35 protein-coding genes are annotated in these 42312 nt (G+C 30.4%); 25 read left to right on the top strand and 10 right to left on the bottom strand.

Translation table 11 applies throughout. The features are described from left to right. The first annotated feature begins 143 nt into the window (after positions 1 to 143). Genes arsC through gatB form a run of 4 tightly spaced genes read left to right on the top strand, consistent with a single transcriptional unit; the run spans position 144 to position 3705 of the window. Entirely contained in the window at positions 144 to 491 is a 348-nt protein-coding gene (gene arsC / locus HOH73_03255) for an arsenate reductase (glutaredoxin) (protein ID MBT5827875.1), read from the top strand. Then, positions 484 to 771, top strand: coding sequence for an Asp-tRNA(Asn)/Glu-tRNA(Gln) amidotransferase subunit GatC (gatC, locus tag HOH73_03250; GenBank protein ID MBT5827874.1), 288 nt, complete (start codon positions 484 to 486; stop codon positions 769 to 771). Before arsC ends, gatC begins: the two co-directional genes overlap by 8 nt. After that, positions 771 to 2252, top strand: coding sequence for an Asp-tRNA(Asn)/Glu-tRNA(Gln) amidotransferase subunit GatA (gene gatA / locus HOH73_03245; GenBank protein MBT5827873.1), 1482 nt, complete (start codon positions 771 to 773; stop codon positions 2250 to 2252). Before gatC ends, gatA begins: the two co-directional genes overlap by 1 nt. A gap of 4 nt (positions 2253 to 2256) precedes the next feature. Continuing rightward, a complete protein-coding gene (gene gatB, locus HOH73_03240) occupies positions 2257 to 3705 on the top strand; it encodes an Asp-tRNA(Asn)/Glu-tRNA(Gln) amidotransferase subunit GatB (GenBank protein MBT5827872.1) in 1449 nt (482 codons plus the stop codon). A gap of 280 nt (positions 3706 to 3985) precedes the next feature. On the opposite strand, the gene HOH73_03235 is transcribed toward gatB, so the two are convergent. Further along, complete coding sequence (locus tag HOH73_03235; protein MBT5827871.1) at positions 3986 to 5962, bottom strand: lytic transglycosylase domain-containing protein; 1977 nt, start codon at positions 5960 to 5962, stop codon at positions 3986 to 3988. Positions 5963 to 6047: 85 nt separating this feature from the next. Between HOH73_03235 and HOH73_03230 the strand changes: the two genes are divergently transcribed. Then, entirely contained in the window at positions 6048 to 6845 is a 798-nt protein-coding gene (locus tag HOH73_03230) for a prolipoprotein diacylglyceryl transferase (protein ID MBT5827870.1), read from the top strand. Continuing rightward, positions 6817 to 7866 (top strand): class I SAM-dependent methyltransferase, encoded by a 1050-nt coding sequence (locus HOH73_03225; protein MBT5827869.1) that lies wholly within the window; start codon positions 6817 to 6819, stop codon positions 7864 to 7866. The genes HOH73_03230 and HOH73_03225 overlap by 29 nt, the downstream gene beginning before the upstream one ends. Before the next feature lie 155 nt (positions 7867 to 8021). Here HOH73_03225 and atpC read toward each other — a convergent pair whose 3' ends face one another. Both atpC and atpD read right to left on the bottom strand, forming a co-directional pair. Further along, entirely contained in the window at positions 8022 to 8426 is a 405-nt protein-coding gene (gene atpC / locus HOH73_03220; GenBank protein MBT5827868.1) for an ATP synthase F1 subunit epsilon, read from the bottom strand. 18 nt (positions 8427 to 8444) lie between these two features. After that, complete coding sequence (atpD, locus tag HOH73_03215; GenBank protein MBT5827867.1) at positions 8445 to 9869, bottom strand: F0F1 ATP synthase subunit beta; 1425 nt, start codon at positions 9867 to 9869, stop codon at positions 8445 to 8447. 159 nt (positions 9870 to 10028) lie between these two features. Between atpD and petA the strand changes: the two genes are divergently transcribed. The 3 genes from petA to HOH73_03200 are packed head-to-tail and all read left to right on the top strand — an operon-like array spanning position 10029 to position 12583. Further along, positions 10029 to 10589 carry a ubiquinol-cytochrome c reductase iron-sulfur subunit gene (gene petA, locus HOH73_03210; GenBank protein ID MBT5827866.1) on the top strand — a complete coding sequence of 187 codons (561 nt, stop codon included), beginning with the start codon at positions 10029 to 10031 and terminating at the stop codon, positions 10587 to 10589. 2 nt (positions 10590 to 10591) lie between these two features. Continuing rightward, positions 10592 to 11821, top strand: coding sequence for a cytochrome b (locus HOH73_03205; protein MBT5827865.1), 1230 nt, complete (start codon positions 10592 to 10594; stop codon positions 11819 to 11821). 9 nt (positions 11822 to 11830) lie between these two features. Further along, positions 11831 to 12583 carry a cytochrome c1 gene (locus tag HOH73_03200; protein MBT5827864.1) on the top strand — a complete coding sequence of 251 codons (753 nt, stop codon included), beginning with the start codon at positions 11831 to 11833 and terminating at the stop codon, positions 12581 to 12583. A 708-nt stretch (positions 12584 to 13291) separates the two neighbouring features. On the opposite strand, the gene rnhA is transcribed toward HOH73_03200, so the two are convergent. Then, positions 13292 to 13732: a ribonuclease HI gene (gene rnhA / locus HOH73_03195; protein MBT5827863.1), complete on the bottom strand. Its 441-nt coding sequence runs from the start codon at positions 13730 to 13732 to the stop codon at positions 13292 to 13294. Positions 13733 to 13774: 42 nt separating this feature from the next. On the opposite strand from rnhA, the gene HOH73_03190 reads away from it, so the two are divergent. Continuing rightward, on the top strand, positions 13775 to 14419 hold the full coding sequence (locus HOH73_03190; protein ID MBT5827862.1) for a prepilin-type N-terminal cleavage/methylation domain-containing protein: 645 nt from the start codon (positions 13775 to 13777) through the stop codon (positions 14417 to 14419). Here HOH73_03190 and HOH73_03185 read toward each other — a convergent pair whose 3' ends face one another. Then, entirely contained in the window at positions 14420 to 15385 is a 966-nt protein-coding gene (locus HOH73_03185) for a homoserine kinase (protein MBT5827861.1), read from the bottom strand. It lies immediately after the preceding gene. A gap of 114 nt (positions 15386 to 15499) precedes the next feature. On the opposite strand from HOH73_03185, the gene HOH73_03180 reads away from it, so the two are divergent. After that, positions 15500 to 18682, top strand: a complete 3183-nt coding sequence (locus tag HOH73_03180; GenBank protein ID MBT5827860.1) for a UvrD-helicase domain-containing protein — start codon at positions 15500 to 15502, stop codon at positions 18680 to 18682. Between the two features lie 629 nt (positions 18683 to 19311). Here the strand turns inward: HOH73_03180 and HOH73_03175 are convergent. From HOH73_03175 to mutL, 3 genes are all read right to left on the bottom strand, one after another. Next, positions 19312 to 20595, bottom strand: coding sequence for a proline--tRNA ligase (locus HOH73_03175; GenBank protein MBT5827859.1), 1284 nt, complete (start codon positions 20593 to 20595; stop codon positions 19312 to 19314). 288 nt (positions 20596 to 20883) lie between these two features. Next, entirely contained in the window at positions 20884 to 22902 is a 2019-nt protein-coding gene (locus tag HOH73_03170) for a hypothetical protein (GenBank protein MBT5827858.1), read from the bottom strand. A gap of 85 nt (positions 22903 to 22987) precedes the next feature. Next, positions 22988 to 24802, bottom strand: coding sequence for a DNA mismatch repair endonuclease MutL (gene mutL, locus HOH73_03165; GenBank protein MBT5827857.1), 1815 nt, complete (start codon positions 24800 to 24802; stop codon positions 22988 to 22990). 300 nt (positions 24803 to 25102) lie between these two features. Between mutL and HOH73_03160 the strand changes: the two genes are divergently transcribed. The 11 genes from HOH73_03160 (at position 25103) to HOH73_03110 (ending at position 36325) form a co-directional block, all read left to right on the top strand. Beyond that, positions 25103 to 25342, top strand: a complete 240-nt coding sequence (locus HOH73_03160; GenBank protein ID MBT5827856.1) for a hypothetical protein — start codon at positions 25103 to 25105, stop codon at positions 25340 to 25342. A gap of 1 nt (position 25343) precedes the next feature. Next, a complete protein-coding gene (locus tag HOH73_03155; protein ID MBT5827855.1) occupies positions 25344 to 28673 on the top strand; it encodes an FAD-dependent oxidoreductase in 3330 nt (1109 codons plus the stop codon). Then, the gene (locus HOH73_03150; protein MBT5827854.1) at positions 28663 to 29289 is read left to right on the top strand and encodes a class I SAM-dependent methyltransferase; all 627 of its coding nucleotides are present in this window, start codon (positions 28663 to 28665) and stop codon (positions 29287 to 29289) included. The genes HOH73_03155 and HOH73_03150 overlap by 11 nt, the downstream gene beginning before the upstream one ends. Before the next feature lie 12 nt (positions 29290 to 29301). Then, positions 29302 to 29814: a cytochrome b gene (locus tag HOH73_03145; protein MBT5827853.1), complete on the top strand. Its 513-nt coding sequence runs from the start codon at positions 29302 to 29304 to the stop codon at positions 29812 to 29814. 56 nt (positions 29815 to 29870) lie between these two features. Then, on the top strand, positions 29871 to 30344 hold the full coding sequence (gene greA, locus HOH73_03140; GenBank protein MBT5827852.1) for a transcription elongation factor GreA: 474 nt from the start codon (positions 29871 to 29873) through the stop codon (positions 30342 to 30344). Positions 30345 to 30351: 7 nt separating this feature from the next. Further along, on the top strand, positions 30352 to 30672 hold the full coding sequence (gene trxA, locus HOH73_03135; GenBank protein MBT5827851.1) for a thioredoxin: 321 nt from the start codon (positions 30352 to 30354) through the stop codon (positions 30670 to 30672). Positions 30673 to 30678: 6 nt separating this feature from the next. Next, positions 30679 to 31620 carry a hypothetical protein gene (locus HOH73_03130; protein MBT5827850.1) on the top strand — a complete coding sequence of 314 codons (942 nt, stop codon included), beginning with the start codon at positions 30679 to 30681 and terminating at the stop codon, positions 31618 to 31620. Positions 31621 to 31995: 375 nt separating this feature from the next. After that, positions 31996 to 33447 (top strand): TrkH family potassium uptake protein, encoded by a 1452-nt coding sequence (locus HOH73_03125; protein MBT5827849.1) that lies wholly within the window; start codon positions 31996 to 31998, stop codon positions 33445 to 33447. A 5-nt stretch (positions 33448 to 33452) separates the two neighbouring features. Next, complete coding sequence (locus tag HOH73_03120) at positions 33453 to 35207, top strand: hypothetical protein (GenBank protein MBT5827848.1); 1755 nt, start codon at positions 33453 to 33455, stop codon at positions 35205 to 35207. Then, complete coding sequence (locus tag HOH73_03115; protein ID MBT5827847.1) at positions 35170 to 35679, top strand: disulfide bond formation protein B; 510 nt, start codon at positions 35170 to 35172, stop codon at positions 35677 to 35679. The genes HOH73_03120 and HOH73_03115 overlap by 38 nt, the downstream gene beginning before the upstream one ends. Then, positions 35672 to 36325, top strand: coding sequence for a hypothetical protein (locus HOH73_03110; protein MBT5827846.1), 654 nt, complete (start codon positions 35672 to 35674; stop codon positions 36323 to 36325). Before HOH73_03115 ends, HOH73_03110 begins: the two co-directional genes overlap by 8 nt. 567 nt (positions 36326 to 36892) lie before the next feature. Here the strand turns inward: HOH73_03110 and trxB are convergent. Continuing rightward, positions 36893 to 37843 (bottom strand): thioredoxin-disulfide reductase, encoded by a 951-nt coding sequence (gene trxB, locus HOH73_03105; protein MBT5827845.1) that lies wholly within the window; start codon positions 37841 to 37843, stop codon positions 36893 to 36895. Positions 37844 to 37907: 64 nt separating this feature from the next. On the opposite strand from trxB, the gene HOH73_03100 reads away from it, so the two are divergent. Beyond that, a complete protein-coding gene (locus HOH73_03100; GenBank protein MBT5827844.1) occupies positions 37908 to 38678 on the top strand; it encodes an NAD kinase in 771 nt (256 codons plus the stop codon). Between the two features lie 36 nt (positions 38679 to 38714). Here the strand turns inward: HOH73_03100 and HOH73_03095 are convergent, their stop codons facing one another. Continuing rightward, the gene (locus HOH73_03095) at positions 38715 to 38861 is read right to left on the bottom strand and encodes a DUF1674 domain-containing protein (GenBank protein MBT5827843.1); all 147 of its coding nucleotides are present in this window, start codon (positions 38859 to 38861) and stop codon (positions 38715 to 38717) included. Positions 38862 to 39641: 780 nt separating this feature from the next. On the opposite strand from HOH73_03095, the gene parC reads away from it, so the two are divergent. Both parC and HOH73_03085 read left to right on the top strand, forming a co-directional pair. Beyond that, positions 39642 to 41858 (top strand): DNA topoisomerase IV subunit A, encoded by a 2217-nt coding sequence (gene parC, locus HOH73_03090; protein ID MBT5827842.1) that lies wholly within the window; start codon positions 39642 to 39644, stop codon positions 41856 to 41858. A 170-nt stretch (positions 41859 to 42028) separates the two neighbouring features. Further along, a partial coding sequence (locus tag HOH73_03085; GenBank protein ID MBT5827841.1) for a hypothetical protein occupies positions 42029 to 42312 on the top strand: 284 nt, incomplete at its 3' end.

The raw sequence follows: 42312 nt of genomic DNA, 5'->3' as shown, positions 1-42312 counted from the left end.
TTTGGTGTTTTAATTGGGACTTATTCTTCGATATTTATTGCAACTATTACCATTAAGCAAAAAGCTAAGAAAATATTATAGTAATATCTAATATTGATTGACTAAAGCTGTAAAATTGCTAGTAATTAGATTTTATCAAAACTATGAGAATATACCATAATCCTAGATGTTCAAAATCAAGAATTGCGCTTGAATATCTTAAAGAATCGGGCTTAAATTTTGAAGTAATAGAATATTTGAAGAATATTCCAACAATTACTGAATTAGAGGATATTTTGGATAAGCTTAATATTTCAGCGCGGGAATTACTTAGAACATCAGAGCAAGATTATAAGCTTAATAATTTAGCTCTAGACACACATAGTGAGGCTGAATTATTGGCTTTTATGGTTAAATATCCTAAATTAATTGAAAGACCAATAATTGTAAAAAACAAAAAGGCTTGCATTGCAAGGCCATTAGAAAATTTAAAAAGGTTATTAAATGAGTAAAGTAACAGAAGATCAAGTAAAGAAAATAGCAAAATTAGCACGAATTTCGTTAGCTAATGATAATTTGCTAGATTTATCGGAAAATATTTCAAACATAGTAACATGGGTTGAGAGTTTAAACGAAATAGATACTGATAATGTAGAACCAATGATGGCAATAGAAAATGATTTAGCTATGCGCGCTGATGACATAGCAGATGATAATATATCAGATGATATTTTGGCTAATGCTCCTTTGAGTAAACTTAACTTTTTTGCTGTACCTAAATTTGTAGAATAATGACTAATATAACTAAACTTACTATCTCTCAGTTGAGAAAAGGCTTACTTGCAAAAGATTTTTCTGCTAAGGAATTAACAGCTGCTTATATTGATAATATCAAGCAGAAAGATAAACATATTAATTCCTATATAGAAGTCACCGAAGAAAAAGCATATAAAATGGCGGCTGAATCTGATTTAAAGATAGCTAAGAATGAAGCAAGGCCTCTAGAAGCTATACCCTTTGGGATTAAGGATTTATATTGTACAAAAAATATTAAAACTCAGGCATGTTCTAAAATTTTAGATGGTTTTACACCAAAATATGAATCAACTGTAACTGATAATCTTTGGCAAGATGGTGCTATTTTATTAGGTAAGTTAAATATGGATGAGTTTGCTATGGGCTCTACTAACAAAAATAGTGCTTTTGGTAATGTGGTTAATCCCTTAAAGTCTGCAAATTCTGCTAAAAAACTAGTACCGGGTGGCTCTTCTGGAGGTTCGGCAGCTGCGGTAGCTGCTGATTTGTGCGCAGCATCCTTAGGAAGTGATACAGGTGGTTCAGTAAGGCAGCCAGCTTCATTTACAGGTTTGGTTGGTTTAAAACCAACATATGGTAGATGTTCAAGATGGGGCATGATAGCTTATGCTAGTTCCTTAGATCAGGCGGGTCATTTTTCTAAGACAGTGGAGGACTCGGCATTAATTTTAAATTCCACTAGTTCTTATGACAAGAAAGATTCTACTTCGGCAAATGTAGCAAGTGAGGATTTTACGAGAAAATTAGGAGCTGGAGTGAAGGGCTTGAAAATTGGTGTGGCAGCAGAATATGTGATGGAGGGTATGAATGAAGACATACAAAAATCATATAATGAAACAGTAAATTTACTTAAAAACTTAGGTGCCAAAATAGTAGAGATCTCATTACCACATACTATTTATGGTGCCCCTGCTTATTATATTATTAGCACAGCTGAAGCTTCATCTAATTTAGCTAGATATGATGGGGTGAAATATGGTATAAGAGAATATGCAGAAGGAGATTCATTGGATGATATGTATGCTAAGAGCAGAGCATCTGGCTTTGGAGCTGAGGTTAAGCGTAGAATTATGCTTGGTACTTATGTATTATCATCTGGTTATTATGACGCATATTATAAAAAGGCACAAAAGGTTAGGAGATTATTTGCGAATGACTTTAATAGTGCGTTTGCTCAGGTTGATGCAATTATTACACCAACTACGCCAAACACAGCTTTTGGTATAGAAGATAAGCCAACTTTAATTGAGACATATTATAACGATATTTTTACTGTGCCTGCAAATTTAGCAGGTTTACCAGCAATTTCTGTGCCAGTTGGGGTAGATAAAAATAACTTACCAATAGGGGTGCAATTGATGGCGCCAAGATTTCAGGAAGCTGAATTATTAAAAATTGCTAATAATATAGAAAAAGAAGTTGCTTTTAAGCGAGATAATTTAAATTACATTATATAAAATCATGGCTACATATAAAACTGAGAAAAACGAATATGAGATAGTTATTGGTGTTGAAATTCACGCACAGATTAATACTAAATCGAAATTATTTTCACATAGCAGTACTGAGTTTGGTGCTAAGCCAAATAGTCAGGTTTCTTTTGTTGACGCAGCTATGCCTGGCATGTTGCCTGTGTTAAATAAGGAAGCGATAAAAAAAGCAGCTCTTACTGGCTTTGCTATAGAAGCTAAAGTTAATGAGTATTCAATTTTTGACCGTAAAAACTATTTTTACGCTGATTTACCGCAAGGATATCAAATTTCTCAATTTTCAGACCCATTAGTTACTGGTGGTAAAATCAAAATTAAGGATGAGCATGATAATAACAAAATAATCAATATCACTAGAATCCATGTTGAGCAAGATGCAGGGAAATCTATACATGATCAAAGCCCTACCCATAGCTTTGTTGACTTAAATAGATCGGGTGTTCCATTAATGGAGCTAGTTTCAGAACCAGAACTTTCAAGTGCTTTTGAGGCAGCTGATTTTGTGAAAAAATATCGCAATATATTACGCTATATTAATAGTTGTGGTGGTGATATGGAAAAAGGACAATTGAGATGTGACGCAAATATAAGTCTTCGTTTAGTTGGTTGTGAAGAGCTTGGCACTAGATGTGAAATAAAAAATTTAAATTCAACTAGAAATATTATGCTTGCAATTGATTATGAAGTAGCAAGACAAGCAAAATTACTCGATAATGGTGAGCAGGTTAGGCAACAAACTAGATTATTTGATGTAAATACTGGAGAAACGAGAATGATGCGTGACAAAGAAGATGCGCATGATTACAGATATTTTCCTGATCCTGATTTATTACCATTAAGATTATCAAAAGAATTTTTACAAGAAGTAAAAGACTCGCTGCCTGAATTGCCAGAGCAGAAAAAAGCTAGATATTTGGCTGAAGAAATAACAGAATATGATGCAGATGTATTAATTTCAGATAAGGATGTAACTAATTATTTTGAGGAGCTATTTGGTAATTGTAATACTAAATTAGCAGTTACATGGCTTACTGGCGAATTATTTGCTCGTTTAAAAAAAGATGAGTTAAATATAAATGAATCACCAGTTACTGCTAAAATGCTACTTGGCTTAATTAAGCAGATAGAGGAGAATATAATTTCTGGTAAAATAGCTAAAGATGTCTTAGATAAAATGATTCTTACAGGTAAAGATGCTAAAGATATTATTGCAGCTGAAGGGTTAGTGCAGATTACAGATGATTCTGCTATTATTGCAATTATAACTGAGGTTATTGCTAATAACGCAGATAAAGTGGCAGAATATAAAAGTGGCAAAGATAGATTATTTGGTTTTTTTGTAGGTCAAGTAATGAAAATTTCTAAAGGTAAAGCAAATCCTGCCTTAGTTAATAAATTATTAAAAGAAGAATTAGCATAATTATTAGTTTTTAATTTTACTATAATTTAAGGCTATGTTTGATTAGGCTAAAACTTATAATATTATTTAAGTATACAAGATAGTGAAAGACAAATTAAAGTCTGCTTTAGTTAATAAGCTATTGAAAGAAGAAGGAGCATAATTATTAGTTTTGATTTCACTATAATTTAAGGCTATGTTTTTGATTAAGCTAAAACTTATAATATTATTTAAGTTTACAAGTTTACCAAGTGAGAAGTTAAATAGAGACTTTATTAATATATTAATAAAAAGAAAGAGCTTAATTACTTGGTTTTAATTTTGGTGCAGGAAATTCTTGTATTTTCTGATTAAGTAAATGTTGGTAAATTACTGAGTTTTCTATAATTCTTTGTACGTAGTTTCTGGTCTCAGAGAAAGTGATTTGTTCAACCCAATCAATGGCTTGATGAATATCGTTGGACTGACTAGGGTCACCATTTTCTTTTAGCCATCTTCTAGTGTTTTTAGGTCCTGCATTATATGAGGCAATAGCAACTATATATGAATTGTTGAATTTTTTTAAGAGGGAATTAATATAATAAGCGCCTAAAGTTATGTTATATTTGGCGTTAGTTTGTAATTTGTTTTTACTATATTTGATGTTGAGTTTTTTTGCTACTTGCTTTGCTGTTGCTGGCATTAACTGCATAAAACCAACTGCGCCAGCTTTACTTACTGCATTATTACTAAAACCACTTTCTTGTTTGATAATAGACATGATAAGAGCGTAATTACCTACATTATAAGTGCTAGGCAAATTATTTATAAGGGGGTAATTTGCTAAAGTTATAACATTAAATCTAGTCGCATATCTTGCTATCTTGTTAATAATTTCTTGGTTATTACTATAGCTTGAAAGAGAAATAATTGTACTTATCAATTGCTCATCTTCATTTTTTATAATCAAATTTTTAAAAAACAATTCAGCTTCTTCATCTTTTTTAAGAGCCGAAAAATAAAGAGCAATTCTAGCTTTTTCCTCCGTTTTGATGTAATTTTGTAATTCCTCTGCTGAAGTTAGGTGAAATTCCGGTAATTTAATCATAATTTGCTTCTCTAATTCTAACAGAGCCATTTGACCATAATATGTGCTGTTATAGTTACTTGCTTCTTGATACCATTTTTTTGCTAAATCAAATTGCAAAGATGCATCATATGCTCTAGCAAGCCAATATGCGCCTCTAGATAAACTGATTGCGAATTTTACATTATTATACATACGCTTGAAATGCTTTATTGCTAGTTCGGGTTGTTGTAAAAATCTTAGTGCTAGCCAGCCAGAAAACCATTCTAATTCTATATAAGCATGATTAGTTTCAGTAATTTGATGATTAGCTACTATTTCATATGCTTCTTGATATTTTTGTTTTTTTAACAAATATCTAGCATTTCTTATACGCTTATTATGCCATTTTTCAGGATTTTCTAGATAATTTAGCTTAGAAATATGATTATATATTTTTTCATCTTTGTCATGACGCTCATACCAATTAACTAAATCGAAAATAAAATCAGCATTATTTTGTAATTGAGGGGTTACAGTTTTTATTTTTTTTAGCGCTTTGCGTTGATTTTCAATTAATGCTATTCTTGCTTTGAAAAAATATTGATAATCTAAATGCAAATATTTTAACAATTTTTTAGCTGTATTTACTTGTTTATCTCTAAGTAAATTATTTATTTTAAGAATTATAATGTTCTTATTAACTAAATTATCATTTATGTAATGGTCTAATTTTTTTTCTGGAAAATTATTATGTAGAAAATATTTTCGCTGCAAAGAGGTTTTGATATCCTCTTGAAAGGAGCTATTTATATTTTCTAATGATTTTTGCAAAAATAATTGAAAGGATTTTTCTGTACTAGGAAAATCATCATTATAAAATTTTAAAACATGTTGCGTAGGTATTTTCTTAGATATATTTCTTTCCATAATTTTTCTAATTCTATCTTGAACTGGAAAATTTTTATGATTAATTAAAAACTCCATAGATCTTTTGGGCTCTATTACATAATTATCATAGAGAGAAAGCCAGATAATCATTTTTTCTATAGCAGGATCTTGGCAAAAATTACTAACAGTTAAAGCCTCATTTACTCGATAATTTTCGAGTAATTTGAATGCGTCTTCGGCACAAATAAGGTTTTCCTCGCTAATTAATTCAGAAATATTTGCTTTAGCAAATAAATTTGCGTTTAGAAAAATTATTAATAGCGTATAAATTAGATGTTTCATCTATAATATATCTTGCAGTATTTGGTATTATAATGATTATATGGTTATATAATTTAATCTAAAGTTTTATAAAAAATATTTTACTATGTACATACATAATTTAGAGCCAATTATCTTTAATTTAGGGCCAATTGCGATTAGGTGGTACTCTATGGCTTATATTGCAAGTTTTATCCTCGGCTTTTATTATATAATGTTTTTGGTACGAAAATTCAGCCTAAAAATTACAGATAAAAAAGATTTAGAAGATTTAATTTTTAATATAATTTGCGGTATTATTATTGGGGGCAGGTTGGGCTATGTTATATTTTATAATTTAGATTATTATTTCTTTAATTTCATTGAAGTGTTTTATATTTGGCAGGGTGGTATGTCTTTTCATGGGGGCTTAATTGGTTTTACTTTAGCTGTTTTATATCATGCGCAGAAAAAACAAAAATCATTTTTACAATATATGGATATTTTATCATTGGCCGTACCTATAGGGCTTTTCTTTGGTAGAATAGCAAATTTTATTAATGGCGAATTATATGGAAGAGCAACTGAGGTAAAGTGGGCAGTTATTTTTCCACATGCTGGCATGATAGCTAGGCACCCAAGTCAATTATATGAGGCTTTTTTAGAGGGTTTATTTAGCTTTTTTATTTTATATCTTGCCTATAAGAAACCTTTTTTTAGATTGTCATATGGTAGGGTTACCGGTTTGTTTTTATTACTTTATAGCATGTCTAGAATCATAATTGAGTGCTTTAGAGAGCCAGATAGCCATATTGGTTATTTGAGTGATATTTTTACAATGGGGCAAATTCTATCACTACCAATGCTAATTTTAGGTTTTTATTTAGTTTTTTATAATGGAAAATATTCTAAGCAAAAAAATTAAACAAAATATTTTAAATTTTGGTCCCATCTCTATTGCAGAATTCATGCAAAATATATTATTTGATCAAGAGAGTGGTTATTACATTAAGGAAAACCCGTTTGGGGCAGAAGGTGATTTTATCACAGCGCCAGAGATTAGTCAGGTTTTTGGTGAAATATTAGCTGCTTATATTATATATTATTGGCAAAATATTGGTAAACCCCAAGAATTTACGATAATTGAGTTGGGTCCTGGTAGAGCTGAGTTGATGAGTGATGTTTTAAGAACATTAAAAACAAAAGCAGAATTATATAAAATATTAGAGGTTAATTTAATAGAGCTAAGCCCTAAATTACGCAAAATACAGCAAGAAAAACTTAGTGTTTTTGATGTGAAAATCACCCATTATGAAGATATCTCTAATCTTGCAAATAAACCTAGCTTTATATTAGCTAATGAATTTTTTGATGCTTTACCAATAACACAATATCAATATCAAGATTATAATTGGCATGAGCGTAAAATAGCTTTAGATAAGCAGCGTAATTTTACCTTCATTTTAGAGAAAAACCATCATAAGATTAATTTGGAATTGGGTAGCTTAGAGGCAAAAAATAATGATATATATGAAGTATGTTACCCAGCTTTAAATATGATGGAGGATATTGCAAAATTTTTAAAGTTAAGTAAATCTGCGGCAATATTTATAGATTATGGTTATATAGAAAAGCAATTTGGCGACAGTTTGCAAGCGTTAAAAAAACATAAATATTATGATGTTTTTAAATCATTAGGCACAGCAGATCTTACTGCTCATGTGGATTTTTCAGCATTGGCCAAGATTGTAAATAATAATAATTTACCTTGTAATTTAAGCACGCAAAGAGAATTTTTTACAATGTTAGGTTTTAGAGAAAGAAGTAGAGCTTTAGCTAATAACTCCAATCAACATAAGCAAAAAAAATTACAAATTGCAGAAGATAGAATTTTAGCAAAAGAACAAATGGGCGAATTATTTAAAGTAATGTTAATTAATGCATAAAATTAACTAAACCTAAAAATATCGGCACATAATAGACTAAGATAGTTAGGAGTAATAACTTTAATGTAAGAAAGAGTGATGCTTTATTTTAGAAAGCAAAACTTAACTTAGAAATACGAATAAATTAGGCTTTTATAATATAAATAATATAAATATTATAAAAGTTCTTTAATAGTTAGAATATCATTTAAGGATTGCTGCTCTTTATTTAGAGCTTCGTCATCACCTATCTTAACATAATTGCTAATGTTATTTTGTAATTCTGATATTTTGTTAGTGATAAATTCATTATGGTATTTTTCTTTGCTGATAACTTCTTCAACAAGAATAATTGCTTCGTTATTTGAAAAATTTAAAACACCACTATTTATGATAATTTTCTTAGCAACCACACCATTAAGATAAATATTTATTTGTCCTGCTTTTAAGCTTGCTAAGATTGGAACATGATCTTTTAAAATGGCTAGCTCACCTTCAAAACTAGGTAAAGTAACCATTTCAAACTCATCTTCTAAAAACACTTCTCTAGGTGTAACAATTTTTAATTTTATTGTAGTCATAACTTAATTTAAAATTACTTAAGCCGCTTTACTAGATAATTTTTCAGCCTTTTCTAAAGCTTCATTAATAGAGCCAACCATGTAAAATGCATTTTCTGGTAAGTGATCATATTTACCGGAGCAAATATCGGCGAATCCTCTAATCGTATCTTCAAGTGCTACAAATTTACCAGGCATACCTGTAAATATTTCTGCAACATGAAATGGTTGTGATAGAAATTTTTGAATTTTACGCGCTCTATTCACTAAAAGTTTATCTTCCTCAGACAACTCATCCATACCTAAAATTGCAATAATATCTTGTAGCGATTTGTAAGTTTGTAATATTTTTTGTACGGCTCTTGCTGTATTATAATGCTCATCTCCTAAAATTCTTGGATCTAAGATTTGAGATGTAGAATCAAGAGGATCAACAGCAGGGTAAATGCCTAATTCAGCTATTTGTCTTGATAATACAGTAGTTGCACCTAAATGGGCGAAAGAAGTAGCAGGCGCCGGGTCTGTTAAATCATCGGCAGGTACATAAATAGCTTGCACAGAAGTTATTGAACCATTTTTAGTTGAAGTTATTCTTTCTTGCATTTGACCCATATCTGTTGCAAGAGTAGGTTGGTAACCAACAGCCGATGGAATTCTGCCAAGCAAAGCGGATACTTCAGAACCTGCTTGCGTAAATCTAAAGACGTTATCAACAAAAAATAACACGTCTTGACCACCTTGATCACGGAATTTTTCTGCAATTGTAAGTCCAGTCAATGCAACTCTTGCTCTAGCTCCTGGAGGCTCATTCATTTGGCCATAAACAAGAGCAGCTTTTGATTTAGTTAAATCTTCTGTATTTATTACGCCAGATTCGATCATTTCATGATAAAGATCATTTCCTTCTCTGGTTCTTTCACCAACACCAGCAAAAACTGAGTAGCCTCCGTGGCCTTTAGCAATATTATTAATTAATTCCATTATTAAAACGGTTTTTCCAACTCCAGCTCCACCAAAAAGACCAATTTTACCTCCTTTAGAATATGGTGCTAATAAATCTACTACTTTAATACCAGTTGTTAAAATTTCTGTATCGGTTGCTTGTTCTGAAAAGCCAGGCGCTTCATTGTGAATAGATGCTGTTTTTTCTTGGCTAATTGGTCCCAACTCATCAATTGGTTCACCAATAACATTCAGAATTCTTCCAAGTGTAGCATCTCCAACTGGAACAGTTATAGGTTTATTTGTGTCTATTACTTCAGTTCCTCGCTGTAAACCTTCTGTAGAATCCATGGCAATCGCTCTAATTGTGTTTTCGCCTGTATGTTGAGCTACTTCTAGAATGATTTTTTTTCCGTTATTTGTAGTTTCTAAAGCATTTAAAATCTTTGGTAGATTTCCATCTTTAAATTTTACATCAACTACAGCTGATATTACTTGTGTTATTGTTCCTTTATTGACCATTTTGACTATATTAATATATATGATTTGGCAAAATATACATAGAAGTTGATTTACTTGCAAGTCTATTTTTTACTTATTTAAATCATAATATTTGCTCTGATTTTTTCTTGCAATTTAGTGGGGCTAAAATTATAATTGGTTAAAATTTGTACGTAAAATATGGGTAAAAACACCAAAACAGATAAGATTAAAGCTACAGAAAGTGAGAATGTAGATGGAGAAAAAAGAGATTTTGTAGTGCTTGCCGCAACAGCTATGGCTGGTGTTGGCGCAGCATCTGTTGCTGTGCCTTTTGTGCATTCAATGAATCCTGCTAAAGATGTAAAGGCTTTAGCTTCTATTGAAGTTGACATTTCTGGTTTAGAGTCGGGTGATGAGATGAAAGTTAAATGGCGAGGCAAGCCAGTCTTTATTAAAAGGAGAAGCGAGGCAGAGCTTGCTGAGGCTAGAGAAGTTGACATAAATTCTTTAATTGACCCTCAAACTGATGAGGAAAGAGTTAAAAAAGGTAAAGAAGAATATTTAATAGTTCTAGGAGTATGCACTCATTTGGGTTGCGTACCATTAGGTAAAGGTTCTGGTGATTATAATGCTTGGTTTTGTCCATGTCATGGTTCTCACTATGATATATCAGGGCGAATTAGAAAGGGTCCTGCTCCTAAAAACCTGATAGTCCCTGAATATAATTTTGTAACAGATAAAGTAATTAAAATCGGATAAATATGGCAAATAAAGATATAAAACCATTAAAACTAGGAGTTGTCACAGGCTGGATAGATGAAAGATTACCAGTTTTTTCTTATGTTTATGAGCATTTAGCACAATATAGAACTCCTAAAAACTTAAGTTATTTTTGGAATTTTGGTTCATTAGCAGGTATTGCATTAGTTATACAGATTGTAACTGGAATATTCTTATCAATGCATTATACACCACATGCAGATCATGCTTTTGACTCAGTTGAACATATTATGCGTGATGTTAATTATGGTTGGTTAATTAGATATATTCACGCGGTTGGAGCTTCTATGTTTTTTGTAGTGGTTTATGCTCACATCGCTAGAGGTTTGTTTTTTGGTTCTTATAAAAAGCCACGAGAAATTATCTGGTTTTTTGGTATATTTATATTTTTAAGTATGATGGCGACTGCTTTTCTAGGTTATGTTTTACCTTGGGGACAAATGAGTTTTTGGGGAGCTACGGTAATTACTAATTTATTTTCTGCTATTCCAGTTATTGGTGATTCAATCGTAACATGGCTTTGGGGTGGTTACTCGGTTGATAACCCAACTTTAAATCGTTTTTTCTCCTTACATTACTTATTACCATTTATTATAGTTGGCTTGGTTGTGATTCACATCATTGCGTTACATGTACCTGGTTCAAGTAATCCTACTGGTGTTGAGGTAAAGACCAAGAAAGACACGGTGCCTTTTCATCCATATTACACGATCAAAGATATGTTTGGTCTTGGCATATTCTTGTTGATATTTGCTTATTTTGTCTTTTTTAAGCCAAATGCATTAGGTCACCCAGATAATTACATACCGGCTAATCCGTTAGTTACACCGGCTCACATTGTGCCTGAATGGTATTTCTTACCTTTTTATGCAATTTTGCGTGCTATACCAGACAAGCTTGGTGGGGTAACTGCGATGTTTGCTTCTATTTTGATTTTATTTGCCTTACCTTGGTTAGATAAAGCAAAGACTAGAAGTGGTTATTACAGACCTTTCTTTAAATGGTTTTACATAATATTTATTTTAAATTTTGCGTTACTGGGTTATTTGGGTGCGCAATCTGCAGATGGTATTTTTGTCATAGCTTCTAGAATTTCTACTATTTATTACTTTTCTTATTTCTTATTTATCTTACCAATGTTAAATAAATATGAGCAACCATTACCGCTTCCTGCTTCCATAGATGAGCATTTTAAATCAAAACATAGTTAATATTATCTAATGAAAAAACTTATAATTTTTAATTTATTTTTACTGGCAAACTTTTCTTTACAGGCAGCAGGTTCATCTGAGAAGCTAATAGAGCGTGACTGGTCTTTTGAGGGTAAATTTGGTTCTTTTGATCGCCCATCAATTCAAAGGGGTTTTCAGGTTTATAAAGAAGTTTGCGCTGCATGTCATTCTATGAAAAGAGTATATTTCAGAAATTTAGAAGATATTGGTTTTTCTCCTGCTGAAATTAAAACATTAGCAGCTGAATATACTGTGATTGATGGTCCTGACGATGCTGGTGATATGTTTGAACGCAATGCTATAGCTTCAGACAAAATACCATCTCCATATCCAAATGAAAATGCAGCAAGAGCATCAAACGGAGGTGCATATCCGCCAGATTTGTCTTTAATGGTTAAATCTAGGCCAGATGGTGGTAATTATTTATATTCATTATTAAATGGTTATGTTAAGCCAGAGGAGGGGTTTAAGGTTCCGTCTGGCATGTATTACAATAAATATTATCCGGGCAAATTAATTGCGATGCCTATGCCACTAATGAATGGTCAGGTTGATTACATGGATGGCACTAATAACTCAGTTGAGCAAATGTCAGTTGATTTAGTCAATTTCTTACAATGGACAGCTGAACCAGAAATGGAAAAAAGAAACAAAATGGGTATACGTTCTTTATTATTTTTAATTGTATTTACGCTATTATTTTTTGTAGCAAAAAAACGAGTTTGGCGTGATGTTAAATAACTAAACCTTGCTTTATTAAAGTTAAGTTTAGTTGTGTTTGATTATATTATTAATTATCCTCAATAATATTCTTATTAAATTACAAAATTATCATATGACTTTTAGTTCTTTGAACATAAGCGGCAATTATTTCTTATAAAACTGAAATTTTAATTGAGTGGTGGTATATATTGCGTGGAAACCCACTTTTTTATTATTTTCATTATCATTATGTGCTTTAATAAAATAGTAGCTAATTTGATGTAATTAAGTTTAGTTAAATAATTTTATTTATAATGCTTTGTTCTTATTGGTTTTGACTGGAAGTGCCAATTATTTTTATAAAAGCTTTAAAGGTTAATTTTATTTTTCGCAGTTTAAATTGCGAGGAAACCCACTCTTTCATGATGTTTATTGCCATTATGTGTTTTATAAAATGGCAGTTAATTTGCTGTAATTAAGTTTAGTTAAATAATTTTATTTATAATGCTTTGTTCTTATTGGTTTTGACTGGAAGTGCCAATTATTTTTATAAAAGCTTTAAAGGTTAATTTTATTTTTCGCAGTTTGAATTTCGAGTAAACCCACTTTTTCATGATTTTTACTGCCATTATGTGTTTTAACAAAAAAGCAGTTAATTTGCTGTAATTTAGTTTAGTTAAATAATTTTATTTATAATGCTCTGTTCTTTTTGGTTTTAATTGCAGTGCTAATTATTTTTAGAGAAGCTTAAATATTAATTTTATTTTCTGCGGCATTTCTTGCGAGGAAATCCACTCTTTCATTATGTTCATTGCCATTATGCGCTTTAACCCAATGCCAATTAATTTGATGTAGCTTAGTTAAATTATATAATTCTTGCCATAATTCTTTATTTTTTACTGGTTTTTTGGTAGAGGAGCGCCAATCATTTTTTAGCCAGTTATGAATCCATTTAGTAATACCATCTCTTAAATAGGTGGAATCTGTATATAAATCTACATTACATTTGTTTTTTAATAATGCTAAAGCTTTAATTGCAGCTAATAATTCCATTTGATTATTAGTTGCATCACTTTGATATCCATATATTTCTTTTTTTGTTGCAGCATAAGATAAATGGGCTGCCCAGCCTCCTGAACCTGGGTTACCTAGGGATGAGCCATCTGTATATATGGTGACTTGCTTCATAATAATACTATAGTAAACTAAAACTAAAGTTATATTGATGTAATGAATAATCGGCAAGCATTTAGTTTAATTGAGATGACCATAGTTTTAACTATAATTGGTGTGATTTTTACTGGAGTTACTATTGGGCAAAAATTAATTAAAAATAATCAATTAAATCAGGTGATCTCGGAAGTAAGATTACATCATAGTAATATGGATATTTTTAAGTTAAAATTTGCTGCATATGCTGGAGATTATGCAGATGCAGCATTAATTTGGGGTAATGATTGTAATGATAATTCTTTGGGAAGTGATGAATGTAGTGGTGATGGTGATGATATAATTGCATGGTCGCTAATAAATGAGCAGGCAAATAGTTGGGCACATATTTACAGAGCAAAAATTAATAATAGTTTTTATCCTTTTGCTTCAGCGGACACTTGGCAAGATAATGTACCAGAATCTGCGTTAGATAATGGTAGTTTATATTTATTTACAAGTGATAATGGTAAAGTAATTTTACAGTTGCGTTCAAGGCAAGATGAATATAGTGCTTTAGCGCATATTGATGCATATTACATAGATAATAAAATAGATGATGGTTTGCTTGCAACAGGAAACATATATGGAGAATGCGGAGCTTCTATCACTACTTATGATAAAGATTATGGTGATGCTTTAGTTTGTGGTTTAAAGTTTTATTAATTAAATTTCTTCAAGAATTCTTGGCATTTCTGTAAAATTTAGCCAAAATTTTATTCGTTGTAAAAATTCATCAGGATTTTTTGCTATGTTATTAGAATTTTTTGGTTGATGAAATTTGTCATATATTCGGGTTAAATAGAATCTAAGGGCGGTTAACAGACAAAAATCATAAAGATATTTTTTATCTGCTGCGTTTAAAGGTTTTATGAAATTATAACCTTTGAGTAGTTTGTTTAGAAAGGTTAAATTAAAGTTTAACTTATCGTCAAAACACCAAGCATTAATGGTGGTTGCGATATCATAATTTATATAATCATGGCAGGAAAAATAAAAATCTATGACACCACAAATTTTATCTGCATTAACAAAAATATTATCAGGAAATAAATCAGCATGAATAATAGCTTTACTTAAATTTGTAAGATTATGTGATTTGAAGTTATTAATTATATTGATGCTTAGATTTTGCTCTTCATCTTGCAATAATCTTTTTAATTTTACAGTTTGGTATAATTTTTCTATACCATTTAAAGCAAAATCATTAGCTCTTTTTAAAGGAAATTTAGCAGTTAAATTATGCATTTGTCCTAACTTGTTACCTAAGTTAAAGAGGATATCATCATTTAGGGTAACATTCTCAGCTATATCTCCAGTTAGAAAAGAAATAATTACACCAGTTTTGGCTTTAAAGTTAAATATATAAGACTTATAATTTGCTAAAATCTTTGGCGAAGGAAATGAATTTTGTGCTAAGAAGTTCATAAGATCTATAAAAAAAGGTAAATCTTTGCGATTAACTCTTTTTTCAAAGATAGTAAGGATATATTTACCTGTTGTGGTCGTGAGCAAATAATTTGTATTTTCTACACCAGCACTAATTTCTGCAGCATTATCTAGGCTGCCTATTTTATAGTTATGTAAAATACTATTTATGTCATTATTGCTTAATTTAGTATAAACTGCCATTTAGATTTAATTATGAATATTTACTATTATATATTTTTTAAGCTATAACTTAGTTTGAGCTAAAAGTTAATTAATTTTAAAGGTATTTTTAGCTTCAATTATAAATTATTAATTATGCAAGTTTTATTAGATAAAAAAACTTCTATTTGGGTTTCTGCAAGTGCGGGTACGGGTAAAACAAAAGTTACTATAGATAGAATTTTAGCCTTATTGTTACAGGATGTAGAAGCAAGCAAAATACTAGCTATTACCTTTACTAATAAAGCAGCAGCAGAGATGTTGCAAAGACTAAGTGACTATATACAAAAATTAGCTAATTATAATGATGATGAATTAGTTAAGTTTTTAGAAGAATTTGGCTTAAGACATTTATTTTTTGGTGCAGAAAAGCTTACAAAATTAAAGTTAAAATTACAGCAGTTAAAATATCAGCAACATCAATTTAAAATTTTAACTATACATGCATTTTGTCAGAATATCTTAGAAACATATGCTTATGAAGCAAATATTAAAGAAAATTTTGAAATTATAGATGATAATTATGCTCAGCAATTACTGGCTATAGCTAAGGAAAGAATTTTTGCAAATGAAGAGTTTAAGCCAATTTTAGGCGAGTTAGTTAAGGAATATCATTATGATTATATAGACAGTATATTTGCGGATATCATTAAAAAAAGAACTGAAATTAAATATATATTATCATTTTATAAAGATTTTAATGCATATAAAAAATCTTTATTTGCCTTTTTTCAAATCAAGGAAGATGCTGATTATGAAAAAAATATTATATCTTCATTCAAAGCTGATCTAGATTTAGCTTTTTTGCAGAAATTAGCGCAGGAAATTAGTTTAAATGGCAGTGATAATGATAAAAAAAGATTAGTTAATTTAAAACTACTCATTAAAAATTTTAATGATTTAGATTTTAATTTATTCCAAAGTTACTTTTGTACGACTAAAAATGAGTTTAGAAAGAGTGTTGTTATAAAAAAAGTGGCCAAAAATATTACAGCTTATCAAGAGGTAATAAATTCATTTGCGAGTTCTTATAATGCTCATTACACAAAATTAAAGCAATATCAGGCTTTAGATTTAGCTGAAAATATAGCCTTAATTGCTAGATTATTGTTAGCTCATTACAATAAATTAAAGCAAGAAGAAAATGTTGTTGATTATAATGATATTATTTTGCTGGTTTTAAATTTGTTAAAAGATAAAAATCATAAAGATAATATTTTATATAATTACAATTTTGCTTTAGAGCATATTTTATTAGATGAAGCGCAAGATACTAGCCCATGGCAATGGCAAATTTTAGATTTATTATTAGAAGAGTTTTTTTCAACTAAAGAAAATAATCAAAATAATTTGGCTAGGTCATTTTTTATTGTAGGTGATGAAAAGCAATCAATCTATAGTTTTCAAGGAGCTGAGCATGAATTATTTCATAGGGTAAAATCTAAATATAAGCAAAAGCTAGAATTTATTGGAATGAATATGTCTATTATTAATTTAGAATATTCTTATCGCTCGGTTGCTGATATTTTAAGTTTTGTGGATAATTTTTCTAACCATAATTTAATTAAGGATAAGCTAGTTATAGATAAAATTGACATACAGCATAAATTAACCAGAGAAAATCAATGCGGGGCAGTTAATTTATGGCCTAAAATGGTGTTAAAAAAACCAGTTGAAGCAAAACATTATCATTATCCAGATAAATTTACAGTAAAGCAATCAGAGTTTAAAGGACAAGCAGATTTGATAGCAGCGGATATACAGTCAAAATTAGCTGATCAGGAATTAGCTTTAAAAGCTAGTGACATATTAATATTGGTTAGGGATAGGGGAAAAATATATTTAGAAATAATTAACTCCCTTAGAGAATATGGTATAAATTTTCAAAGTGATGAAAAATTTTCATTATTAGATAAAATAATTATCATGGATTTATTAGCGATAGTTAAATTTTGTTATGATAATAGTGATGATTTAAATTTGGCTGCATTGTTAAAGTCACCATTATTTAACTTAACAGAACAGGATATTTTTAACTTAAGTTATAAGCGCGCTGATAATTCAATTTTTGCTAATTTGTTAATAAATAAAGATTATAAAAATTCGCTAGCAACATTAAATGATTTAAAGGCTAAGTTTCATTTATTAGATTTAGAGGAGCTTTTCTCTTATATATTAGATAGTTTAGCTTTAAGGGAAAAATATTATCAAATATATGGTGCGTTAGCGGAGCAGCTAATCATGTTATTTTTAAATATAGCTAAAAACTTTAACAAACGCTCTAAAAATAAAAAAGAATTTCTAGAATTTATATATTCATATAAAATTAGTGCTAAAAACGAGATCCTTAAATCTAGTGAGTTAGTAACTATAATGACGATGCATCAAGCTAAAGGGTTGCAAGAAAAGGTAACTTATGTGGTGTTAAGTAGTAAAAAAAAGAAGAATAATACAGATTTTACTTTGTTAACTAATAAATATAACTATATTTTCCTTAAGCATTTGGATGTATTTGACGAAGTTAAGGAACTAATAAGGTCAAAAGAGCAAAATCAATTAAGTGAAGAAATAAGATTATTATATGTAGCTTTTACCAGAGCAAGAGACATATTAGAAATAGTGCCTTTTACAGAAGATTCTTCAAAAAATATTGATTGGTTATATGAAATATTACAGGAATTTTCCTCGCTAAAAGAGGTAAATAAATTAGCTGATTACAAAAACCCTGAGCTAAGCATAACAGAAAACACAATAAAAATAACAGAATATAATAGCGCTAATTTAGCCTTAAATCAAAAAGCAGAAACAGTAATAGAAAGTAAGTTAACAATTAACCAGAATAGAGATATTGGGATTGTTTATCATGATATTTTCAATTATTTAGTAAAGGGTGGTAAAATTGATGTTTTGGCAAAATTTATAGAGCAGAAAAAATACTTGTTACTTGCAAAAGAAAAGTTAGAAATTATCAAACAGGTTAAGAAAATATATAATGATGATGAATTAAATTATATTTTTAATGTTACTGGTTATGCGGAATTAGAATTAACTGGAAAATTTGCAGCTAAGTTAATTACAGGCCGAATTGATCGCTTAATTATTTCTGACCATATTATTGAAATAATAGACTATAAATATGAAACTGGTAATGAAATTAAAGCCAAATATTTTACGCAATTAGATAAATATGCAGCATTAGTTGCCGCAAATTTTACTTCAAACAAAAAAATAATAAAAAAAATATTGTTCATTAAAAGTAGAAAGCTAATCACCTTATAAATTTTCACTTAGTTAGTTGAGCATTATGAGCAAAATTTTACTTATAAATTAGATAAACTTAATAAAGCTTCTCAAAGTGTAATGGCTAATACCTAGTAACATTTAAAAGAATGATTTATTCAATTAGTTTTGATCAAATATTTTACTTTAAAATCGTAGAACTAGCTATTGCTAATGCAAAATTCTAAGGTAAGATTTATGGGTAGAAAATAGCAAAGGAGAATTAGTTTTATAGATGGTATTTGTTATTAATCCTATAATAAAAGATCTTGATTAGAGAGTTTTATGGGTAGCAAATAATATTTGCGCAAATTATAAGCTAATTACCTCATTTTTATTTTAAGATATATGTACAATATTTTTTTATTAAATTACATAAAGCATAAAATAATTTTAGCAAGGTAAGCAAGTTTTTTTGCTGTTTGGTTGCTTTTTATCTAAAAATTATGAGTAAAATTCATATAGAGTGTAAGGTTGTGGTAAAGTTAACAAAATATCTAAGCAAGTTAGTTAAGAATTATGATTAGATGATTAAAGTAATTTTATGTTTACAAAAATTTACCAAAAAACTTTAGATAAAGCTTTAGTTTATTAAGCTACATTTATATGTATAAATTATATGATAATATTTAGCTAAAATATTTGTTAATTATTTGGGTAAAAGTTAAATTTTCTATTTCACCTGATTTTCTATGTTTTAACTCTAACAAATCAGTGTTAGCATTTTTAGCGCCAATAATAATTTGTTTTGGTATACCTATTAAATCGTGAGTTGCGAATTTTTTTCCTACTGATTTACTACTATTATCTAATAATGTTTCTATATTTAAGTTGCGAAATTTCTCATATATATTTTGAGCTTTCTGCAAAACTTGTTCATCTTTTAGATTTAAGGGGTTAATAATAATTTGGAAAGGTGCAACTATTTCTGGCCAGATAATACCTTTTTCATCATGAGATGATTCTATAATTGCAGCTAATAATCTTGATACACCAATACCATAAGAGCCCATATTGACATAAACTTCTTTATTATCTTTATTAGTTACTGTGGCTTTAAATGGTTTAGAATATTTATCTGCAAAGTTAAATATATGACCTACTTCGATACCTCTTTTGATAATTAGATCTTTATTTTTAGCATGTTCATCTAGATGAAACTCATCTGCTGCGGCATAATATTTATTTAATGAATCAAAATCATTATTACCATTAGATATCTCGTTAAATAAAGTGGCTTCAGCATAAATTTTGCTTTCTCCCGTTTTTGCTAAAATATGAAATTCATGGCTTAAGCTTCCACCAATTTCACCAGAGGCTGCTCTGACCGGGATGGCTGTTACCCCAATTTTTTTGAAGATATTAAGATATAAACTATAGAATTTTTTATAAGTCAAAAAAGCGTCTTCTTGATTTAAATCAAAAGAATAAGCATCTTTCATCAAAAACTCTCTTGCGCGCATAATACCAAATCTTGGTCTAATTTCATCACGAAATTTCCAATTAATTTGATATAAATTTACGGGTAAATTTTTATAGCTCGTAACATGTTTTCTAAAGATGTCTGTAACAATTTCTTCAGCAGTTGGGCCAATTAGCACCTTTTTGTTGTGACGATCTTCAGCTATAAGCATTTCCTTGCCATAATCATTAAAACGCCCACTTTCCTGCCACAATTCAGCTGGCTGAATAATTGGCATAATAATTTCATTTATATTAATTTTATTATGTTCTTCTTTAATAATTCTAGTTAGATTATTCAAAACTCTAACCCCAAGAGGTAAAAAGCTATATAGGCCAGAACCACAAGAATCTGCTAGGCCAGCCTTAAGAATTAATTCAGCTGATTTCGAAATTTCATTTTTAGTAGTGCTATCATATTTTTCGGTGGTAAATAAATTTGAAATTTTCATAGTTAAAATCTAAATGAGCTGAACATAAAGTAATAAAATATATAATATTTTATATTAGCATATCTTTATTTTGTAAAATAACTTTTAAATCAAATTTCGTACTTTATAAAAATTTTAAAATCCTGATAAGTTAAACTAAGATGGTTAACTAAGCTAGGATAAACATATATTAATCCTAGCTATGTTAAGAGTTTTATTGAGAGCAAATAATATTATTATCAAACCTTTTGCATGCCAGCGGCATTAATTTAAGGTGATAGAGCATTAGTGCACTAGTTGCGCATATTCTTAACGACCGCGTCCTCCTCCTGATTGAGAAAAGTTATCTGTAGTAGGCAGCTGTGCTATATTATGTTGAGTTTTTTTTATTGCTGTTTTAGTGATTTTTAATATCGCATCTCCTGCGTTTTTATTTTGAAAAATATTTAATTTGCTAGATTTATAGTCAGCACTTTGAAGGCCGGATAATTGCTCTAATGCATGTAGTTCACATTGAGCCTCAAATACTTCTCGATCTACATCTGCACCTAATTCTACATGCTTTGTTGCTTCTGCTTGACTAAGGATAGATGCTCTAACCATATCTCCAAATTTATTTAAAGTTGTAGGTATTGAGCTTGCATCAAAGTCACCAAGAATAGCATCAGGTACTACGGTTAGGCTTGCAGCAATGGCTTTCGCTTGATCCTCAGGGAAACCTTCTAATCTTTTGGTGAGATATGCGTGGTCCCTATGTAAACGTTGATTGATGTCGGATGCTGATAATGGACCTGAAACTGGATCTGGATCTGGACGGTAATCACTGGAGATCATACGTGTAATGGTGTCGCATATATCACTACTGTAATTTGCTTTGAAATCTCCTTTTACCATTTTGCCATCGGCTAAAATTTCTTTAATTTTTTTAATGTTTTGGTACATATCTGCACCACTAATAACACTTGGTACTGCAGGTAAGTGTTTTCTTTTGATATGTTCTAATTTTCGCTCTTTTTTTGGCTCTAGGTTAATTAAAGTTAAGGGTTCATTATTTGTAGCGTACAATAATCCTTTATCTGTTTCTATTATTTCTAGCTTGTCTTTTTCAAGCGTAGCATTTACCATAGCAATTTTTTTTCTTGGAAATTGTACTTGGTTAGTTATTTTTTTAAGCAAACGATCCTTTTCTATAAAATGTTCTTTTAGTATTATTCCTTCATCAGCAGGTCTCAGATTCGGATAAAGATCTTTAATTTTTGTTTTTATCACCTCATCATTCGTCGCTAAGTGGTATTCTAATTTTAACATTGGATCTATATATTTTAAACCTTCAGGAATTTCCTTATCAAGATCAATTTTTTCTGCAGAGAGATCTTCCTCATTTAATTTATAAGCAACCAGCGTATCACTTTTTTCCGTACACAAGATGTAAGGCGTACGTCTTTTTTCCGTATTATGTAAACAATGCTTCAAGTCACTAGCGTTACGAGATTCTTTAGGCATTAGTTTTAATAATAAATTTGCTTCTGTTAGTAGAGGATCTAATGTATGAGAACTATCCATGTCTGTTAGCAACTTGTTAACTGTATATATAGCTTTAGCCTTTTCCACAGTAGGAGGTTCAGAAGTGCCAACAAGCCAATTTTCTTTTTTTAAATCTTTACCTATCTTTTTTATGTCCTGTAAGTGATGTTCTTTAATTAAAAGTTTTTCCTTTTTTACATCAATATGACCAACTTGTTCTTTTACTTTCTCTATTAGTTTTTTTTGATTTTCTAATGCAGTCCTTTTAGAGACCAATTTGTCCTCCCGAACACCAAGATTTATCTCATGTCTGTCGTTTAATACGTTGCTTACAAAACGCCCAGTACCTGCAAGAGCAAGACCTGATAGACCAGTAAGTGTAGCAGAGGCAGTAGTGGCACCAATCGCACCATATGTGGTTAGAGTTGAGCCAAGCACACTGGTGGCTAATGGTAATAGAGGTCCAGTCACAATTAAGGTAACAGTAATAACTGTTGCAAACAAAACAAGCTTAGAGAATGCTGATAGAAAGTTTGCGCCGATTTGCTGGGCACTGGTTGCATTTATATTTGATTCCTGTTCAGTTATTTTTTCTATTTCTGCGTCTATTTTCGCCAGTTTCATATCAAGATATCCATCTCTTACAGAAATAATTCTGTTTGACTTACCCCAAGGCTTCCAAGGCTTCATTGCGTTTAACATAGTATAAGAAAGACTTTCATGACCTTTTGAATATAATCTTTGAACTATGTGAGCTGCTTCTGTTCCCAGTGTCTCTTCTAGTTTTGGCTGAGTTTTAGGCATATTTTTCCTATATAATAGTTGTTTTTACACTATAACATAAATGAAAGACCTCGTCAATATAAAAAAATCAGTGGTTTAGTTTGTTTTATTTGCGTCCAAATAGCTTTTCTAAATCATGTTTTTTTAATTCGACATATGTTGGTCTGCCATGATTACATTGACCAGAAAAAGGTGTGGCTTCCATGTTGCGTAAAATATTATTCATTTCTGCAATATTTAACACTCTGCCAGCTCTTATAGCATTGCGGCAAGCATGATTGCCATAAATTTCGGTAAATTTATCTAATAAATTTAAAGCCTGACCATATTCTAGCATGTTATCTGCTAAATCTTGAATAAAATCTTTAATATTTACTTCCTTAAATATTTCGGGAGTCTCTTTTATAATTACCGCTTTAGCTCCAAATTTTTCAATAATTACACCAAATTTATATAATTCCTCGCTATTAACTAATAAAATATTTAAAGCTTCTTCATTTAATTCTACTATTTCAGAAAATAAATGTTTTTGTGTTACAATTTGCTTGTCTTTTAATGCGCTCTTTAACTTTTCATAAATAATTCGTTCATGTGCCGCATGCTGATCCACTATGACTAAACCATTTTGTGTTTGAGCTATAATATAAGTTTTATGTAATTGCGCAACTGCACTGCCCAAAGGAAAGCTAAGATATTCTGCTTGAACTTCACCTGAAAAATCTTTGTTTTGTGGCGCAAGATTTATTTGAGTTTGTGCTAAGCTACTTGCATTATCTGGTTCATTAACCAAAAACTCTGCAGCTATGTTATGGCTCTGCTCACTTGCTCTTGCCGTATAATTATTATAACTATTACTAAAGGAAGTTCTGTTTTCTTGGGGGGCGGAATTATTATTAATATAATTTAAAGCCTGATTACCCGTTTCACTTGAGGCTCTAAAGCCTGATTTCTCTATAGCAGTCTTTAAGGCTATAATTAAATTGCTGCGAAGCTTTTGGGCATCTCTAAATCTTATCTCTGCTTTAGTAGGATGAACATTTACATCTATTTCGGTGTTTGGTAATTCTATGAATAAGGTAATTACTGCATGGCGATCTTTAGCTAAAAAATCTTGGTAAGCAGTTTTAATAGCATTATATATTATTTTGTCTTTAATCGGACGCTGATTAACAAATATATATTGTTGCAAAGAGCTGGCACGATTAAAAGTTGGTAAAGAAGTATAGCCGCTAAATTTATAGTCATCTTGAATAAAATTTATTTCTTCAGCATTTTTGATAAATTCAAGACTAATTATATCAGCTATTCTTTGCTTAATATTAGCTTTGCCTAAATTAAAGTAATTTTTACCATCTATGTTAAGCGAAAAACTTATATGTGGCTGAGCAAGGGCAATTTTACGCAAAATTTCAATAATATGATTGGTCTCACTCTTTTCAGATTTTAAAAATTTTAATCGAGCAGGTGTTGCAAAAAACAAATCATCTACTGTAACTAATGTTCCTTGGGTTAAATTACTCGCTCTAACCTCGCTATATTTACCCGCATTTGCTGAAATTTCATAAGCAAATTCTTGCATTTGAGGTTTAGAACATAATTTTAATTTAGCAATACTTGCGATTGAAGCAAGACCCTCACCCCTAAAACCCAAGCTGTTTATTTCTAAAAGATTTGTACCCGAAATTTTAGAAGTAGCATTTCTCGTTAAGGCTAATTCTAACTCAGCCTTGGCAATGCCTGTGCCATTATCTTTAATTTCAATTAAATTCTGCCCAGCTTGTTCAATTTTAACTGAAATTTCATCTGCATTTGCATCGATAGAATTTTCTACTAATTCTTTTACCACTGATGCTGGTCGCTCAATAACTTCGCCAGCTGCTATGCGACTAATTAAAATATCTGAGAGTTTTTTTATCGACATGAAATATAAATATAGTTTTAATTACCATAGAGTAATAAATAAAATTTTTAAGTTTTTTGTGCGCTCGTAAAGAATATTTTGGCTTTAAAAGATTTATACACATTATTTTATGTGAATTTTTGTTCATAAAACTAAATATTAAATTTCGTCAAAGCCACAAATTAGAATATCGCTAGTTTAGTAAAGCTAGTTAAATATAATTTAGTAGAATTGCTAATCATAGGTAATTTTAGTGAAAAAAAATAAATTATAATTTAAAAAAATATCTTTATGATTGTTAATTAATTTTTAAAGTTATTTATGAGTAAGCAACAAAATACAGCTCCTAGCGACATTTCATTAACCGATATTTTGCAAGCTCATGATATCTTGCTTTCAATATTATTAGGCAAAACTATCGCCAAATATGATAAGCCAAATGCTGCAATTGCACAAATTCTAGAAATAATAGATTTGCAAGACATTAATGATAATGCGAAAAATCATATAAAAATGCTGTTAGAGCCCTTAAGTAAATCTCTAAATATAGATAAAGCTTAAAGTGAGTTCAGAGTTTAACTTTAACCTAAATTTTGAAGACTTATACGCTTTAGCCGGCATAAAAAAAATAGACCAAGAGTTTATAGGCTTTCTAAATGAAATAAACCCTGTGCTAACAGAGCAGTTATTAGCGCTAAGGACCAGGCAAGAACATTATACCGCGAAATTTACCATAGAATTAGCTCCTTATTTAGAATTATTTCTGGTGAAATTATTTAACTTAACTGAGGAAGTAAATGAGCTTTGTTGTGCAGCTAAAGAATTAAACTTTGTTTATGAATGTAAAAGAAACTTTATTCAAAAAAAAGTTGTCCGCAAATATAAAAATGAAGATTTATCTAATTTATCTATTTTAGCATTAACAAAAAATATAGAAAATATTATTGGTGCATATAGTGATTATAAATTTGCTAAATATATAAGTGAAAATCACGAAAAGTTAGAGGTTTTTGCCCAATATGCGGCTATAAATATTTTTGTAAAAAATAATCACCCAGATTCTATTTTATTTAAATTTCCACAAAATTTAAATTATGATAATCTTTTAAACACTACAACAGCAGATATAATATCATTTAAGCCAGAAAAATTAAGACAACGCTCAAGCTTTAATCTAACCGATGCTGGCATAAAAGCTGCAGCAGCGCAAAATGAGGTGAATTATTGTATAATATGTCATGATAGAGCTAAGGATTCATGTTCAAAAGGATTAAGAGATAAAACGGGAGAGATCCAAAAATCACCTCTTAATATTGCGTTAAATGGCTGCCCCTTAGATGAGAAAATTTCTGAAATGAATTTGCTTAGAAAATCAGGAAATATCATTGCAAGCCTTGCAACTGCCATGATTGATAATCCGCTAATTGCAGCAACTGGGCATAGAATATGTAATGATTGTATGAAAGCTTGTATTTATCAAAAGCAAGAACCAGTCAATATTCCTAAAATTGAAAGCGAAACATTAAAGCAGGTTTTAAATTTGCCTTACGGTTTTGAATTATATTCTTTATTAACTAGATGGAATCCTTTGAATATTAAAAGGCCCTATCAAAAAGATGATAGTAACTATAAAATTCTAGTAGTAGGGCAAGGACCAGCTGGCTTTAATCTAGCATATCATTTAACGCAAGAAGGGCATCAAGTAATTGCCATTGATGGGCTTAAAATAGAGCCTTTAACTCATAAATTTAAAGCTATAAAAGATATAAAAACTATTACAAGTAACTTAGCAGAGCGAGTAGCTAGTGGTTTTGGTGGGGTTGCTGAATATGGTATAACAGTTAGATGGGATAAGAATAATCTTGATATTATTCGTTTAATTTTGGCCAGAAATACTAATTACAAATTATATGGCGGTGTGAGATTTGGTAGTCAAATAACCAAGGAAATAGCATTCAAACAACTTAATTTTGACCATATCGCCTTATGTATGGGAGCTGGAAGTCCAAATATTATTAAGCTTAAAAATAATTTGGCAAGGGGGGTTAAGCAAGCATCTGATTTTTTGATGAATTTGCAATTATCAACACCATATAAACAAAACTCATTAGCTAATTTGCAAATTAGATTGCCAATTATTGTAGTAGGTGGTGGGTTAACTGCTATTGATTCAGCAACAGAGTCATTGGCTTATTATCCTTTGCAAGTAGAGAAGTTTTTAAAATTTTATGAAGAATTATTAGAGCAGAACGCAGCAAGCTACATAAGTGAAAATTGGAGCGAAGAAGAAAGCTTAATTGCACATGAATTTATCACACACGCTAAATTATTAAGATTAGAAAAAGCTAAAAAAAACGGTGATGTAAATGCATTACTGCAGAAATGGGGTGGGGTTAAAGTAATATATCGCAAAGCATTACAGCAAAGCCCAGCCTATCGTTTAAATCATGAGGAAATAGAAAAAGCTTTAGAAGAAAATATTGAATTTAGGGCAAATTCCACGCCAGTTGAAATCAAATTAGATAAATATGGAGCCGCAAAGGAAATTTTAGTTAAGCGAAATGAACAAATTGAAGCATTATCAGCTAAAACTATCATAGTTGCAGCTGGCACTAAACCAAATAGTATTTTAGCCAGTGAAGATGATGATTTTAAATTAGATGGCCTATATTTTAGAGTTATTAAAGAAGATGGTACCAAGTTAATTATTAATGCAAATGCTAAAAAGCAATTTATAACTTGTCGAAATGAAGAAAATAAAGCAGTTAGCTTTTTTGGCGATATGCATCCGCATTATTTTGGCAATGTAGTTAAAGCTATGGCTTCCGCTAAAGACGGATACCCAATTATTACTAAAGAATTAAGTAAATTACCTAGAAATAAAATTAAAAAAACGGATTTTATTACAACTTTAGATCAAGAATTAAAAGCGCATATAGTTGCAATAAAGAGACTAGCTGCAAATATTATTGAAATAATTGTTAAAGCGCCACTTGCATGCAAAAATTTTAAACCAGGGCAGTTTTATCGGTTACAAAATTTTGAAACTACAGCAAAATCTATTAATAATAAAAAATTAATCATTGAAAACATTGCGTTAACTGGTGCCTCTACCAATCAAAAAGAAGGAACCGTAAGCTTAATTACTCTAGAAATGGGTGGTTCATCAAATTTATGTAAATATTTAAATATTGGTGAGGAAGTGGTGCTAATGGGGCCTACAGGTACGCCAACTGAAATCTATAAAAATAAAAATATTTTACTCATAGGAGGAGGGCTTGGTAATGCAGTTTTATTTTCAATTGGTAAAGCATTTAAAGCAGCTGGTTCTAAAGTATTATATTTTGCTGGTTACAAGAAATCTAGCGACAGATATAAAATGTCAGAAATTGAAGAGGCAAGTGACATAACAATTTGGGCTTGTGATGAACAAGATAATCTTAAGGCTAGACGCGCAGATGATTTTATTTATCATGGCAATATTATTGAGGCAATAGAAGCTTATGCTAGTGGTAAGTTAGGTGAAGTAAAAATGCCTTTAGCTAACATAGAGCATATTTTAGCGATAGGCAGTGATCATATGATGCATGCCGTTAAAAAAGCAAAAAACCAAGCATTAAAACAGTATTTGGGTACCGCAAGTGCTGTTGCAAGTATTAACTCACCTATGCAATGTATGATGAAGGAAATTTGCGCCCAATGTTTACAAAAGCATATAGATCAAAAAACAGGTGAAGAATATTATGTTTATTCATGTAATAACCAAGATCAAAATATGGATGAAGTAGATTTTGAGCATCTAAATCAACGCTTAAAACAAAACTCATTGCAAGAAAAACTCGCTCATAAATTAATTGCCGAATTTGAATATAAGCAAAAAAATGAAGCATGAGATCAAGCTTATTGAGATAGAGCATAAACTATATTTACATGATGTGACTGAAAATTTGAAAATTAATATTGATTTTGTCAAATTTTGTAATTCAAATAGAGGAAAAAGCTTAAAAAAAGAGGGCTTAGTTAAAGCCTTAGGTAAAATTTCAGATGATATGCATATCTATGATTTAACGGCAGGTCTTGGAAGAGATGCTATGGTTATGGCTTTGCTTGGTCATCAAGTTACTATGTTAGAGCAAAATAAATTATTATATGAAATGCTAAGCGCAGCTCAGCATGACTTAGCCAATTCTGCATATCAAGATGTGGCTAAAAACTTAACGCTCTTAAATCAAGATAGTAAAGAATTTTGTGCCAATTTAACTTACTGTAAAACTAATATATTTTATTTAGACCCAATGTTTCCAATGCGTAGTAAGAGTGCTAAGGTGAAAAAAGAGCTGCAAATATTACAAAAAATTTGTGCAACTGAAAATAAGCTTGAGAATTTTATAGAGTTAGTTAAAAGCAAAGGTAAGGTCGTTCTAAAAAGACCTAAATTTGCCCCTGAACTTAAAGTTAAGGCACATCATATTATTAAAGGGAGTAAAATAGATTTTTATGTATTTTAAACAGGTTAAATTATGAAAAAATATCATCTTACACAGAGAATTATACATTGGTTAATGGCTGTATTTATATTGTTTTTACTGGTCTTAGGCTTTGTGATGACTAATTTTCCATTGGAAAACAAGTATTTTTATTATAATTTACACAAATCATTTGGTGTTATTTTGCTTTTTTTAATAATTTTAAGAGTGATGTTAAGGTTAAAATTTAAAGCACCAAAACTACCTTTTAAAGTGCGTAAATTAGAAAAAAAGCTTAAGCAAATGACTTTTTTATCATTATATTTGCTGATGTTTTTAGTGCCTTTGTCGGGTTGGTTAATGTCTAATTCACATGGTTATGGTGTGAAATTATTTCAGCTAAAAATGCCTAATCTAATGGCAAAAAACGAGTTTATTGCTAACATATCTTCTTATACTCATCAATATTTAGCGTATATTATTGCATTTATAGTTTTGTTTCATATAATCGCTGCTTTTAAACATGTTTTTTATGATGGAAAGAATATAATAAAAAGAATCTGGTGATTTTAATTGACTATGCAGTAAAAAAACATAAATATCTAAAGAAATATTGAGGTAAAATGGCTAATTTTCCAATCACAAAACAAGGATACACAAAGATACAAGCTGAATTAGATAAGTTAAAAACTATTGAAAGACCAGCTGTAATTAGTGCTATAGCTGAAGCTAGAGAGCATGGTGACTTAAAAGAAAATGCAGAATATCACTCAGCTAGAGACAAGCAAAGTTTTATAGAGGGTAGAGTTTTAGATTTGCAAGATAAAATATCTAGAGCGCAAATTGTCGACCCAGCTTTAATTACAGATAAAATTGTGAGATTTGCAGCCACAGTTACTTTATTTGACTTAACGCAGGAGCAAGAAATAACTTACCAAATAGTTAGTGAGTATGAAGCAGATCTAAATAATAATTTAATTTCTGTTACCTCACCTATTGCAAGAAGTTTACTTGGCAAGGAGGCGGGTGATGGAGTAGAAGTTAGCACTCCGAAAGGAATCAAAGAATATGAAGTAATAAAAATTGAATATAAATAGGTAAAATATGGTAAAAAGTACAAATGATCAAGATTTCGCACAAGATGTGTTAAAAAGTGAAAACTTAGTTTTAGTTGATTTTTGGGCAGAATGGTGTGGTCCTTGCAAGCAATTAGCTCCAGTTTTAGAACAGCTTGCTACTGAGTATGAAGGTAAAGTTAAGATCTTAAAGTTAAATATAGAAGACAGCCCAGAAACTCCTACAACATATCAAGTTAGGGGAATACCAAACTTACTTTTATTTAAGGATGGGGAAATAGTAGATAGTAAAGTAGGTGCTTTACCTAAAAAAACATTAGCAGATTGGCTGGATAGTAATTTAGCATAATCAGAAATGTTTTTTAATGATTTTTCTGCAGAATATAAAGATCTTGAATCAATCTTAAAAAACATACAAGACTTACTAAAGGAAGAGTTTGCCATAACTGCAATTATGTCGTTTGAGTTAGAATTCTTTCTTTTGCCCGAAAGTTCAAAAGTAACTTTATCTAATGAGCAATCTTCAGAATTTCTTGCTTCAGTTAAAGAGATTGCGCTTAACCATGGTTTAAAAATAGGTTCGGTTACTGAAGAAGTAGGAGAGCTTCAATATGAGGTGAATTTTAAACATGGTGCAGATTTAGGTAAACTAGCGCAAGATCTGTTAAAAACTAAAGAAATTATTATAAATATTGCTAAAAGCTATGCATGTAAAGCAAGTTTTGCAGCTAAGCCACATGGAGATAAAGATGTGGGTAGTGGGATGCACACACATTTGTCTTTTTCAGATAGTGATCAAGAAAATATTTTCCAAGAAAAAAATGAATTATTTTATCAATCAATTGCAGGATTATTAGAAAACTTACCCGCATCAATGCTGTTTTTTATAACAGATCAGAGTGACTTTGCGCGTTTTTCTGCTAAATTCTCAATTAATAAAGCAGAGTTGAGATATCGCTGTAATGCAACAAATGCCCCGGTAAATATAAGTTGGGGAACTAACAATAGAACCACAGCTCTTAGAATTCCAGATAGTTACCAAGAGCCTAAAATGAGGCGAATAGAGCATCGTGTTCCCGCTAGTAACGCTAACCCATATTTAGTTTTAATTGGAGTGCTGATGGGTGCTTATTTAGGTATAAAACATAAATTACAAGCGCCAGAAAAAATCTGGGGCAATGCATTTGATGAACAATATATATTAGAAGCACTGCCAATAAATTTAGTGGAAGCTAAGTCTGCTTTTGCAAATTCTGAGATGAATGATTTTTTAGTTAATTTAAAAAATATCAATTAACTCATCTTTAGGCTAAGAGCATTATTGACCGGTGCTTATTAAGGCATAACTAAATCTAGCCAAATAATATTGCATTAATGTATTTGCAGAGCATCTAAATAGGAAACTTTATTTATAAATTTAGTGAGATAAATCAGCTTTTTTAAGCATTAATGGATTTGAAGTAAGTTATATTATTTAAAATAATTAAAAAAAAATACAAAATTACTTGCTAATTTATAGTTAGTCAGGTTACTATAAATATAGTTCTCATATCCCACCCTAAGTTTAGCGGAAAAGCTTTTAGTTTTTCCGCTTTTTTTTTGTCTAGATTTACTGTTAGAATTTAATTTTAATTTTAGTAAAATGCTTTATAACAGAGTTAAAATTTAATTTATGATAAGATTAAGAATTATATTATTAATAATTGGCTATTTATTGAGTATCATAAGTATAGCGATGCTTGCGCCCTTATTGGTTGACTTGATTTTAGGTAATAGTGATTGGCAGGCCTTTTTTGCAGCTTTATTTATTACAGTATTTATTGGTGTTAGTTTAATTTTAACTTGTCGCCAAGATAAAATTAGGAATGTTTCGGTAAGAGAGGCTTTTATACTTACTTCACTTAGCTGGCTGGCCTTAGTGTTTTTTGCGGCTTTACCCTTTTATTTCTCAGAGTTACAAATTAGTTTTACGGATGCTTTTTTTGAAGCAATGTCAGGCTTAACCACGACCGGTGCTACTGTGCTTAGTGGTTTAGATTTTGCTCCGCCTGGTATTTTGATTTGGCGTGCTATGCTTGAATGGGTTGGTGGTATTGGTATTATTGTTATGGCTATAGCTATCTTACCATTACTTAGGGTAGGAGGAATGCAATTATTTCGTACTGAATCATCCGATAAGAATGATAAAATTTTGCCAAGAGCAAGGCAAATGTCACTTGCGATAAGTAAAATTTATTTATTTTTTACGATAATTTGTGCAATTAGCTATTACATCGCTGGCATGAATTTATTTGATTCAATTCTACATTCTATGACTACAGTGTCTACGGGTGGGTTTTCCACGCATGATGCTTCAATAAGTTTTTATAATTCCAGACCAATTGAAACAGTTGCTATTTTCTTTATGATTTTAGGTGCGTTACCATTTTTAATTTACATAAAAATGTTAAGAGGAGACCTCAAATCTTTAGTAACTGATAATCAGGTGAAGTTTTTTTTCAGCATGTTATTAGCTTTTATTTCACTTACGATTTACTGGCTTGTAAATCATAAAGGCTTTGACTTTAGTGGTGCAGTTAGATTAGCAAGTTTTAATATTGCTTCGATCATGACTACCACTGGTTTTGCTTCTGCAAATTATAATGTATGGGGAGAATTTATGCTGATCTTATTTTTTATGTTAACTGTAGTTGGTGGCTGCACCGGATCTACTACTGGTGGAATTAAAATATTTAGATTTCAAATTTTATATATTATTGCAAAATATCAAATTTTTAAATTAATCCAACCACATGGAATTTATCGCATACAATATAATAAGCATATTGTTTCTGATAATGTAAGTTCAGCAGTTTTAAGTTTCTTTATACTTTTTTGCCTATGTTTTTTTGTAGTTACGATGTTACTTGCTATTTCTGGCTTAGATTTTATCACTAGTTTAAGTGCAGCAGCTGCTGCTCTTGCAAATGTAGGGCCTGGTTTAGGAGATATTGTAGGACCAACTGGAAATTATGGCTCGATAAATGATTTTTCTAAATGGGTTTTATCATTCACTATGTTAGTTGGTAGATTGGAAATATTTACAATTTTAGTGTTATTTTCTAAATTATTTTGGAAAGATTAGCAAAGATGAAAACTTCAAGAATTTATATTGTTTTTGCTTTCTTTTTTGCTTTTGTGTATGTTTTTAGCTTTAAAGCTTATGCAAATAGCAACTTAAATGATTATGCAAAATTAGAGCTTATTAAGGGAAGCTATATTGATGATAATGTAATATTAGGTATAAAATTTACCTTAAAAGAGGGCTGGAAAATTTATGATAATAGAATTCAAGAGCTAGGTCTGCCAACCAAAATTAAGGTTAGTGGTAGCGACGATATTTTAAATTATCAAATATATTACCCTGCAGCAGAAAAATTTATAGAATTTGCTGAATATACTTCTTTTGGTTACAAGGATGAGGTTATTTTTCCTCTTTCTATTAAAACTAAAGCAAATATAGAGTTGCAAGCAGATATTATGGTTGAATTTGCTTTATGCAATAATATTTGTTTGAAATTTAATGAAAATATCAATTTTAATCTCAAGCAAAAGCAGGTTTTTCCAGATAATTTAAAGTTGATCAATGAGTTGGGTCATGAGCGAAAAATAGTAAATTATTTATATATTATTTTAAGTGCTTTTTTAGCTGGTATAATTTTAAACTTCATGCCTTGTGTATTGCCAATTATTTTTCTAAAAATCTATCATTTATTAGAAAAGCGTAATCAGGCAAAAAAAGAAGTTATATTTATTTCAACTTTTACAATTCTAGGAATAATTTTTGCTTTTCTATCTTTTGCAATTGGAGCAATATTATTGCAAAAACTAGGCGTCTCACTTGGGTGGGGAATGCATTTTCAGGAGCCTTTATTTATTGCCTCACTAGCTTTAATTATAACTTTATTTTGTTGCAATATATTTGACTTTTTTACAATTAATTTGCCTGGTTTTTTAGTGCGTAAATTAGACAAGGTAAGCAAAAGTGAAATTAAGTTTGTAAAACATTTTGCTACAGGAGTTTTAGCAGCAATATTAGCTACACCATGTTCTGCACCATTTTTAGGTACGGCCTTAGCCTTTGCTTTATCTGGCACAAGCTTAGATATTTTGTTGATTTTCTTTGCTTTAGCATTGGGTATGTCAACACCTTATATTTTACTAATTATAAAACCAAATATATTAAAGCTTCTACCTAAAGCTGGAAGATGGATGTTAAAGTTAAAAAAAATAATGGGTTTATTTTTAGTTCTTACCATTATGTGGTTAGTTTATGTGCTTTATGCACAAACAAATATATTTGTAATCATGATATTTTTAGGACAGCTATTTTTTATGGTATTCTTACTTAAAAAGAGAGCAGCTATGTTAAATTTAACCAATTTAATTATTTATCGCCTGTTAATTTTAGCAACATTAATAATGGCAATATTAACTATAGTTTTTGCGCAGGCTAGCAAGGAGCAAGAAGAAAAATTTTGGCGCAATTTTAATGATGTGAAGTTGGATGAGTTAATAGAACAAAAACAGATAATTTTTGTAAATGTCACAGCAGATTGGTGCTTAACTTGTAAATTTAATGATTTATCTGTATTAAATCGTCAAAATTTTCGCACCTATATTAAAGAAAACAATATTATAGCAGTAAAAGCGGACTATACTAATAGTGATAAAAATATTGAATTACTTTTAAATTCAGTAGGGCGTTATGCAGTGCCTACTTATATAATTTATAGTTTGAACCACCAGAATGGCGAAGTTCAAAATGAAATTTTAAATATAGATAATTTAATAAATAGGCTAGATTATGAAATTGAACAAAGTAATATATTACCATCTAATTAGACATTATAGCTTATATTTATTTAGCTATGCCGCTTTAAGCATTGTTTTTGCCTTAATATTACAATTTTTCTTTGGTTTATTACCTTGCGCATTATGTAATCTAGCGCGATTTCCACTTTACTTTATTTTAATTTTAGCTTTTTTTAATTTTGTCGCAAAGAGAAGATGTGAAAGAACCTATATTATTTGTGGGGTTATAGCTTTATTTGTGCTTGCGGCAATTTCATTCTATCATGCTGGGGTTGAATATGGTTTATTTGTTAATTTTTTCGATTGTGTAAGTAATAAAAATAACTTTGAAAATGTTACTGAGTTAAGCGTTTATTTACAAAATAAAATTTCCACTCCTTGCGACAAACCATTATTCAAATTTATTTTCACTTTAAGTGGTTGGAACTTTTTTATAAGTTTAGCCCTTGGAATTTTGGGATTAAAGCATATATATTTAATTAAATTACAGAAAAATGTTTAAAACAAAAAACTTAAAAATAGAAGCGCAAGACTTACCAAAGCAACTTTTATGCTTGGAAGTAAATGAATTATTATTACCTTCGACCAATATCTCGCTATGTTTAGAAGAACCGCAAAATCTGACTTTAATAGATAATATATTAAAAGACCCAAAAAGATTTGTAGCTATTTTGGTAAAAAGTACAAAGACGCAAAAAACTTCTATAGGTTGTCTTGGTAAAATTAGATCTTTTATTGAAACTGAAGATGCTAGATACTTAATAAATATTGATGGTATATGCCGTTTTAATATTGTTGATTTTTTAAATTTAAAGAAAGGGCAAAAATTATTGAAACCAGATTGGACAGAGTTTTTGCAAGATTTGAAGATTTCTCAACAGAAAATAAAAGGTCGTTTACAATTAAATTATGTTACTAATGACTATTTTTCTATAGTCAAAAATGAAAAAAAATTAAAATCTGCAAATATTAAAAACATTAAAGATTTAGAATTAATTAATCTTTTAGCGCAAAATCTAACTAAACAAATTATGAATCAAGGTGAAATTTTACGCGCTAAAGATATTAATGAATTATCAGCTTTATATAAAGGTTTTATGGAGCTTAAAATAGCAGAGCAAGAAAGTAGAAAATCGCTGAAGCATTAAATTTTATTTTAGATTAAATAGATAAAACCGTTCACTTAAGCATAGCCAATATTGTCATCGCGCAAAATCACCTTAGTTTATAAATGTGAGCGTAAATTTTAAAGGTTCATATTTTGTTTGTTTTGAACTGAAACTTTCTTAAATATAGTGCTGATAAAGTAAGCTTTAACCTAAAAGTTAGATAAATATAATGAAGCTAAAATTTTAATAATTAGCTAGGAATATTTAATTTTATGCTTAATACTAATACGAGTTCTAGTTTTTAGATGATAATTATAGTTTTTAGAGAGCAACTATCCCACATAAAGCAATATTAGAGCTAGTTAAAACTATTTATCTTTCTGTTGTTTTGGGCTTAAATTAGTCTGGGGAGCACTTTAAGCTATTAAATAATTTTCAGAAAGTTACATATAAAAGAGCTTAAAGAATAGCATTTAGGCGAAGATATATTTAACTTTTAAGCTTTAAACTAATGTCTAATCTTAGGTTTGAATTTTCACTTGGTTGCAGTTCTGACTAACTTATAGGCTGGGCTTTAATAATTACTATAATAGGTAATTTATAAAATTATTTTTGCTCAGCTATGAATTTCTCAGCTTCAAGAGCGGCCATACAGCCGGTTCCAGCTGCAGTTACTGCTTGTCTATAGATGCTATCTTGCACATCTCCTGCTGCATAAATCCCAGCTAAATTAGTTTTAGTGCTATTTGCTTCAGTGTGTAGATAGCCAGTTTTATCAGCATTAAGATAGTCAGTAAATAAAGAAGTGTTAGGCTTGTGGCCTATTGCAATAAATATGCCTTCAACTGCTAAATCAGAGATTTTATCAGTTTTAACATTTTTAATTCTAGCCGAAGTAACTTTTTTTGGTTTTTCTTCACCGACAACTTCAGTTAACACACTATCCCACAAAACTTCAATTTTAGGATGGTTTAATAAGCGATCTTGGAGCATTTTTTCAGCTCTTAATTCATCACGGCGATGAATTAAATATACTTTTTTTGCATGGTTGGTTAGATATAACGCTTCTTCAACTGCGGTATTTCCTCCACCTACTACTGCAACATTCATATTCTTAAAGAAGAAGCCATCACATGTAGCGCAGCCTGAAACTCCAAAACCTTGGTATTTTTTTTCACTTTCAAGGCCAAGCCATATTGCTGAAGCGCCAGTACAAATTATTACAGTTTTAGCCTGATATTCAATTCCTGACATATCATATGCTTTATATGGTGCTGTGGAGAAATCCACTTTCTCAATATTTTCGTAAATTATTTCTGTGCCAACATTTGCGGCTTGTTTATTCATTTGTTCCATTAGCCAGGGTCCTTGGATAGGGTCTGCAAAACCTGGATAATTTTCAACTTCTGTAGTTATAGTTAATTGACCACCAGGCTGAAGGCCTGCGATTAGGATGGGTTTTAAATTTGCTCTTGCGGCATATATTGCGGCAGTATAACCAGCTGGTCCTGAACCTATAATTAAAATATTTGTTTTTTTCACCTGAGTCATTTTTATTTCCTTTGCTTTAGTAAGAAATTTAATTTAATATAGAAAATATTAAATACAATAATGATGCAGTATGAAATTAGGTTTATGGGCTGATAAAACAGAAATATCTATTAAATCATCCAATATATTAACAGAAAAATACGACTTAATAGACATAAACAACTATGCTAAAGATGATTTAGACGCAATTATTATTTTGGGTGGCGATGGTTTTATGCTTCATTCTATGCATAATATTACCAAATTTAAAGCACCCTTATATGGTATGAATTGTGGTACTATTGGTTTTCTGCTTAATGAATTTAATGCTGAAGATCTTCTTAATAAAATTAGAAATTCCAAGGAAGCACATATATCACCTTTAAATGTAAAAGTTACTGACAATAACAATAATACTCATTCAGTTAAAGCTTACAATGAAGTTTCATTATTAAGAGAGACTAGGCAATCTACTAATATTGAAGTTAAAATTAATGCTAAAACTAAAATTAATCATTTAGTTGGAGATGGTATTTTGGTTGCAACGCCTGCTGGTAGTAGTGCATATAATTTTTCAGTAAAAGGACCAATCATTCCATTATGTAGTGATTTGTTAGCTTTGACACCAATAAGCCCGTTCAGACCAAGACAATGGCGCGGAGCATTATTACCCGGTAATACTATAGTGGATTTTATTATACATGACGCCATAAAAAGGCCAGTTAGTTGCGTTGTAGATTATTTTGAGTTTCGTGATATTAGTGCGGTTAATATCCAAAAATCAAAAGATGAATCAAGAACATTGCTGTTTGACAGTAAAAATCCTCTGCAAGACAAATTAATTACTGAGCAATTTTTATAAAATAGCATAATCTGTTTTTTATTTTTCAATGTTGGTTTAAAAATCGCTAACTCTGCCATTTTTTTCCCAATCTCCATATCTAGTTGGTTCTAATCCTGATGGACCGCCAAGTTCAATTGGTGCTGCGTCTTTAACAAATTCTTTAAGCAGTAAATTTCTACTGTAAGGCAAGTTTCTTTGGATTGGCGTAAGAATATTTTTTTCAATAAAATAGCCGGTTAAATTAAAGGCTTGATAAATTTCATTATCATTTATCTGCTGCTTTTCAGTGTTGAGCAAATGAAATTCTGGTATAATCAATAGTTTTTCATGGTATTTTTCGCCTACTTCTCTGGTTACTGCATGGCCAGTATTGGGTGATACATAAAATAAGTTATCTTTAGCCTTGGTAACAGCGCAATAATCTAAGGTTATACCATAACCTATGTGGCTCAAGAAATTTAGCTCATAATTAAAATAATCTACTATGGTAAGCTCGTTTTTTACTGCTTTATGCAAAAGTTCTAAGGTTATGTCATAAAGTTTTTCGTGATTTTCATCATCTTGCAATGTTAAGCTTAAAAATTCTGTTATTGTTTTTAAAATCAGGGTTTTTTTATTAGAGTTAATGAATAGAGAGTTAAAATTCTTGGTTGTTTCGGCATTGGTTAAGTTGCCTAAAGAATTTTCTGAGCGTGATTTTTTTACTACAGAAATCATGTTTCCTATTTGATATGTAGCTCTATTTTTGGTGCTGTTAGCCCCTCTTGCATAGCTTTTATGCACTGAGTCTCTTGCAAATAAAGTGACAATTAGTGAAGATTCGGAATGTTTTATGGTGTTAATTAAGAGCGCCTCTCCTTCCCAGAACATGAATTACCTATTTATAATTATAATTTAAGTTATTTTGCCAAGCTTAACACTTGCTGTTTTAATATTATAAGATATATTTTGTACTTATAAAGGCAAGTTTTCTCAGTATAAATGTTAACCGCAGGCGAAGTAGAACAGATTAATTTTGGTGATGCAATAGGAAAGAGGTATATTTCTTATGCAATGGCCACCATTATGTCCAGATCTTTACCTGATGTTAGAGATGGTTTAAAACCAGTACATCGTAGATTGTTATACGCAATGTTGAAGCTAAGATTAGACCCTGAATTTGGTTTTAAAAAATGTGCAAGAGTAGTGGGAGATGTTATCGGTAAATATCACCCGCATGGAGATCAAGCAGTATATGATGCTTTAGTTAGGTTGGCGCAAACTTTTTCAGTTCGCTACCCTTTGGTTGATGGGCAAGGTAACTTTGGTTCATTAGATGGAGATAACGCAGCAGCTATGCGATATACTGAAGCTAAATTAACAGAAGTTTCAATGTTGTTATTAGCTGATATTGACAAAGATACAGTAGATTTTAAAAATACTTATGATGACTCAGATAGTGAGCCAGCAATTTTACCTTCTAAATTTCCAAATTTACTAGCAAATGGTAGTGAAGGAATTGCGGTGGGTATGGCTACTTCAATACCACCACATAATATAGCTGAATTATTTTCAGCTCTAATTTATTTGCTAAAAAATCCAGAATGCTATGTAAAGACTTTGGCAAATTTTATCACGGGTCCAGATTTTCCAACAGGAGGTTTACTTTTAGAGTCAAAGCAAGCAATTATTAAGGCATATGAGACTGGCAGAGGCTCATTTAAGATTAGAGCAAAATGGCATAAAGAGGAGTTGACTAAAGGAGCTTATCAAATTGTTATTACTGAAATTCCATATCAAGTACAAAAAGCCAGATTAATTGAAAAAATAGCAGATTTATACAAAGCTAAGAAACTTACTTTAATTGGAGGTATTAGAGACGAGTCTGATGCAAATCTTAGAGTTGTAATTGAGCCAAAATCAAGAAATAATGATGCTAATTTACTAATGGAGCAATTGTTCAAATTTACTGATTTGGAGAATAAATTTCATTTAAATTTAAATGTTTTAGATTCAAAATTAGTGCCAAGAGTCATGAATCTGAAGGAGGTTTTAGAGGAATATATAGCGCATCGTTATGTTATTATCAGAAGAAAATCACAATTTGAATTAAATAAAATCACAGCAAGAGTTGAGCTTTTAGAGGGTTATTTAATAGCTTATTTAAACCTAGATGAAGTAATTGCTATAATCAGGGAAAGTGATGAACCTAAGGCTCAATTGATTGCAAAATTTAACTTAACTGATAATCAAGCGGAAGCAATCTTGAATATGAGATTGAGATCACTTAGAAAGTTGGAAGAGTTTAAAATTAAAACAGAAAGAGATGCCTTGCTACAGGAGCAAGGAAGATTATCTTCATTATTGGCTTCAACTGCTTTGCAACATGCTGAGCTTTTAAATGAGTTTGAAGAGCTTAAAAAGGAGTTTACAGCAAAAAAAGCAGAATATAAAAGAAGAACGGAGATAGTAAACGATTTTGTTCACATAGAATTAGATGAAACAAGCTTTATAGAAGAGGAAAAAGTTACGGTTATTTGTTCAAAATTAGGTTGGGTAAGAGTTGTTAATGGGCATAATATAAATAACGAAAATATCAAATATAAAATTGGTGATGAGCAGGGTTTTATTTTGGAGTTGAAAACTACGGAAAAAATCTTAATTACAGTAAGTGATGGTAAGTTTTACACATTGGATACACATAAATTACCCAGAGGTAAGACAGAAGGGCAGCCTATTAACATGATTATTGATCTAGACTCTAAGGCTAAAATTTTAGAGCTAAAAATATATAATAAAAATCATATATTTGTGGTTGCGACAAAATTTGGTAAGGGATTTAAGCTTTTAGCTAAAGATGTTTTTGCACAAACAAAAACTGGTAAACAGATAGTTAATTTAGATGTTAAAGATGAGCTAAAGGTAGTTAAAAATATTGCGCCAGAAGATGATGCTTTGGCTGTGGTAAATAGTAATAGAAAAATGCTGATCTTTAAGTTAACAGAGTTGCCATTTATGACTAAAGGTAAGGGGGTAATATTGCAAAAACAAATTTCATCAGAATTATGTGATGTAAAGCCTTTAAACTTTCAAAATGGCTTATCGTGGTTTTCGGGTAAGCAAGTAAGAACGGAGAGTGATTTAAGAGCGTGGTTTGGTAAAAGAGCAATAAAAGGTAGTTTGGTGCCGCATGGTTTTTCAAGAAAAAATATTTTTTAAGTTAACGCTTGCATGTTAAATAAACCCTGTTTAATATGGTAAGTCATCATCATATCTCTCTCTTAAGGTTGGTAGCTTGCTATCAACCTTTTTTTTTGTCATCGCATAATTAGACAAGACTCATAAAATTTGTTACAGTTAAATTATACAACTAATTTATTTGGCTGGAGATGATAAAAAAAGTAATGTTAGTAATGATAATTTTTTATGCTAATTCTATTTACGCAAAAGAGAGTTTAGCAACAAACCCAGTTAAAGCTAAGCACAAGCAAGATAAAACAGAATATAACAGAAGTGACCTTGAAGGAGGGCAAGAGCAAAGGAGAAGTGAGCGAAGATCAAGAGGTGTAAATTCAGATGAAGAAGAGGGTAACAATAAAGAAAGGAGAAGCGAGCGAAGATCAAGGGCGGTAGACTCAGATGACGAAGAGGGTAACAAGAAGGAAAGGAGAAG

The organism is Alphaproteobacteria bacterium, assembly GCA_018667735.1.
Taxonomy (GTDB): Bacteria; Pseudomonadota; Alphaproteobacteria; order Rickettsiales; family JABIRX01; genus JABIRX01.
This window is presented reverse-complemented; position numbering and strand designations above follow the sequence as displayed.

Excerpts from the sequence above, each read along its gene's own strand:
- arsC (MBT5827875.1), top strand. The coding sequence starts at position 144 with ATGAGAATATACCATAATCCTAGATGTTCAAAATCAAGAATTGCGCTT.
- gatC (MBT5827874.1), top strand. The coding sequence starts at position 484 with ATGAGTAAAGTAACAGAAGATCAAGTAAAGAAAATAGCAAAATTAGCA.
- gatA (MBT5827873.1), top strand. The coding sequence starts at position 771 with ATGACTAATATAACTAAACTTACTATCTCTCAGTTGAGAAAAGGCTTA.
- gatB (MBT5827872.1), top strand. The coding sequence starts at position 2,257 with ATGGCTACATATAAAACTGAGAAAAACGAATATGAGATAGTTATTGGT.
- HOH73_03235 (MBT5827871.1), bottom strand. The coding sequence starts at position 5,962 with ATGAAACATCTAATTTATACGCTATTAATAATTTTTCTAAACGCAAAT.
- HOH73_03230 (MBT5827870.1), top strand. The coding sequence starts at position 6,048 with ATGTACATACATAATTTAGAGCCAATTATCTTTAATTTAGGGCCAATT.
- HOH73_03225 (MBT5827869.1), top strand. The coding sequence starts at position 6,817 with ATGGAAAATATTCTAAGCAAAAAAATTAAACAAAATATTTTAAATTTT.
- atpC (MBT5827868.1), bottom strand. The coding sequence starts at position 8,426 with ATGACTACAATAAAATTAAAAATTGTTACACCTAGAGAAGTGTTTTTA.
- atpD (MBT5827867.1), bottom strand. The coding sequence starts at position 9,869 with ATGGTCAATAAAGGAACAATAACACAAGTAATATCAGCTGTAGTTGAT.
- petA (MBT5827866.1), top strand. The coding sequence starts at position 10,029 with ATGGGTAAAAACACCAAAACAGATAAGATTAAAGCTACAGAAAGTGAG.
- HOH73_03205 (MBT5827865.1), top strand. The coding sequence starts at position 10,592 with ATGGCAAATAAAGATATAAAACCATTAAAACTAGGAGTTGTCACAGGC.
- HOH73_03200 (MBT5827864.1), top strand. The coding sequence starts at position 11,831 with ATGAAAAAACTTATAATTTTTAATTTATTTTTACTGGCAAACTTTTCT.
- rnhA (MBT5827863.1), bottom strand. The coding sequence starts at position 13,732 with ATGAAGCAAGTCACCATATATACAGATGGCTCATCCCTAGGTAACCCA.
- HOH73_03190 (MBT5827862.1), top strand. The coding sequence starts at position 13,775 with ATGAATAATCGGCAAGCATTTAGTTTAATTGAGATGACCATAGTTTTA.
- HOH73_03185 (MBT5827861.1), bottom strand. The coding sequence starts at position 15,385 with ATGGCAGTTTATACTAAATTAAGCAATAATGACATAAATAGTATTTTA.
- HOH73_03180 (MBT5827860.1), top strand. The coding sequence starts at position 15,500 with ATGCAAGTTTTATTAGATAAAAAAACTTCTATTTGGGTTTCTGCAAGT.
- HOH73_03175 (MBT5827859.1), bottom strand. The coding sequence starts at position 20,595 with ATGAAAATTTCAAATTTATTTACCACCGAAAAATATGATAGCACTACT.
- HOH73_03170 (MBT5827858.1), bottom strand. The coding sequence starts at position 22,902 with ATGCCTAAAACTCAGCCAAAACTAGAAGAGACACTGGGAACAGAAGCA.
- mutL (MBT5827857.1), bottom strand. The coding sequence starts at position 24,802 with ATGTCGATAAAAAAACTCTCAGATATTTTAATTAGTCGCATAGCAGCT.
- HOH73_03160 (MBT5827856.1), top strand. The coding sequence starts at position 25,103 with ATGAGTAAGCAACAAAATACAGCTCCTAGCGACATTTCATTAACCGAT.
- HOH73_03150 (MBT5827854.1), top strand. The coding sequence starts at position 28,663 with ATGAAGCATGAGATCAAGCTTATTGAGATAGAGCATAAACTATATTTA.
- HOH73_03145 (MBT5827853.1), top strand. The coding sequence starts at position 29,302 with ATGAAAAAATATCATCTTACACAGAGAATTATACATTGGTTAATGGCT.
- greA (MBT5827852.1), top strand. The coding sequence starts at position 29,871 with ATGGCTAATTTTCCAATCACAAAACAAGGATACACAAAGATACAAGCT.
- trxA (MBT5827851.1), top strand. The coding sequence starts at position 30,352 with ATGGTAAAAAGTACAAATGATCAAGATTTCGCACAAGATGTGTTAAAA.
- HOH73_03130 (MBT5827850.1), top strand. The coding sequence starts at position 30,679 with ATGTTTTTTAATGATTTTTCTGCAGAATATAAAGATCTTGAATCAATC.
- HOH73_03125 (MBT5827849.1), top strand. The coding sequence starts at position 31,996 with ATGATAAGATTAAGAATTATATTATTAATAATTGGCTATTTATTGAGT.
- HOH73_03120 (MBT5827848.1), top strand. The coding sequence starts at position 33,453 with ATGAAAACTTCAAGAATTTATATTGTTTTTGCTTTCTTTTTTGCTTTT.
- HOH73_03115 (MBT5827847.1), top strand. The coding sequence starts at position 35,170 with ATGAAATTGAACAAAGTAATATATTACCATCTAATTAGACATTATAGC.
- HOH73_03110 (MBT5827846.1), top strand. The coding sequence starts at position 35,672 with ATGTTTAAAACAAAAAACTTAAAAATAGAAGCGCAAGACTTACCAAAG.
- HOH73_03100 (MBT5827844.1), top strand. The coding sequence starts at position 37,908 with ATGAAATTAGGTTTATGGGCTGATAAAACAGAAATATCTATTAAATCA.
- parC (MBT5827842.1), top strand. The coding sequence starts at position 39,642 with ATGTTAACCGCAGGCGAAGTAGAACAGATTAATTTTGGTGATGCAATA.